This is a genomic window from Flavobacterium sp. ZE23DGlu08 (assembly GCF_030505335.1).
Classification (GTDB): Bacteria; Bacteroidota; Bacteroidia; order Flavobacteriales; family Flavobacteriaceae; genus Flavobacterium; species Flavobacterium algoritolerans.
Window position 1 is genome coordinate 3,286,726 of record NZ_CP130045.1, and the last position, 57,671, is coordinate 3,344,396.

Annotated in this window: 40 protein-coding genes, 2 tRNA genes and 3 rRNA genes (1 of these 45 running past the window's edge); 19 read left to right on the forward strand and 26 right to left on the reverse strand. The window is 35.6% G+C overall.

Going from position 1 to position 57,671, the window contains the following annotated elements:
* Positions 1 to 167: 167 nt before the first annotated feature.
* From Q1W72_RS14395 to Q1W72_RS14425, 7 genes are all read right to left on the reverse strand, one after another.
* Positions 168 to 1,226: an ArsO family NAD(P)H-dependent flavin-containing monooxygenase gene (locus Q1W72_RS14395; protein WP_099714939.1), complete on the reverse strand. Its 1,059-nt coding sequence runs from the start codon at positions 1,224 to 1,226 to the stop codon at positions 168 to 170.
* A 12-nt stretch (positions 1,227 to 1,238) separates the two neighbouring features.
* Positions 1,239 to 2,288 carry an ACR3 family arsenite efflux transporter gene (gene arsB / locus Q1W72_RS14400; protein WP_302135994.1) on the reverse strand — a complete coding sequence of 350 codons (1,050 nt, stop codon included), beginning with the start codon at positions 2,286 to 2,288 and terminating at the stop codon, positions 1,239 to 1,241.
* 5 nt (positions 2,289 to 2,293) lie between these two features.
* Complete coding sequence (locus Q1W72_RS14405) at positions 2,294 to 2,923, reverse strand: low molecular weight phosphatase family protein (protein ID WP_302135996.1); 630 nt, start codon at positions 2,921 to 2,923, stop codon at positions 2,294 to 2,296.
* 15 nt (positions 2,924 to 2,938) lie between these two features.
* Entirely contained in the window at positions 2,939 to 3,409 is a 471-nt protein-coding gene (locus tag Q1W72_RS14410) for a DUF6428 family protein (RefSeq protein WP_302135998.1), read from the reverse strand.
* Between the two features lie 103 nt (positions 3,410 to 3,512).
* The gene (locus Q1W72_RS14415; protein WP_302136000.1) at positions 3,513 to 3,845 is read right to left on the reverse strand and encodes a helix-turn-helix transcriptional regulator; all 333 of its coding nucleotides are present in this window, start codon (positions 3,843 to 3,845) and stop codon (positions 3,513 to 3,515) included.
* A 253-nt stretch (positions 3,846 to 4,098) separates the two neighbouring features.
* Positions 4,099 to 4,482: a hypothetical protein gene (locus tag Q1W72_RS14420; RefSeq protein WP_302136001.1), complete on the reverse strand. Its 384-nt coding sequence runs from the start codon at positions 4,480 to 4,482 to the stop codon at positions 4,099 to 4,101.
* 105 nt (positions 4,483 to 4,587) lie between these two features.
* Positions 4,588 to 4,848: a heavy-metal-associated domain-containing protein gene (locus Q1W72_RS14425; RefSeq protein WP_121342431.1), complete on the reverse strand. Its 261-nt coding sequence runs from the start codon at positions 4,846 to 4,848 to the stop codon at positions 4,588 to 4,590.
* A 162-nt stretch (positions 4,849 to 5,010) separates the two neighbouring features.
* On the opposite strand from Q1W72_RS14425, the gene Q1W72_RS14430 reads away from it, so the two are divergent.
* The 7 genes from Q1W72_RS14430 (at position 5,011) to rrf (ending at position 12,260) form a co-directional block, all read left to right on the forward strand.
* Positions 5,011 to 5,376 carry a hypothetical protein gene (locus tag Q1W72_RS14430; protein WP_282713594.1) on the forward strand — a complete coding sequence of 122 codons (366 nt, stop codon included), beginning with the start codon at positions 5,011 to 5,013 and terminating at the stop codon, positions 5,374 to 5,376.
* Positions 5,377 to 5,419: 43 nt separating this feature from the next.
* Entirely contained in the window at positions 5,420 to 6,001 is a 582-nt protein-coding gene (locus tag Q1W72_RS14435) for a DNA polymerase ligase N-terminal domain-containing protein (RefSeq protein WP_302136005.1), read from the forward strand.
* A gap of 1,048 nt (positions 6,002 to 7,049) precedes the next feature.
* Positions 7,050 to 8,563 (forward strand): 16S ribosomal RNA (locus Q1W72_RS14440).
* Positions 8,564 to 8,686: 123 nt separating this feature from the next.
* Positions 8,687 to 8,760 (forward strand) — tRNA-Ile (locus Q1W72_RS14445).
* A 93-nt stretch (positions 8,761 to 8,853) separates the two neighbouring features.
* Positions 8,854 to 8,927 (forward strand) — tRNA-Ala (locus Q1W72_RS14450).
* A gap of 191 nt (positions 8,928 to 9,118) precedes the next feature.
* Positions 9,119 to 12,002, forward strand: a 23S ribosomal RNA gene (locus Q1W72_RS14455).
* 148 nt (positions 12,003 to 12,150) lie between these two features.
* Positions 12,151 to 12,260, forward strand: a 5S ribosomal RNA gene (rrf, locus tag Q1W72_RS14460).
* Together the 16S, 23S and 5S rRNA genes with 2 tRNA genes alongside form the textbook arrangement of a ribosomal RNA operon.
* 459 nt (positions 12,261 to 12,719) lie before the next feature.
* Here the strand turns inward: rrf and Q1W72_RS14465 are convergent.
* Positions 12,720 to 13,946, reverse strand: a complete 1,227-nt coding sequence (locus tag Q1W72_RS14465) for an aminotransferase class I/II-fold pyridoxal phosphate-dependent enzyme (protein WP_302136006.1) — start codon at positions 13,944 to 13,946, stop codon at positions 12,720 to 12,722.
* Between the two features lie 274 nt (positions 13,947 to 14,220).
* On the opposite strand from Q1W72_RS14465, the gene Q1W72_RS14470 reads away from it, so the two are divergent.
* Together Q1W72_RS14470 and lpdA are read left to right on the forward strand one after the other, a co-directional pair.
* Complete coding sequence (locus Q1W72_RS14470) at positions 14,221 to 14,679, forward strand: Lrp/AsnC family transcriptional regulator (RefSeq protein ID WP_302136008.1); 459 nt, start codon at positions 14,221 to 14,223, stop codon at positions 14,677 to 14,679.
* Positions 14,680 to 14,830: 151 nt separating this feature from the next.
* Positions 14,831 to 16,234, forward strand: coding sequence for a dihydrolipoyl dehydrogenase (lpdA, locus tag Q1W72_RS14475; RefSeq protein WP_302136010.1), 1,404 nt, complete (start codon positions 14,831 to 14,833; stop codon positions 16,232 to 16,234).
* A gap of 95 nt (positions 16,235 to 16,329) precedes the next feature.
* Here lpdA and Q1W72_RS14480 read toward each other — a convergent pair whose 3' ends face one another.
* Both Q1W72_RS14480 and Q1W72_RS14485 read right to left on the reverse strand, forming a co-directional pair.
* A complete protein-coding gene (locus Q1W72_RS14480) occupies positions 16,330 to 16,710 on the reverse strand; it encodes a DoxX family protein (protein WP_282718675.1) in 381 nt (126 codons plus the stop codon).
* A 38-nt stretch (positions 16,711 to 16,748) separates the two neighbouring features.
* Entirely contained in the window at positions 16,749 to 17,153 is a 405-nt protein-coding gene (locus Q1W72_RS14485; protein ID WP_302136014.1) for a VOC family protein, read from the reverse strand.
* A 142-nt stretch (positions 17,154 to 17,295) separates the two neighbouring features.
* On the opposite strand from Q1W72_RS14485, the gene Q1W72_RS14490 reads away from it, so the two are divergent.
* The 5 genes from Q1W72_RS14490 to Q1W72_RS14510 all read left to right on the forward strand — a co-directional run bounded on the left by Q1W72_RS14490 (position 17,296) and on the right by Q1W72_RS14510 (position 30,800).
* Positions 17,296 to 18,582, forward strand: a complete 1,287-nt coding sequence (locus tag Q1W72_RS14490) for an anthranilate synthase component I family protein (protein WP_302136016.1) — start codon at positions 17,296 to 17,298, stop codon at positions 18,580 to 18,582.
* A 27-nt stretch (positions 18,583 to 18,609) separates the two neighbouring features.
* Positions 18,610 to 19,920, forward strand: coding sequence for a tRNA lysidine(34) synthetase TilS (tilS, locus tag Q1W72_RS14495; RefSeq protein WP_302136018.1), 1,311 nt, complete (start codon positions 18,610 to 18,612; stop codon positions 19,918 to 19,920).
* The gene (locus tag Q1W72_RS14500; protein ID WP_302136020.1) at positions 19,920 to 21,953 is read left to right on the forward strand and encodes a thioredoxin family protein; all 2,034 of its coding nucleotides are present in this window, start codon (positions 19,920 to 19,922) and stop codon (positions 21,951 to 21,953) included. The genes tilS and Q1W72_RS14500 overlap by 1 nt, the downstream gene beginning before the upstream one ends.
* A gap of 249 nt (positions 21,954 to 22,202) precedes the next feature.
* On the forward strand, positions 22,203 to 23,936 hold the full coding sequence (locus Q1W72_RS14505) for a CocE/NonD family hydrolase (RefSeq protein ID WP_302136021.1): 1,734 nt from the start codon (positions 22,203 to 22,205) through the stop codon (positions 23,934 to 23,936).
* 414 nt (positions 23,937 to 24,350) lie between these two features.
* Positions 24,351 to 30,800, forward strand: coding sequence for an MBG domain-containing protein (locus tag Q1W72_RS14510; protein ID WP_302136023.1), 6,450 nt, complete (start codon positions 24,351 to 24,353; stop codon positions 30,798 to 30,800).
* Positions 30,801 to 31,223: 423 nt separating this feature from the next.
* Here Q1W72_RS14510 and Q1W72_RS14515 read toward each other — a convergent pair whose 3' ends face one another.
* The 4 genes from Q1W72_RS14515 to Q1W72_RS14530 form a co-directional block, all read right to left on the reverse strand.
* A complete protein-coding gene (locus tag Q1W72_RS14515) occupies positions 31,224 to 32,540 on the reverse strand; it encodes an ammonium transporter (protein ID WP_099714980.1) in 1,317 nt (438 codons plus the stop codon).
* A gap of 340 nt (positions 32,541 to 32,880) precedes the next feature.
* The gene (locus Q1W72_RS14520) at positions 32,881 to 33,258 is read right to left on the reverse strand and encodes a PH domain-containing protein (protein WP_099714982.1); all 378 of its coding nucleotides are present in this window, start codon (positions 33,256 to 33,258) and stop codon (positions 32,881 to 32,883) included.
* 9 nt (positions 33,259 to 33,267) lie between these two features.
* Positions 33,268 to 34,575 carry an amidohydrolase family protein gene (locus Q1W72_RS14525; RefSeq protein ID WP_099714983.1) on the reverse strand — a complete coding sequence of 436 codons (1,308 nt, stop codon included), beginning with the start codon at positions 34,573 to 34,575 and terminating at the stop codon, positions 33,268 to 33,270.
* A 70-nt stretch (positions 34,576 to 34,645) separates the two neighbouring features.
* Positions 34,646 to 37,642: an amidohydrolase family protein gene (locus tag Q1W72_RS14530; RefSeq protein WP_099714984.1), complete on the reverse strand. Its 2,997-nt coding sequence runs from the start codon at positions 37,640 to 37,642 to the stop codon at positions 34,646 to 34,648.
* A gap of 232 nt (positions 37,643 to 37,874) precedes the next feature.
* Here Q1W72_RS14530 and Q1W72_RS14535 point away from each other — a divergent pair, with 232 nt between their 5' ends.
* Together Q1W72_RS14535 and Q1W72_RS14540 are read left to right on the forward strand one after the other, a co-directional pair.
* On the forward strand, positions 37,875 to 39,410 hold the full coding sequence (locus Q1W72_RS14535) for a YifB family Mg chelatase-like AAA ATPase (protein WP_302136028.1): 1,536 nt from the start codon (positions 37,875 to 37,877) through the stop codon (positions 39,408 to 39,410).
* A 135-nt stretch (positions 39,411 to 39,545) separates the two neighbouring features.
* Positions 39,546 to 40,244, forward strand: coding sequence for a pseudouridine synthase (locus Q1W72_RS14540; RefSeq protein WP_302136030.1), 699 nt, complete (start codon positions 39,546 to 39,548; stop codon positions 40,242 to 40,244).
* A gap of 330 nt (positions 40,245 to 40,574) precedes the next feature.
* Here the strand turns inward: Q1W72_RS14540 and Q1W72_RS14545 are convergent, their stop codons facing one another.
* From Q1W72_RS14545 to Q1W72_RS14575, 7 genes are all read right to left on the reverse strand, one after another.
* Positions 40,575 to 41,408 (reverse strand): DUF2971 domain-containing protein, encoded by an 834-nt coding sequence (locus Q1W72_RS14545; RefSeq protein ID WP_099714989.1) that lies wholly within the window; start codon positions 41,406 to 41,408, stop codon positions 40,575 to 40,577.
* Positions 41,409 to 41,777: 369 nt separating this feature from the next.
* Positions 41,778 to 43,067, reverse strand: a complete 1,290-nt coding sequence (locus Q1W72_RS14550; protein WP_302136031.1) for a DEAD/DEAH box helicase — start codon at positions 43,065 to 43,067, stop codon at positions 41,778 to 41,780.
* Positions 43,068 to 43,265: 198 nt separating this feature from the next.
* Positions 43,266 to 44,126, reverse strand: coding sequence for a neutral zinc metallopeptidase (locus Q1W72_RS14555; protein WP_302136032.1), 861 nt, complete (start codon positions 44,124 to 44,126; stop codon positions 43,266 to 43,268).
* An 86-nt stretch (positions 44,127 to 44,212) separates the two neighbouring features.
* Positions 44,213 to 48,148 carry a PAS domain S-box protein gene (locus Q1W72_RS14560; RefSeq protein WP_302136033.1) on the reverse strand — a complete coding sequence of 1,312 codons (3,936 nt, stop codon included), beginning with the start codon at positions 48,146 to 48,148 and terminating at the stop codon, positions 44,213 to 44,215.
* 211 nt (positions 48,149 to 48,359) lie between these two features.
* Positions 48,360 to 49,142 carry a hypothetical protein gene (locus Q1W72_RS14565; RefSeq protein ID WP_233206880.1) on the reverse strand — a complete coding sequence of 261 codons (783 nt, stop codon included), beginning with the start codon at positions 49,140 to 49,142 and terminating at the stop codon, positions 48,360 to 48,362.
* 32 nt (positions 49,143 to 49,174) lie between these two features.
* Positions 49,175 to 49,912, reverse strand: a complete 738-nt coding sequence (locus tag Q1W72_RS14570) for a nitroreductase family protein (RefSeq protein ID WP_302136034.1) — start codon at positions 49,910 to 49,912, stop codon at positions 49,175 to 49,177.
* Positions 49,903 to 51,231 (reverse strand): aldehyde dehydrogenase, encoded by a 1,329-nt coding sequence (locus Q1W72_RS14575; protein ID WP_099714996.1) that lies wholly within the window; start codon positions 51,229 to 51,231, stop codon positions 49,903 to 49,905. Before Q1W72_RS14575 ends, Q1W72_RS14570 begins: the two co-directional genes overlap by 10 nt.
* A 271-nt stretch (positions 51,232 to 51,502) precedes the next feature.
* Between Q1W72_RS14575 and Q1W72_RS14580 the strand changes: the two genes are divergently transcribed.
* A complete protein-coding gene (locus Q1W72_RS14580) occupies positions 51,503 to 51,919 on the forward strand; it encodes a nuclear transport factor 2 family protein (RefSeq protein ID WP_099714998.1) in 417 nt (138 codons plus the stop codon).
* A 50-nt stretch (positions 51,920 to 51,969) separates the two neighbouring features.
* On the opposite strand, the gene Q1W72_RS14585 is transcribed toward Q1W72_RS14580, so the two are convergent.
* The 3 genes from Q1W72_RS14585 to panB form a co-directional block, all read right to left on the reverse strand.
* Complete coding sequence (locus Q1W72_RS14585; RefSeq protein ID WP_199074788.1) at positions 51,970 to 52,659, reverse strand: RluA family pseudouridine synthase; 690 nt, start codon at positions 52,657 to 52,659, stop codon at positions 51,970 to 51,972.
* A 103-nt stretch (positions 52,660 to 52,762) separates the two neighbouring features.
* Complete coding sequence (locus Q1W72_RS14590; RefSeq protein WP_367881666.1) at positions 52,763 to 53,047, reverse strand: four helix bundle protein; 285 nt, start codon at positions 53,045 to 53,047, stop codon at positions 52,763 to 52,765.
* A 114-nt stretch (positions 53,048 to 53,161) separates the two neighbouring features.
* Entirely contained in the window at positions 53,162 to 53,980 is an 819-nt protein-coding gene (gene panB, locus Q1W72_RS14595; protein WP_099715002.1) for a 3-methyl-2-oxobutanoate hydroxymethyltransferase, read from the reverse strand.
* Positions 53,981 to 54,081: 101 nt separating this feature from the next.
* On the opposite strand from panB, the gene Q1W72_RS14600 reads away from it, so the two are divergent.
* Positions 54,082 to 54,513, forward strand: a complete 432-nt coding sequence (locus Q1W72_RS14600; RefSeq protein WP_099715004.1) for a 3-methyl-2-oxobutanoate hydroxymethyltransferase — start codon at positions 54,082 to 54,084, stop codon at positions 54,511 to 54,513.
* Positions 54,514 to 54,604: 91 nt separating this feature from the next.
* Here the strand turns inward: Q1W72_RS14600 and Q1W72_RS14605 are convergent, their stop codons facing one another.
* Together Q1W72_RS14605 and Q1W72_RS14610 are read right to left on the reverse strand one after the other, a co-directional pair.
* A complete protein-coding gene (locus tag Q1W72_RS14605; RefSeq protein WP_199074790.1) occupies positions 54,605 to 54,775 on the reverse strand; it encodes a hypothetical protein in 171 nt (56 codons plus the stop codon).
* 85 nt (positions 54,776 to 54,860) lie between these two features.
* On the reverse strand, positions 54,861 to 56,288 hold the full coding sequence (locus Q1W72_RS14610; protein WP_099715006.1) for an L-serine ammonia-lyase: 1,428 nt from the start codon (positions 56,286 to 56,288) through the stop codon (positions 54,861 to 54,863).
* A gap of 238 nt (positions 56,289 to 56,526) precedes the next feature.
* On the opposite strand from Q1W72_RS14610, the gene Q1W72_RS14615 reads away from it, so the two are divergent.
* Positions 56,527 to 57,671, forward strand: the start of a protein-coding gene (locus Q1W72_RS14615) for a M14 family zinc carboxypeptidase (protein WP_099715008.1). Its footprint extends 1,363 nt past the window's final position; only the first 1,145 of its 2,508 coding nucleotides appear in the window; the start codon lies at positions 56,527 to 56,529; its stop codon lies beyond the right edge, outside the window.

Below are 57,671 nucleotides of genomic sequence, written 5' to 3' on the forward strand. Positions count from 1 at the left end.
ATTAGCGATAATTAAAAAAAAGTCCTTTGTGTGGGTTTATTTATATTATATTATCGTTTTGATTCCATGGGTCAAAAACAAATTCAAAACGGACATTGTTGAAATTTATAAGAGACAATAAATTCATTTAAACCACTAGAATCAACGGATCTTTGTGATAAACTGATTTAGATTTGCTGCAGATATTCTATGATTTCGTTACAAGTTTGTTTGGCATTTCTGTTGATTCCAATGAGTGTTGCTGATGCATAGCCAGTCCAACTGCCGTAACCCGCTAGCCATAATCCGGAAATTTCAGTTGCTTTGCTTTCTTCGGTTTTTACAATGCCGCGCTCATCTGCTGAAACAATATTTTTCAAAAAAGACGTCGTATAACCAAAACCCGTACACCATATTATAGCATCAAAATCTTCTTGGGTTCCGTCAGACCAAAGTACACCGTTTTCATATATGCTTTCAAAACTACCACTTGAAGTCAGAATTCCTCTGGATCGAGCTTCTTTTACTGGCGGCACCATTACAATATTTCCCAAATCATAATTGGCGGCATTAAATGGTTTTCCTTCTTTTTCAGCATTGTATTTGGCAGTTGCCACATTGAAAAGATAAAATCCGTCTACTTCATCCGGTAAATAGTGCGGTAGTTTTCTGGTTGACCATTTCACGGTTGTGACTTTAGAAACTTCTGCTACAATTTGCGCACCCGAATTTCCTTCGCCAACAACCAGAACCTTTAAATTCCTAAACTCTTCCGGATTTTTATAATTAGCAGAATGGATTTGAATTCCTTTGAAAGTTTCTATTCCTTTAATCTTTGGAATAAAAGGATTGTTCCAAGTTCCTGCCGCAGCAATTATTGCTTTTGAAAAATAGATTCCTTCATTGGTGTAAACTTTGAATATTTTATTTTCAAAAGTTATGTTTTCTACAGTAACGGAGCGCTCTATCGGTAGTTCGTAACGCTTTTCATATTGGCACAAATAATCGATTACTTCTTGTTTTAAAGGAAACAGATTTTCAGATTTTGGCATCAGCCAACCCGGCAAAGAACTATGCTCGGCAGGAGAAAAAAGCGTGAGACTGTCCCAAGCATGAAGCCAGGAACCACCGCACTTTTCTTCTTTATCCAATATGAGGAAGTTTATTTTATGGCGTCGTAAATAATACCCGCAAGCCAATCCGCTTTGTCCGCCACCAATAACAATAACATCCAGAATTTTGTGCATTGGGATTGTACTTTAAGTTGTTTTAGTATAATATTTTTTCTTTAGCCAAAAAGCAACATTTACTAGAATAATCAAAGCTGGAACTTCTACTAATGGCCCAACGACTCCTGCAAATGCTTGTCCGCTATTGATTCCGAAAACTCCAATGGAAACTGCAATTGCCAATTCAAAATTATTTCCGGATGCGGTGAAGGAAAGCGCCACGGCATCTCTATAATTGGCTCCAATTTTTTTGGAAACAAAAAACATTAGGAAAAACATAATGGCAAAGAAAATCACAAGTGGAACGGCGATTCTAACCACATCCAAAGGTAAATCAACAATCATTTCGCCTTTTAAACTGAACATGACAACTATTGTAAAAAGCAAAGCAATCAAAGTAATGGGAGAAACAAACGGAATAAATTTTTGATTAAACCATTTATCGCCAATGAATTTCTTGATGGCAAAGCGGCTAATTATCGCTAATGCAAATGGAATGCCTAAATAAATTCCAACAGTTGTGGCAATTTGGGCAACCGTAATATTTAATTCCAAGCCTTTTATTCCAAATAATGGCAGCATGATTTCCAAATAAAAATACGCATACAATCCAAAAAAGAACACTTGAAGCAAACTATTAATTCCGATTAAGCCCGCTGTTAATTCCCTATTTCCTTCGGCTAATTCATTCCAGACAATCACCATGGCTATGCAAGGAGCAATCCCAATTATGATTAAACCCGTCATGTATTCCGGATAATCTTTTAAAAAGAATGTTGCCAATGAAAACATTAAAAACGGACCAATAATCCAAGTGATGAAGAAAGAGGCGGTGAGTAATTTTGGCTTTTCAAACATTAAAGAAATTTTTGAAAAATCAATTTTAGTCAAAGGTGGATACATCATCACTATTAATCCAATTGCCAGAGGAACATTGGTCGTTCCACTTGAAAACGAATTGATAAAGCCGCTGCTGGAAGGTATAAAATAGCCAATGGAAACGCCAATTATCATTGCCAGAAATATCCAAAGTGTCAAGTAACTATCAAGGAATTTTAATCTTTTTTTATGTAATGCCATTAGTATCATTTTATTTTGGAGAATATATAGAACATTTCAGTTGCAATTTGCAAACTGCGTTCCTGATATTTTTCTGCTTGTTGAGGCGTATTATCAAATGCTTTTGGATCTTCAAATGTGATGGGAATACGTTTTTCTGCACCTGCAATAAACGGACAACCGCCATCAGCCTGTGAGCAAGTCATAATCGCTGCAAATTCACTTTGAGGATTAAAATCATCATCATAGGTTTTTGAAAAACCAACAATAGGATGTTCATTCTCCGCATATTTTATGGCATAAATTGGATTATTACCTGCTGCAATGATTTTGATTTTAAAGCCAGATTGTTCCAATGTTTTGGCAGCCATAGGAAATAATGCCGTGGCTTCGGTTCCTCCAGAATAACAAAATACATTTTTTATATTGAAATGTGCGGCTGCAGTTTGTGCCCAAACCTGTGATAAATGACTTCTTCTGGAATTATGGGTGCAAATCAAGTTCAGCCTGATTTCTTGCTGATTCGATGTTTTTGCTTGAATAAAATCAATCAGCGGTTGCAAAATAATTTTTCGCTCTGATGATATACTTTCAAAATCAAAAGCAGAGATTATTTTTTCAATTTCTGGATATAGAATGGTTTTGGTTAGTGTCATTTTATAGTTTTAAAATTAGCAACAGCCTCCGCCGGGAGTGCAGCTATTAGTTTGGCTTGATATTTCAGATAATTTTACTTTTTGTTTTTCTGCTGGAATGCCACATTGGTCTTGGGCTAAACAAGCTGTTTGTTTATTCAAAAGCGTGAATACTTTTCCATTGAAACCTAAGTCATATTTACCAATTGTTTCGGCTTGGTATTCTACTTCAATTTCGTAATCTTCGATTCCTAATACTTTCTCTGAAAGAGCGATAATATCCAAAAGTTTTTTTGGCTTTAATCGGTGTTCGAAATCATTAGCATCCCATAATTGGAAATTTACTACAGTTTCTTTTCGAACTTTTCCACCGCAGTCAATAAAATTTTTGGTGATTAAACCCACTTCGGTTACGTGAAAATGTTCTGGAACATAACTGCCGTTTGGTAATACAAAAGCAACGTTTTCAAGCGTGCTCAACTCTTTTTTAATTTCTGATAGTTTCATATGATTATAATATTTGTTTTTTAAAGGAATATGGTATCGCCATTCCTAAATTATATTGTTTTTTTTGAGTCCTGGCGATTTCATGATTCTTACAATTTGAAAATTAACAGCATTGATTCTTCTTGCTTTCTAAATAGGTATTGATGTGCTGAAAAAAGCCCTTTATTTTATTAAAACCTTCTTCGTTGAGGCAATAACAAATAGCATTTCCTTCAAAATTGCCTTTTATGAGTCCGGCATTTTTAAGCTCTTTCAAGTGTTGGGAAACGGTAGGTTGGGCTAGAGGCAGCTCGTTTACGATGTCACCGCATATACAACTGTTCACTTTGATGAGGTGCTGAATAATGGCAATTCGAGCAGGATGGCCTATGGCTTTCGCCAAAATTGCCAATTCGTTTTGCTCGTCTGTAAAATGATCTGATTTAGTAATTCCCATCGTTATATATTTATATTGCAATATTACGATATAGATAAATAAAAACCAAATATTGGAATATATTTTTCGCTTAAGTTCTTAAACTATCTTTTTGGTTTATAGTAAGGTAATAGCTTAGTAGTCATCCTGAAGTTTATACTTGCAATAGAAAATGGTTTTTAAGTGAAATTTAATGGATAATAAAATCCCATGAAACAATAGTTTCTAATTTGTTTTCGAAAAATAAGCTTCTAATTTTTATAAATCATCTGATTTACATCCATTTTGATAAAAAATCAATCAACTCTTCTCTTAATTCTCTAAATAATTTTTCAAATTGGGCGATGCTTTCTCGGTGTTTTTTATGGTCTGAAAATTTTTCATGATCAACAGCATTGGGATTTTTTTGCACGGCAGCCTCAAGATAGGATTCGTGACTTTTAATATCATGATTTAAGATGTCTATCTGTTCCTTTTGAATAATCAGTTGATTATGGAAATGGTCGGCTAAGGAACGTAACTCTTTAGAAGTGTTCTTTTCCGCGACTTCCGTAATCCGATTACCCATAATCGTAAGTTCGTCTTTGTAAAACAAAAGTTTGTTTAACCACGTTTTGTGTTCTTCGTGTAATTGATAAATTGTTTTTTTAGTTTCCATTTTTTCTGTCTTTTTTAATAATTTGAAATTAATTGAGCTTGAGTCATTTTTAATTTGATAGAAATAGCAAAAAGCAATGTATTAATGGAAGTTTATTCCAAAGCATCAAAGCTCAAATACTTCTTTTGGGATAGCATGAAATCCGACTAGTTTAACTCGATTTTCAATATCGCTTATAGGTATCATTTTCGAAGTGTGAACGGTAAATTCTCTTGGAAAAATTTCAGTATTCAATAAAACCTCTTTTATTCCGTCTAGTTCTAGTAAGCTGGATTTTATTTCTATTAAATCAATGTCTTCAACAGCATTTGTTCCAAAAATTTTACCATGATTACCTGGGATTACATTATCAGTTAGTATACTCATGTTTTTATTTTTTAAGATTAGGAATAGGATAATAGATTGTTGTATTTATGGGTTAAGTGGTTTAAAGTTAGTGATTTATCTTGAATAATTTAAATAATTTAGGTTGGTTTTATTTAAAAATGTTTAACTTAGTGTATTGAAAATCAATTAAATAAGTGTAATATGAATAATAGAAGCAATAAATTGAATTTTGACAAAAGAAAACCGGGTAAGAAAGATAAAAATGCAATTCCGGATTCTCTTTTATATCCTCCAAGTGAAGATATTTATAACCAATTCCATAAAGAGATGGAAATAGATCCAGAAGATCTTTCGAAAAAAAAGTCTCCTGTTGAAATAAATAATATCCGGGAATTGAATGAGAAAAGTTTCGAAGAGGATGTTTCTGGAGGAGATTTAGACATTCCTGGCTCAGAATTAGATGAGGAAACGGAAAACTCCGGAAATGAAGATGAAGAAAATAACCATTATAGTATAGGTGGAGATAATCATAATGATTTAGAGGAAAATTCTGGAGATAAAATGTAATCAATGGGTTTGTCGTAAGTTTTAAATACTAATCCTATTAATCATGTCTTTGAGTGAATACAATCAAAAGCGTAATTTTAATTCCACTTTAGAGCCTGAAGGAAAAATCAAGCAGTCATCGACCGAATTGATTTTCGTAGTACAAAAGCATGCAGCCTCCCATTTGCATTATGATTTTAGATTGGAAATGGATGGAGTACTAAAAAGTTGGGCGATACCCAAAGGACCGTCTATGAATCCGGATAATAAAAGATTGGCTATTATGGTAGAAGACCATCCTTATAGTTACAAAGATTTTGAAGGTACTATTCCGGAGGGAAATTACGGCGCAGGGAATGTTATTGTTTGGGACAATGGAACGTATATTTTAGCTGGCGAAGATAGGTCAGGTATCGACGAACATAAATTACAATCCGATTTACAAAAAGGACATCTTAGTTTTATTCTTAATGGGAAAAAATTGAAAGGTGAATTTGCTTTAGTAAAATTAAAAACCAAACAGGAGAATACATGGCTTTTGATAAAGTCAAAAGATCAATATGCAAATGATGAAGATGTTTTGCAACAAGATAAATCTGTACTTTCTAATAGGACATTAGAAAGTATGGAAACAAAGAGTGGTTAATAAAACAATTTGTGCGTTCCTCCATAATATAAAGAAAGGCGACTCTCAACTAAGAGAATCGCCTTTCTTTATATTAAGGAGTCGGGCTATTCGCTACAAGTCCTCGTCCCGCCAAAAAAAGGCGGGACTGTGGGCTTTTCGCTGCTATCCCTAACGCGAACTTTGGATAAGTAGAGCTTTTTGTTGTTTTGATGTATATTTTGTGTCCTTATATATAGGAGAGAAAAGAAAAGATTGTTATTATATAAGGTATAGCATAAAACCATTTTATTAATCCAGACATTTTTTTTGTTAGCGTACTAGTAAGGTAAGCTGTTTCCAAGGATAAAAACGCATCGAAGAGCTGTAGAAAAGGCAATAAAGCGATAATTCCCTAAGATTTTATAAAGAAGGGAAAGGCAGTTGAAAGTTGCCCATCTTTATTGGAATAGGTGGTTTTGATTTGAAATCCCATTAATCAGCTGTAAGATTGTTGAATAGTATAAAAAACTTTGTGTTTCAAGAATCATGTTTTCAGCGAGTTAAAGATTGGGTTGTAAAAACATGAAAAAAAAGGTTTAAAAAAGCTTGTAAAAGCGAATAAAGGTGCTACTTTTGCACCCGCAATGACGCAGACGTTCTTTAGAAGACTGACAAGTAAACTGGATTGAGAGAGGTAATTTATTTTCAAAAAAAGATTCAGAAAAGCTTGTGAGATTAGAAAGAGCTTATTACATTTGCACCCCGCAAAACGCGCAAAGTTCCTTGACAAGCTGATAAGAAAACGGTAGTAAAACGGAGATAAAAATTTCCAAAAAAAACTTCAAAATTTTCTTGCCAGTTAAAAAAGAAGTTGTACTTTTGCACCCGCTTCGAGAAACACTTTAAGTAGTGTTGACGAAGGGAAAAACAAAGAAGAACACGTTCCTAGACATATTGAATTGACAGCCGTTTTGAAAGAGATTTCAAAACAAAAGAATGAGAGTAATAGAATCGAGAGATTTGAAAAAACCACTAGAATTTAGTCGAATAAACAAAGAGAGAAGATTTATCTGATCTCACACAATATACGATGAAGAGTTTGATCCTGGCTCAGGATGAACGCTAGCGGCAGGCTTAACACATGCAAGTCGAGGGGTATAGTTCTTCGGAACTAGAGACCGGCGCACGGGTGCGTAACGCGTATGCAATCTACCTTTCACAGAGGGATAGCCCAGAGAAATTTGGATTAATACCTCATAGTATTATAGAGTGGCATCACTTTATAATTAAAGTCACAACGGTGAAAGATGAGCATGCGTCCCATTAGCTAGTTGGTAAGGTAACGGCTTACCAAGGCAACGATGGGTAGGGGTCCTGAGAGGGAGATCCCCCACACTGGTACTGAGACACGGACCAGACTCCTACGGGAGGCAGCAGTGAGGAATATTGGACAATGGGCGCAAGCCTGATCCAGCCATGCCGCGTGCAGGATGACGGTCCTATGGATTGTAAACTGCTTTTGTACAGGAAGAAACAGTTCTACGTGTAGAACCTTGACGGTACTGTAAGAATAAGGATCGGCTAACTCCGTGCCAGCAGCCGCGGTAATACGGAGGATCCAAGCGTTATCCGGAATCATTGGGTTTAAAGGGTCCGTAGGCGGTTTAGTAAGTCAGTGGTGAAAGCCCATCGCTCAACGGTGGAACGGCCATTGATACTGCTAAACTTGAATTATTAGGAAGTAACTAGAATATGTAGTGTAGCGGTGAAATGCTTAGAGATTACATGGAATACCAATTGCGAAGGCAGGTTACTACTAATGGATTGACGCTGATGGACGAAAGCGTGGGTAGCGAACAGGATTAGATACCCTGGTAGTCCACGCCGTAAACGATGGATACTAGCTGTTGGAAGCAATTTCAGTGGCTAAGCGAAAGTGATAAGTATCCCACCTGGGGAGTACGTTCGCAAGAATGAAACTCAAAGGAATTGACGGGGGCCCGCACAAGCGGTGGAGCATGTGGTTTAATTCGATGATACGCGAGGAACCTTACCAAGGCTTAAATGTAGATTGACCGGTTTGGAAACAGACTTTTCGCAAGACAATTTACAAGGTGCTGCATGGTTGTCGTCAGCTCGTGCCGTGAGGTGTCAGGTTAAGTCCTATAACGAGCGCAACCCCTGTTGTTAGTTGCCAGCGAGTCATGTCGGGAACTCTAACGAGACTGCCAGTGCAAACTGAGAGGAAGGTGGGGATGACGTCAAATCATCACGGCCCTTACGCCTTGGGCTACACACGTGCTACAATGGCCGGTACAGAGAGCAGCCACTGGGTGACCAGGAGCGAATCTATAAAACCGGTCACAGTTCGGATCGGAGTCTGCAACTCGACTCCGTGAAGCTGGAATCGCTAGTAATCGGATATCAGCCATGATCCGGTGAATACGTTCCCGGGCCTTGTACACACCGCCCGTCAAGCCATGGAAGCTGGGGGTGCCTGAAGTCGGTGACCGCAAGGAGCTGCCTAGGGTAAAACTGGTAACTAGGGCTAAGTCGTAACAAGGTAGCCGTACCGGAAGGTGCGGCTGGAACACCTCCTTTCTAGAGCTTTAGTGTTAGCTATATGCACGCTAAAGAAAGAAGACGAAAGTTCAAGTTGGAAGCAAACCCCAACGTTTTATTACTCTTGCTGTTAGTTCAAATAATACCATTTAAGAATAAGAGTGTCTCGTAGCTCAGCTGGTTAGAGTACTACACTGATAATGTAGGGGTCGACAGTTCGAGTCTGTCCGAGACAACTATTTTAGACTTAAATAAAAGAAGAAATTCTAGAGTTGAGGAGTTATGAAATATAAATTCATAATTCATAATTCACAATTCATAATTAGATTGGGGGATTAGCTCAGCTGGCTAGAGCGCCTGCCTTGCACGCAGGAGGTCAACGGTTCGACTCCGTTATTCTCCACTATTCGAGTGAATAGTAAAGAGTAAAAAGTAATTAGTCAAAAACTAATCACTAATTACTAAGGGCTAATCACTAGAAAAAAGTTCATTGACATATTGAGATAAGAAAATAATAAAAAGTAGAAAGCATTTTTACTTGTTTATCATTAGACAAGTAAAGAAACGGTCTCGTTTTAATTAACGAGATTGGTACAATAAGCAAAATAAGGGCGTATGGGGGATGCCTTGGCTCTCAGAGGCGATGAAAGGCGTGATAAGCTGCGAAAAGTTACGGGGATTGGCACACACGATACGATCCGTAAATACCTGAATGGGGCAACCCACTATGTTGAAGACATAGTACACCGATAGGTGGGCAAACCCGCTGAACTGAAACATCTAAGTAGGCGGAGGAGAAGAAAACAAAAGTGATTCCGTAAGTAGTGGCGAGCGAACGCGGATTAGCCCAAACCAATGTTGTTACGGCAATGTTGGGGTTGTAGGACCACGTTATTTGTTGCGGATAGAATTAGAATCTACTGGAAAGTAGAGCCAAAGAAGGTGATAGCCCTGTATAAGTAATAGAAGATAACGATAGTGGTATCCTGAGTAGGGCGGGGCACGTGAAACCCTGTCTGAATTTGGCGGGACCATCCGCTAAGGCTAAATACTCCTGAGAGACCGATAGTGAACCAGTACCGTGAGGGAAAGGTGAAAAGAACCGTGAATAACGGAGTGAAATAGATCCTGAAACCATACGCTTACAAGCGGTCGGAGCCCTTTAGTGGGGTGACGGCGTGCCTTTTGCATAATGAGCCTACGAGTTAACGTTGCTGGCAAGGATAAGTGGTTAAGCCACGGATCCGTAGCGAAAGCGAGTCTGAATAGGGCGCTTTAGTCAGTAGTGTTAGACGCGAAACCGTGTGATCTACCCATGGGCAGGATGAAGCGCTGGTAACACAGTGTGGAGGTCCGAACCGGTTGACGTTGAAAAGTCTTCGGATGACCTGTGGGTAGGGGTGAAAGGCCAATCAAACTCGGAAATAGCTCGTACTCCCCGAAATGCATTTAGGTGCAGCGTTATGCGTAAAGTTATATAGAGGTAGAGCTACTGATTGGATGCGGGGGCTTCACCGCCTACCAATTCCTGACAAACTCCGAATGCTATATAATGTTTCATAACAGTGAGGGCTTGGGTGCTAAGGTCCAAGTCCGAGAGGGAAAGAACCCAGACCATCAGCTAAGGTCCCCAAATATATGTTAAGTTGAAAGAACGAGGTTTGTCTGCCCAGACAGCTAGGATGTTGGCTTGGAAGCAGCCATTCATTTAAAGAGTGCGTAACAGCTCACTAGTCGAGCGGACGAGCATGGATAATAATCGGGCATAAACATATTACCGAAGCTATGGATTTGTAATTTATTACAAGTGGTAGGGGAGCATTCTAACAGGGTAGAAGGTGTGTCGTAAGGCATGCTGGACTGGTTAGAAAAGAAAATGTAGGCATAAGTAACGATAATGCGGGCGAGAAACCCGCACACCGAAAGACTAAGGTTTCCACAGCTATGCTAATCAGCTGTGGGTTAGTCGGGACCTAAGGCGAACCCGAAAGGGACAGTCGATGGACAACGGGTTAATATTCCCGTACTAGTTATTACTGTGATGGGGTGACGGAGTGATGAAAGCGCCGCGAACTGACGGAATAGTTCGTTGAAGTACCTACCTATAAGCTGCGCAGGCAAATCCACGCGGCTTGGGGAAATACGATAGTACTCGGAGTCTTCGGACAAAGAGATAGTGCGCCTAAGGGCTTCCAAGAAAAACCTCTAAACTTCAGGTAATAAGTACCCGTACCGCAAACCGACACAGGTAGTCGAGGAGAGAATCCTAAGGTGCTCGAGAGATTCATGGCTAAGGAATTAGGCAAAATAGACCCGTAACTTCGGGAGAAGGGTCGCCAGCAGCAATGCTGGCCGCAGTGAAGAGGTCCAGGCGACTGTTTATCAAAAACACAGGGCTCTGCAAAATCGTAAGATGAAGTATAGGGCCTGACACCTGCCCGGTGCTGGAAGGTTAAGAGGAGATGTTATCTTCGGAGAAGCATTGAATTGAAGCCCCAGTAAACGGCGGCCGTAACTATAACGGTCCTAAGGTAGCGAAATTCCTTGTCGGGTAAGTTCCGACCTGCACGAATGGTGTAACGATCTGGACACTGTCTCAGCCATGAGCTCGGTGAAATTGTAGTAGCGGTGAAGATGCCGCTTACCCGCAGTGGGACGAAAAGACCCTGTGCACCTTTACTATAGCTTAGTATTGACCTTGGATAAATGATGTGTAGGATAGGTTGGAGACTGTGAAGTGGCGTCGCTAGGCGTTGTGGAGTCATTGTTGAAATACAACCCTTTGTTTATCTGAGGCCTAACCCCGCTTTGCGGGGGACATTGCTTGGTGGGTAGTTTGACTGGGGTGGTCGCCTCCAAAAGAGTAACGGAGGCTTCTAAAGGTTCCCTCAGTACGCTTGGTAACCGTGCGTAGAGTGCAATGGCATAAGGGAGCTTGACTGAGAGACATACAGGTCGATCAGGTACGAAAGTAGAGCATAGTGATCCGGTGGTTCCGCATGGAAGGGCCATCGCTCAAAGGATAAAAGGTACGCCGGGGATAACAGGCTGATCTCCCCCAAGAGCTCATATCGACGGGGGGGTTTGGCACCTCGATGTCGGCTCGTCACATCCTGGGGCTGGAGAAGGTCCCAAGGGTTGGGCTGTTCGCCCATTAAAGTGGCACGCGAGCTGGGTTCAGAACGTCGTGAGACAGTTCGGTCTCTATCTACTGTGGGCGCAAGAAATTTGAGTGGATCTGATTCTAGTACGAGAGGACCGAATTGGACAAACCTCTAGTGTATCTGTTGTCACGCCAGTGGCATCGCAGAGTAGCTACGTTTGGAAGGGATAAGCGCTGAAAGCATATAAGCGCGAAACCCACCACAAGATGAGATTTCTTTTAAGGGTCGTGGGAGATGACCACGTTGATAGGCTATAGATGTAAAGGCAGTAATGTCATAGTCGAGTAGTACTAATAACCCGTAAGCTTATGTACGCTTTTCTCCCGTCTTTCGGGACGGGAGAAGAAACTTTCTAATACTTTTTATTTTCTTTATCTCAGTATGTTAAGATATTATGTAATTAATTATCAATGATAAATTGTTAATTGTTACAAATAATTGCCCAAAGCAATTATAACCTCTTAAGGTGGTTATTGCGGCGGGGCTCACCTCTTCCCATCCCGAACAGAGTAGTTAAGCCCGCCTGCGCAGATGGTACTGCAGTTATGTGGGAGAGTATGTCGTCGCCTTTCTTTGAAGAATCCTCATCATTCATTTGATGAGGATTTTTTGTTTTACAGCGGTAAGACGTGTTCGGCTAACGCCTCGACTCGTTGCCTTTCTTTAATCTGAACTTGTTTTTGATTCTTTTAAATCCTAATCATATATGTGACAAGGGTTTTTTGTGTTTGATAAGGTTGAATTTTTATAAACTATTCAAATAGGAATGAAGATTCAAATGAGTCGCATATTGTAATTAGTTTTTATTTATATAGCATTGAATTTAAGTGAGTTACTGCTTGAGTAAAATTAAGAATCTCTAGAATAATTTACATAGAGGTTGATTATATCAAAGAGAGAATTGAAGAGAATTATTTTCAATGATTTTATTCAAACCTGATTGCTCTTAATTTATTGCTTGTTTACTAATAATTAAGCAACAAAAAAGCAGCAAAATATTTTGCTGCTTTTTCAAATTATATAATAAATAACTATTCTGTCAAAATTGATTCTGATGTGAGTACATTTAATTCCATCATGCATTTCTTCATCATTTGATATGTTCTTTCAATGTCATTATCTAAACCTATAGAAAACCGAATTAAGCCATCAGTCAATCCCATTTCTATTTGTTCATCCATAGGAATCTCGCTAGAAGTTGAAGTTCCCGGAGCACTGAATAAAGTTTTATAAAATCCTAAACTCACTGCTAAATAGCCTAAATTTTTAGCTTGCATCAATTCCATCAATGCATTTGCTTTTTCCAAAGTACCAACATCTAAGGTCATCATCCCACCAAAACCATATTCGTGATTAATCATTGACAAATATAATTCATGGCTTGGGTGACTTTTCAAGCCAGGATAAACCGTTTTTAGTCCGTCTTTTTCAAAACGTTCTGCAAGATACATCGCATTATGACTGTGTTGTTTCATTCTAATATGTAATGTACGTAAGTTTTTCATCACACTCGCAGATCGCAAACTATCCATTGTTGGACCCAATAACATACTGGCACCACTATTTACATTTTTTAAACTATCAATAAATTCCTGAGAAGCACATGTAACACCACCCACCGTATCACTGCTTCCGTTAATGTATTTCGTTAAACTGTGAATTACAATATCAGCACCTAACTTTGCAGGAGAAACTGATAATGGTGAAAAAGTATTATCGACAACCAATTTCAAATTATGTCTCTTGGCAATTTTTGCCAAACCGGCAATATCAGCTACTTCCAGTAAAGGATTACTCACCGTCTCACAGTACAAAACTTTAGTTTCAGCAGTAATTGCAGCTTCCACAACGTCTAATTTTGTGATGTCAACAAAAGTGGTTTTGATGCCCAATCTTGGCGTAAAATTCTTCAAGAAAGCATACGTTCCGCCATATATAGTTCTGCTAGAAACGATGTGATCGCCCGAGCCGCACAATTGCAATAACGTAGGAGTAATCGCCCCCATTCCTGATGCTGAAACATTTGCGGTTTCCGTTCCTTCCATCGCTGCCAATGCTTTGTCTAAGTATAAATTACTCGGGGAGGAATGACGTGAGTACAAGTAACAGCCTTCCATATTGCCTTCAAAAGTATCGAACATTGTTTTTGCCGATAAAAAGGTATAGGTTGAGGAGTCTGAAATGGATGGATTCACACCACCAAATTCACCAAAGTACTGTAAATCCTGAATGTTGTCTGCGGGATTGAAATTTTTCATAATTATTTTTTATTGTTATTTGAAGCTATTCCTGCTATTCGCTATATCTTTTATTCGCCGTGGCAAATAAAAGGATGTCGCTGCTATCAGGGCTATGCGATTTCGGTCTGAATAAAATCTATTCAAAATAACAGTGTTATAGATTAATAATCAATACTATTACTTAATATTAGATTTTTAAACTACTAAATTTAAATTATATGATTTAATTTTCTAAATTAGCTTCTCAAAAACGATTTATATAGATTTTATTTCAATTCAAATTTCAATAAAAATGACATTAGACGCCATCGATAAAAAATTACTTTTTTTATTGCAATCCGACAGTAAGAAAACAACCAAGGAATTGTCCTTAAAACTGAATCTTTCTGTTACTGCCGTTTACGAACGCATTAAAAAACTGGAGAGAGAAGGGATTATCGATAAATATGTCGTGTTAATCAATCGTTCGAAAGTCGAAAAAGGTTTTGTGGTTTTCTGTCATCTTAAGTTAATACAACACACCAAAGAGTTTCTTACCAAATTTGAAAGTGAAGTGGTAAAACTTAAAGAAGTCCTTGAATGCCATCATGTGAGTGGTGATTATGATTATATACTAAAAATAGTAGTTAAAGATATGGAAGCTTATCGGGAGTTTTTGGTTACAAAATTAACCACATTGAAACATATTGGAAGTACACACAGTACATTCATGATTAGTGAAGTAAAAAACACAACGGTTGTTGATATTTAGAATAAATGTGAATTTAAAGCGGTATTCAATGATAAGTAAATGTTAATTACTAAAAATTCGTAACAAAAAACCTTCTGAATTAAACTTTAAACAAAACTTAATTCCTTAATTTTGTGCAACATTTTATAAAAACACAATAAAAAAATATACTATGAGTTCATTTGACGTAGTCATTATAGGTTCTGGACCAGGCGGATATGTATCAGCAATTCGTTGTGCACAATTGGGTTTCAAAACAGCAATTATTGAAAAATATTCCACTCTTGGAGGAACTTGCTTGAATGTAGGTTGTATTCCTTCAAAAGCATTGCTTGCTTCTTCGCATCATTACAGTGAAATTGCTCATTTTGCAGATCACGGAATTGAAGTTTCCGGTGAAGTAAAAGTGAATTTAGAAAAAATGATTGCACGTAAACAAGCTGTTGTTGATCAAACTTCAGGTGGTGTGAAATTTTTAATGGATAAAAATAAAATTACAGTTCTGGAAGGATTGGGTTCATTTGTTGATGCTACGCATGTTGCTGTTGCAAAAGCAGACGGAACTTCTGAAACTATCGAAGCTAAAAATATCATTATCGCTACAGGTTCAAAGCCTTCTTCTTTACCTTTTATCAAAATTGATAAAGAAAGAATCATCACTTCTACTGAAGCTTTAAAACTTAAAGAAGTACCAAAACATTTAGTGATTATTGGTGGTGGAGTAATAGGGATTGAATTAGGTCAAGTGTATTTACGATTGGGAGCGCAAGTTTCTGTAGTAGAATATTTAGACAGAATCATTCCTGGAATGGACGCCTCATTGTCTAAAGAACTGACAAAAGTATTGAAGAAACAAGGTATGAAATTCTACGTTTCTCATAAAGTGAAATCAGTAGAAAGAAATGGCGAAGGTGTTGTTGTTCAAGCTGAAAATGCAAAAGGAGAAACAATTACTCTTGAAGGTGATTATTCATTGGTTTCCGTGGGACGTCGTCCGTTTACTGATGGATTGAATGCTGATAAAGCTGGAGTGAAAATCTCAGATAGAGGAATGGTTGAAGTAAATGATCATTTACAAACTAACGTTCCTAATATCTACGCTATTGGAGATGTTGTTCGTGGAGCTATGTTAGCGCACAAAGCAGAAGAAGAAGGAGCAATGATTGCTGAAATATTAGCGGGTCAAAAACCACATATTGACTATAACTTGATTCCTGGTGTTGTTTATACTTGGCCAGAAGTGGCTGCAGTAGGGCAAACTGAGGAGCAATTGAAAGCTTCTGGTGTAGAATACAAAGCAGGAAGTTTTCCTTTCAAAGCTTTAGGACGTGCTCGTGCAGGTGGAGATTTAGACGGATTTGTAAAAATTCTTGCTGATGCTAAAACGGATGAAGTTTTAGGAGTTCACATGATTGGAGCCCGTTGTGCGGATTTAATTGCCGAGGCTGTTACGGCTATGGAATTCAAAGCATCTGCTGAAGATATTTCAAGAATGTCACATGCACATCCAACATTTGCAGAAGCGATAAAAGAAGCTGCATTAGCCGCTACTGATAATAGAGCTTTGCATGTATAATTAGAAAGTCTAAATTGAGAGATTAATTCTCGTTTAAAAATAAAGAAACCCATTCAATTGAATGGGTTTCTTTATTTGTTATGAGTTGAGTTTACTTAGCCTTTAGCTACAAATAAACCTTTATAGTTTTCCCAATGACTATAAATTAAAAACAGATTCCCTAAAAATAAGAACACTGCGATTGGTATTCCTTCCGGGGATAAGAAAAAGTTAATAAATAAAATGTTTATGGTTATAGGTAATATTAAGATATTGGCTAATGTGACATACCGTCCGGTAATAAAGGATAATCCACAAAGGAATTCCATTGATTTTGCCAAAGGGATCAAATAAGTAGACGCAACTAAGCCCACATTAAAAGCCTTGAAATTTCCAGTAACTTCTGGTTCTGGTGCAAGTTTTAGAAAGAAGCTTACAGACGCATAAAGTAGCAAAAGTCCAATTAAAGTTCGGATAATAATAATTGCAATTTTCATAGTATATGGTTTTTTAGAGGTTACACATTTGAGAATTATTATTTGGGAATAGCACTTTCATCCATATAGAAAATTTCCCATTGATGCCCGTCTAAATCGGCAAAACTATGTCCATACATCCATCCATGATCTTGTGGCTCCATATAAATTGTACCACCTGCATCAACTGCATTTTTGACCATTTCATCTACTTTTTCTTTGCTCTCGGCATCCATTGCAAGTAAAACTTCGGTATTTTTATTGGCATTGCAAATTTCTTTTTTGGTAAAGTCTTTAAATCGTTGCTCTGTCACTAGCATCGCAAAAATATTTTCTCCTATAATCATACAAGTAGCCTGTTCATCAGTAAATTGTGGATTGAAAGAAAATCCAAGTGTAGTAAAAAAATCAATTGATTTTTTTAGGTCTTTAACAGCTAAATTGATGAAAATTTTTGAAGCCATAATGAGAATGATTAGACGATTAAAAGAAGCCAAAATTTATCATGCACTATCAAATTTACAAAAAAATAAACTAATTTTAGTATAATCAGTTATTGAAGGTTTATTTTTTATTGTAATTTTGAATTTTAAACACCAATACTTTTTGAGAACTTCAATTTACAAGTCTATTTCTGATCCAAAATTGTTCAAACAGCAACTTTTATTTTGGTCTCAACAGTTTCGAGAAATCATTTATTTAGACAGTAATGATTATCCGCAAAACTACTCCAGTTATGATTGTGTTCTTGCCGTTGATGCATTTACCGCAATAAAGACGGATTATCACAATGCTTTTGAAGATTTAAAACAATACCAGCAAATTACCAAAGACTGGCTTTTTGGCTATTTATCGTATGATTTAAAAAATGATATCGAGCAGTTACAATCTACTAATTTTGATGGCTTAGATTTTCCCGATTTGTATTTTTTTCAACCTAAGAAGCTGTTTTTATTGAAAGGAAATCAACTCGAAATTCAATATCTCAATATGTGTGACGATGAAGTTGAGGAAGATTTTGAAGAAATTGTCGAAAGCCTAAAGTCAAAAGTCGAAGCGGAAGCGACAATAAAAATTCAACAACGAATATCAAAAGAGAATTATCTTGAAAAGGTTTCAAAAGTCTTGGAACACATTCATCAAGGTGATATTTATGAAGCCAATTTTTGTATGGAGTTTTTTGCCGAAAATGCTATCATTAATCCAATTGAAAAATTTATAAAACTCAACGAAATTTCTCAGCCTCCATTTGCGGTTTTTTTTAAAAACAACAAACACTTTTTACTTTCGGCAACACCGGAACGCTATTTAAAAAAAGAAGGAGAGCTACTTATTTCACAACCGATTAAAGGAACTGCTAAACGTTTTTCAGATCCAATTGAAGATGAAAAATCAAAAATGCAATTGGCTTTAGACCCAAAAGAAAGAGCCGAAAACATTATGATTACAGATTTAGTGCGGAATGACTTGTCTCGAACGGCACAAAAAGGTTCCGTTGAAGTACAAGAGTTATGCAAAATTTATTCTTTTTTGCAAGTCCATCAAATGATATCAACGGTAACATCAAAAATAGATGCTCAATATTCTGCTGTAGATGCCTTAAAAACTACTTTCCCGATGGGAAGTATGACTGGTGCTCCAAAGATTTCGGTGATGAAAATCATTGAGCAGCTGGAAGAAACAAAACGGGGCTTATATAGTGGAGCAGTAGGGTATTTTGCACCAAACGGAGATTTCGATTTCAATGTGGTTATCCGAAGCATTTTATACAATCAAGAAAAAAAATATGTTTCTTTTTCGGTTGGAAGTGCAATAACTTCACAGTCAATTCCTGAAAACGAGTATGAAGAATGTTTGCTTAAAGCAAAAGCTATGCGAGAAGTTTTAAGTTAAATCAAAATGAATTAATTAAATTTGAACATGCTACAGAAATTCCAAAACCATCTTCTTCATAATTTTCAGTTCTTGAACGGAAAAAAAATACTTCTTGCCACAAGCGGTGGGAAAGATAGTATGGTTATGGTGCATTTGTTGCAGCAATTAGATTATAAAATAGGAATCGCACATTGTAATTTTCAATTGCGTGGAATGGAAAGTTTTGAAGATCAAAATTTTGTCCAGGACTATGCTGCTACAAATAATATTCCAGTATTTATAACACAATTTGATACCAAAGCTTTCTCAGAAGATTATAAAATATCTACACAAGTTGCTGCTCGCGAGTTGCGTTACAACTGGTTTTATGAATTATTGGAAACCGAAAAATTCGATTATATTCTTACCGCGCATCATGCCGATGATAATCTGGAAACTTTCCTAATCAACCTCAGTCGAGGAACAGGTTTAGAAGGTTTGATTGGGATTCCGGAACAGAACGAAAAAGTAATTCGTCCACTTTTGGCATTTAGCCAAGAGGAAATGGAAGAATATGCCAGAATAAATAACATTCAATGGCGCGAAGACAGCAGTAATGCATCGGATAAATACCTTCGTAATAAGATTCGTCATCATTTGGTTCCAATGTTAAAGGAATTGAATCCTAATTTTCTTTCTTCCTTTTATAAAACGCAAACCTATTTGCAAGAAGCACAAGTTATGGTTGAAGATGCTTCCATTATGATTTATCAGCAAGTTGCAAAGCAAGATAATGAAGCTATTTATTTTGATTTGCAGCAATTAAAAAAATTACCAAATTATAAATCGTATTTATATCAATGGCTGAAAGAATTTGAATTTTCGGCTTGGGATGATATTTATGATTTGGTTGAAAGCCAATCTGGGAAATACGTTTTTTCTTCTGAATTCCGATTATTGAAAGACAGAGATTCTTTAATACTAAGCCCGATAAATTCCGTAAATGAAAAGGAGGAATATTCTATTGCTGAAAATCAAAAAGAAGTTAATATTCCCTTAAATCTTTCATTTTGTAAAGTAGCTGACATTAGTATCGTTTCAAATAAAACTATCTTTGTGGACGCTGATAAATTACAATATCCATTGATTTTGCGCCATTGGAGCGAGGGAGATAGTTTTCAACCTTTTGGGATGAATGGTAAATCGAAGAAAGTGAGCAAGCTTTTTAAAGATGAAAAATTATCATTACTGGAAAAGGAAAACACCTGGCTTTTATGTTCGAATGATAAAATAGTTTGGATTATTGATGTTCGTCAAGATGAACGCTTTAGAATAGATAATACAACAAAGAATATACTTAAAATACAATTAGAATAATGAAGAAACTACTATTTATACTTATTGCTTTTTTGGCTTTTGCCAATGGAAATGCCCAAATTCTTGATCCTGCAAAATGGACCACCAAAATTGAAAAAAAATCAGAGAATAATTATATACTTACTTTTAATGCTATCATAGAAAAAGATTGGCATATGTATTCCCAATTTACAGCTGAAGGCGGATCTTTGCCTTTGGAAATTATTTTCAAAAATCAAAAGGGTAACTTTAATTTAGTTGGCAAAGCCAAAGAAAGCAAAACAACTACTGCTTTCAATGATATTTTTGAAGTTAATGAAACGTACTTTGAGAAAAAAGCTCAAATTCAACAAGAAATTACAATTACAAACCCAAAGATTACAAAAATTGAAGTCAATTTGAATTATCAGGTTTGTAAAGAAGCGTGCATCAATATGGAGAAAAGTTTCACCTTTACGATTCCCGCAGCTTCCAAAACAGCCGAAATAGCTTCTGTAGCATCTGATTTAACTGCAATAGATTCAGCCAAAGTTGATACTGCAGTTGTAAATACAGATGTAACTAAGGAAGGAACCGTTAGTCCTGAAAGAGTTCCTGTATTAGATTCTAAACCTTCAAAACAAAGAGGATTGTGGTCTATTTTCTTCATTGCTTTTTTATCTGGATTTGCTGCATTGCTTACGCCATGTGTCTTCCCGATGATTCCTATGACGGTAAGTTTCTTTACAAAGCAAAGTAAAACAAAAGCGAAAGGAATAAGAAATGCTATTATTTATGGAATTGCCATCATATTCATTTATGTAGTTTTAGGCTTTTTAGTGACTTGGATTTTTGGTGCTGATGCATTGAACGCGTTGTCTACGAATGTTTGGTTTAATATTATTTTCTTTATTCTGTTAGTTGTTTTTGCTGCCTCATTTCTGGGTGCTTTTGAGATTATGTTGCCTAATTCCTGGGCTAATAAAGTAGATAATCAAGCAGACAGAGGCGGAATAATTGGAATTTTATTCATGGCTTTGGCATTAGCGATTGTATCTTTTTCTTGTACTGGACCTATCGTAGGAACACTTTTGGTTGAAGCTGCTTCTAAAGGGGGAATTGCACCAATTGTTGGAATGTTAGGATTTTCATTGGCTCTAGCCTTACCATTTATGTTATTTGCGATGTTCCCGGGTTGGTTGAATTCATTGCCAAAATCAGGTGGATGGCTGAATACTGTTAAAGTGGTTTTAGGATTTTTAGAATTGGCTTTGGCATTCAAGTTTTTGTCAAATGCAGATTTAGTATTGCAATTGCATTTCTTGGAAAGAGAAGTTTTCTTAGTAATTTGGATTGCTATTTTTGGAACATTGGCATTTTATTTATTCGGAAAAATTACACTTCCGCATGATAGCCCTATGAATCATATTTCGGTAGGAAGACTGTCATTGGGATTAGTAGTTTTGGCTTTTACAATCTATTTGATTCCCGGAATTTGGGGAGCACCTCTAAAATTAATTTCTGGTTTCCCACCACCAATGACGTATAGCGAAAGTCCATACGGTGTAGGAAACTCAAAAGGTGGTTCGAATGCATCAGCCCAAATTTTGCCGGAAGGCGCACATTTAGGACCACACGATCTTATTGCTTTTGAAGATTATGAAAAAGGATTGGCTTATGCCAAATCAGTAAACAAACCTATTTTACTTGATTTTACAGGATATGCTTGCGTGAATTGCAGAAAAATGGAAGATTACGTTTGGTCCGATCCTGCGATTTTAAAAATATTACAAGATGAAGTAGTATTGATTTCTTTGTATGTTGATGATAAAAGAGAATTACCAAAAAGCGAGCAATATGTATCCAAAGAAACGGGTAAAGAAATTGTAAGTGTCGGAAACAAATGGAGTGATTTTCAAATCACTAAATTTAAAGCCAATGCACAACCGTATTACATCATATTAGACAAGGAAGGAAATATGTTATCTGACAAACCAGAAAGTTATAACTCAGATATCAATGCATACAAAGGTTGGTTAAGAGAAGGAATTGATCGATTTAAAAAGGCCGAATAGGCCTTTTTTTTTGTTCCTAATTTGTAGCTTAAAGATATTTTTAAACGTTGCTTTTATAGCATATAAAATTATATTTATGTAGGTTTTATTTGGAGAGATTTTTTATCTTTAAAAATTATTTAATCCAAGAAAACTTATGAAAAAACTACTTAGCATTTCTCTTTTTTTATTGGCGCAATTCTTTTTGCCCAAGATAAAGCAGCAAATTATGTTGCGGATAATTACACCAAAAAAGAAGTGCATATCAAAATGCGTGACGGAGCAGAATTATTTACTTCGATTTACACCCCTAAAGACGTTTCTAAAAAATATCCAATTATAATGCAAAGAACGCCTTATAATTCAGGACCCTACGGAGAAAATCAGTTCAAGAGAAGTATTTCTCCAAGTGAAACCATGATGAAAGAGGGATATATCGTAGTCTACCAAGATGTTCGTGGCAGGTTCATGAGCGATGGTTTATACGACAACATGCGTGGTTTTATTCCAAATAAAAAAGGAAAGAAAGATACCGATGAAGCTTCGGATACGTACGATACGATTGATTGGCTAGTAAAAAATGTGGCTAATAATAACGGAAATGTTGGGACTTGGGGGATTTCTTACCCTGGATTTTATGCCACTTATTCTTTATTGAGTAATCATCCCGCATTAAAAGCAGTTTCTCCTCAGGCTTGTATTGCTGATTTCTTTTTTGATGACTTTCATCATAATGGAGCATATTTGTTGAGTTATTGGAAAGTAACGCCATTATTTGGACCTCAAAAAACAAAACGTACTACGGAACCTTGGTATAAATTCACGAATACGGGTATTAATGATGATTACCAGTTTTTCTTGGATGCAGGACCATTGTCTAATTTAGACAAGTATTACGGTAAGGAAGATGAATTTTGGCAACAGCTGAAAGACCATTCCAGTTATGATGATTTTTGGCAAAAACGTGGAATTTTACAACATTTAAAAAATATAAAACCAGCTGTAATGACAGTAGGAGGTTGGTTTGATGCCGAAGATTTATATGGTCCTTTAAATACCTACAGTACCATTGAAAAGAGTAGCAAAAACTACAATATAATCGTTATGGGACCTTGGAGTCATGGCGATTGGGCTAGAAATTCGGCAAAACAAGTGATTGGTAATATTAATTTTGGAGACAGTATTTCTGGTTTTTATCAAAAAAATATAGAAGCTAATTTTTTCCGTCATTTCTTAAAAAATAATGGGAAAGGTGAAAATAAATTACCAGAAGCCTATGTTTTTGATTCAGGTGCTAAAGAGTGGAAAACGTTTGACTCTTGGCCTCCACAAAATACGGCAAAGCAAGATTTCTTTTTGCAAGATAACAGATTGTCAAAAATGGCAAAAAAGAATTTTGCCTTTGAAGAATTTATCAGTGATCCCAAAAAACCGGTTCCTTATTCAGAGGATATAAAACAACAAGGGCTTACGCCAAGAAAATACATGACGGATGATCAGCGTTTTGCTGCGAGACGTCCTGATGTGTTAGTTTTTGAAACAGAGGTTTTGAATGATGACACTACATTGGCTGGAGAAATCTTGGCTAAATTACAGGTTTCTACCACAGGAACTGATGCGGACTGGATTGTTAAAGTGATTGACGTTTTCCCGAATGACGAACCGGAAACAAAAGAAGTTGCTCCTTATTTAAAGATGAGTAATTACCATATGATGGTGCGCAGCGAAGTAATGAGAGGACGTTTTAGAAACAGTTTTTCAAAACCAGAGCCTTTTGTTGCTAATGAAAAAACGGCAGTAAATATCAAATTGCAAGATGTTTTTCATACGTTCAAAAAAGGACACAAAATCCAGATTCAAGTTCAAAGTACTTGGTTTCCGTTAATTGATTTGAATCCGCAAACGTTTGTAGACAATATATTTTATGCTAAACCAGAGGATTTTCAGAAACAAACGCATAGAATTTATAATGATTCAAAAATTGAGTTTACGGTTTTAAAATAAAGACTAAAAGTAAAATAAATATCAAAATTCAAATGAGGCTGTCTGTAAAGACAGCCTTTTTTTAGTTATAAATCTAAAGTGATTTGCTGTAATTTGTTTTATGGAATTTTAATAATTGAAACAGAAAACTGTCATAAAAGGGCACTGTTTTTTTAATTATTTTTTTTATTTCTTCTAAAAAAATATAAAAGATGTAGTTGGTAGTTTTTTTTATTCCTTTAATCGAAAATGTATTAAAAATAAGATTAATGTATTCTTAATTATATAATTTAGTATTTAAGTTTTTGAAAATTAGACAATTGTAATGATGTTTTTTATTAAAAAACTTTGACTATTATGGACATATTCTATTGGTTCTGCATTTTATAGTTAGGCGTATAATATCCGTTATTTTATTACTTAAATTAAATAAATATGAAAACATTTCTACTCAAATCACATTTTTTAACGATTGTTTTTCTTGCTGCAAATTTATTCTTTGCAAGTGTTGCTTTTGGTCAAGCAACGGTAACTACCGACAAAGATGATTATGCTCCTGGTGAGTATGTGATTATTACCGGAACTGGTTGGACACCGGGCGAAACTGTAACATTGCATTTTGATGAAACACCTAAGCCGGCAACATGTCTTCTTCCGCATGACATGACTGCTGTTGCCGACTCTAGCGGTAATATTTATAATAATCAATTTTTAATAAAAATCAACCACATTGGAGTTGCGTTTTTGCTAACAGCAACAGGACAAACCTCAGGATTAATTGCAACAAGGAATTTTACGGATGCAAATATTCAATTTACATTAACAGGACTACCAAATAGCTCTTCATCTACTGTCACAATTGTTTATTGGACAGTAGCTAATGGTCAGGCACAATCGGTACAAACTACCACAACAGAAACTATTTCCGTAGCTGCTAACGGTAATGCAGCTACTATAAGCGTACCTGCACAACCAAATACTCAACTAAGTTGGACTTTTAATAATGTAACGATAGGAAATAACACCTACATTAGTTCAGGAAGTACCAGTGGATTGAATTCAATAACTTCACCTATTACGGTAAATGGAAATTTAACGGGGAATAATGCAATAAAGGGGAATTACGCTAGTTGTACCTCACCTTCTGCGCCAACTATATCAAGTCCTGTGATTTATTGCCTAGGAACAACACCAACTGCTCTAACGGCAACAGGCAGTAATTTATTATGGTATTCAGGAGCAACCGGAGGGATAGGAAGTTCTATTGCACCTACACCATCTACTAATTCATCAGGTACTACAAGTTATTACGTAAGCCAAACAATAGGTTGTGAAAGTTCTAGAGCAAAAATTGATGTTACGGTAAATGCATTACCTGTAGCACCAAATGCTGGAAATTATAGTGGAGCGTATGATGGTTTACCACATGTTGGTTCAGCTGTTGCAGGTGCTGGTGAAACTATTGACTGGTACACTACTTTATTAGGAGGGAATCCAACAAGTGCTCCATCGGGAACAAATGTTGGCGTATATTCAGCTTATGCAGAAGCTAGAAATACAACTACTGGTTGTGTAAGCACAACTAGAACATTAGTCTCAGTGACAATAACTAAAAAAGCCGCATCGGTTTCTCCGATAGCCAATACGAAAGTCTACGGTTCACCGGAACCAGTATTAACGGGAACTTTAGTAGGCTTCTTGGAAGCAGATGCAGTTACGGCTTCTTACAGCAGAACTTCGGGTGAAACTGTTCTTGGAACATATTCAATCAGTGCCGTATTAAATCCAACGGGAATTTTGAGCAACTATGACATCACGTATAACACGGCTGCATTTACCATCACAACAAAAGCCGCCTCGGTTTCTCCGATAGCCAATACGAAAGTTTATGGTTCACCGGAACCGATATTGACGGGAACTTTAGCTGGATTTTTGGAAGCAGACGCAGTTACAGCTTCTTACAGCAGAACTTCGGGTGAAACTGTTCTTGGAACATATTCAATCAGTGCTGTTTTAAGTCCAATATCAGTTTTGAGCAATTATAACATCACGTACAACACGGCTGCATTTACTATCACGACAAAAGCTGCTTCGGTTTCTCCGATAGCCAATACGAAAGTCTACGGTTCACCGGAACCTATATTGACTGGAACTTTAGCTGGATTTTTGGAAGCAGACGCAGTTACAGCTTCTTACAGCAGAACCGCAGGAGAAACAGTTATTGGAGGTCCATACACCATCAGTGCTGTATTAAGTCCAACGGGAGTTTTGAGTAACTATGACATTACATACAACACGGCTTCATTTACGATTACAACAAAAGGCGCCTCAGTTTCTCCGATAGCCAATACGAAAGTTTACGGTTCACCGGAACCGTTATTGACGGGAACTTTAGTAGGTTTCTTGGAAGCAGACGCGGTTACGGCTTCTTACAGCAGAACCGCAGGAGAAACAGTTATTGGAGGTCCATACACCATCAGTGCTGTATTAAGTCCAACGGGAGTTTTGAGTAACTATGACATTACATACAACACGGCTTTATTTACCATTACAACAAAAGCCGCTTCGGTTTCTCCGATAGCCAATACGAAAGTTTACGGTTCACCGGAACCTATATTGACGGGAACTTTAGTAGGTTTCTTGGAAGCAGACGCAGTTACAGCTTCTTACAGCAGAACCGCAGGAGAAACAGTTCTTGGAGGTCCATACACTATCAGTGCTGTATTAAGTCCAACGGGAGTTTTGAGCAACTATGACATTACATACAACACGGCTTTATTTACCATTACAACAAAAGTCGCTTCGGTTTCTCCGATAGCCAATACGAAAGTTTACGGTTCACCGGAACCAGTATTGACGGGAACTTTAGTAGGTTTCTTGGAAGCAGACGAAGTTACAGCTTCTTACAGCAGAACTTCGGGTGAAACTGTTCTTGGAACATATTCAATCAGTGCTGTTTTAAGTCCAACGGGAGTTTTGAGCAATTATAACATCACGTACAACACAGCTGCATTTACCATTACAACAAAAGCCGCTTCGGTTTCTCCGATAGCCAATACGAAAGTCTACGGTTCACCGGAACCAGTATTGACGGGAACTTTAGTAGGTTTCTTGGAAGCAGACGCAGTTACAGCTTCTTACAGCAGAACCGCAGGAGAAACAGTTATTGGAGGTCCATACACCATCAGTGCTGTATTAAATCCAATGGGAGTTTTGAGCAACTATGACATTACATACAACACGGCTTCATTTACCATTACAACAAAAGCAGCCTCAGTTTCTCCGATAGCCAATACGAAAGTTTACGGTTCACCGGAACCTATATTGACGGGAACTTTAGTAGGTTTCTTGGAAGCAGACGCAGTTACAGCTTCTTACAGCAGAACCGCAGGAGAAACAGTTATTGGAGGTCCATACACTATCAGTGCTGTATTAAGTCTAACGGGAGTTTTGAGCAACTATGACATTACATACAACACGGCTTTATTTACCATTACAACAAAAGTCGCTTCGGTTTTTCCGATAGCCAATACGAAAGTCTACGGTTCACCGGAACCGTTATTGACGGGAACTTTAGTAGGTTTCTTGGAAGCTGACGCAGTTACGGCTTCTTACAGCAGAACCGCAGGAGAAACAGTTCTTGGAGGTCCATACACCATCAGTGCTGTATTAAATCCAACGGGAGTTTTGAGCAATTATAACATCACGTATAACACGGCTGCATTTACCATTACAACAAAAGTCGCTTCGGTTTCTCCGATAGCCAATACGAAAGTTTACGGTTCACCGGAACCTATATTGACGGGAACTTTAGTAGGTTTCTTGGAAGCAGACGCGGTTACGGCTTCTTACAGCAGAACCGCAGGAGAAACAGTTATTGGAGGTCCATACACTATCAGTGCTGTATTAAATCCAACGGGAGTTTTGAGTAATTATGACATTACATACAACACGGCTTCATTTACGATTACAACAAAAGGCGCCTCAGTTTCTCCGATAGCCAATACGAAAGTTTACGGTTCACCGGAACCGTTATTGACGGGAACTTTAGTAGGTTTCTTGGAAGCAGACGCAGTTACAGCTTCTTACAGCAGAACCGCAGGAGAAACAGTTATTGGAGGTCCATACACTATCAGTGCTGTATTAAATCCAACGGGAGTTTTGAGCAACTATGACATTACATACAACACGGCTTTATTTACCATTACAACAAAAGCCGCTTCGGTTTCTCCGATAGCCAATACGAAAGTCTACGGTTCACCGGAACCTATATTGACGGGAACTTTAGTAGGTTTCTTGGAAGCTGACGCAGTTACAGCTTCTTACAGCAGAACCGCAGGAGAAACAGTTCTTGGAGGTCCATACACCATCAGTGCTGTATTAAATCCAACGGGAGTTTTAAGTAACTATGACATTACATACAACACGGCTTTATTTACCATTACAACAAAAACTGCATCAGTTTCTCCGATAGCCAATACGAAAGTTTACGGTTCACCGGAACCGCTATTGACGGGAACTTTAGTAGGTTTCTTGGAAGCAGACGCAGTTGCAGCATCTTACAGCAGAACCGCAGGAGAAACAGTTATTGAAGGTCCATACACCATCAGTGCTGTATTAAATCCAACGGGAGTTTTAAGTAACTATGACATTACATACAACACGGCTTTATTTACCATTACAACAAAAACTGCATCAGTTTCTCCGATAGCCAATACGAAAGTTTACGGTTCACCGGAACCGTTATTGACGGGAACTTTAGTAGGTTTCTTGGAAGCAGACGCAATTACAGCTTCTTACAGCAGAACGGCAGGGGAAACAGTACTTGGAGGTCCATACACCATCAGTGCTGTATTAAGTCCAACGGGAGTGTTGAGCAACTATGACATCACGTATAACACGGCTGAATTTACCATTACAACAAAAGCCGCCTCGGTTTCTCCGATAGCCAATACGAAAGTTTACGGTTCACCGGAACCAGTATTGACGGGAACTTTAGCTGGATTTTTGGAAGCAGACGCAGTTACAGCTTCTTACAGCAGAACTTCGGGTGAAACTGTTCTTGGAACATATTCAATCAGTGCTGTTTTAAGTCCAGCATCAGTTTTGAGCAACTATATCATTACCTACAACACGGCTTCATTTACCATTACAACAAAAGCCGCTTCGGTTTCTCCGATAGCCAATACGAAAGTTTACGGTTCACCGGAACCGGTATTGACGGGAACTTTAGTAGGTTTCTTGGAAGCAGACGCAGTTGCAGCTTCTTACAGCAGAACTGCAGGGGAAACAGTTCTTGGAGGTCCATACACCATCAGTGCGGTATTAAGTCCAACGGGAGTTTTGAGCAACTATGACATTACATACAACACGGCTTTATTTACCATTACAACAAAAGCCGCTTCGGTTTCTCCGATAGCCAATACGAAAGTTTACGGTTCACCGGAACCGGTATTGACGGGAACTTTAGTAGGTTTCTTGGAATCAGACGTAGTTACAGCTTCTTACAGCAGAACTTCGGGTGAAACTGTTCTTGGAACATATTCAATCAGTGCTGTTTTAAGTCCAACGGGAGTGTTGAGTAACTATGACATTACATATAACACGGCTTTATTTACGATTAGTAAAAAGACAGCAAGCGTAACTCCTTATGTATCTAGTAAATACTGCGGTCAGAATGATCCTCTTCTTTTTACGGGTAATTTAGCTGGATTTATAGGCAGCGATAATGTAACAGCAGTGTACAATAGAACCGCAGGTGAAATAGCAGGAGGAATATATACAATTAGCGCATTATTGAGTCCTAGCAGTGTATTAACTAACTATAATATTGATTATAATACAGCTTTGTTTACAATAAACAGTGTTCTTATCGATGTAAGTGCTAGTAGTGCTCCAATAGCATTAGGTTCTTCTGCAACTTTAAGTGCAACGGTTACCTCAGCAGTATCTGGTAATCTTTCGGGAATACCTGTATTATTCACGATTGATAATGGGAATGGTGTAATTACAAGTTATGCATCTCAAACAAACAGCAGTGGATTAGCTACATTTTCAGTTAGTAATCTTTCAGTTGAAGTGTATAAAATAAAGGCTGCGGCTGGTTCAGGTTGCGCTAATGCAACGGCCTATCTTGCAGTATATGATCCAAATGGTGGATTTGTAACAGGTGGTGGATGGATTATGTCTCCTTTAGGGGCTTATACAGTAAACCCAACTCTTACCGGAAAAGCTAATTTTGGTTTTAATGCCAAATATAAAAAAGGAAATACGCAAGTGGATGGAAATACAGAGTTTCAATTTCAAACAGGAAATTTAAACTTCTCTAGTAGTAGTCACGAAGCTATGTCACTGGTGATTGCTGGCGCACAAGCTATCTATAAAGGTCAAGGAACTATAAACGGAGTTCCAGGCTATAGTTTTATGGTATCTGCAATAGATGGTGAAAAGAAATCAACTGGTGTAACAGATAAATTTAGAATAAAAATCTGGAATGGTGCAGGGGTTGTATATGATAACCAGATTGGTGCTGCGGATAATGCCGATGCAACAACAGCAATTGGTGGTGGTTCTATAGTAATACATGAAGTGAAGAAAAATGGAGCTGCAAAAGTGGTAATTGTTGAGAAAACCCCAGAAATTGTGCCATTCGCTATAACAGCATATCCAAACCCTTCTGCGCAATATTTTATTATTGACATAAAAGGCGGTACCAGTGAAAAAACAGAAGTGATTGTATATGATATATTAGGAAGAATGGTGAAACATATTCAAAATAGTGATAGCAAAGAAATCAAGTTTGGTGAAGAGCTTTCATCAGGTTCGTATATTGCGATTATCAATCAGGGTACTCAACAAAAAACAGTGAGACTGATAAAACAATAAAGCTCATTTTAATTACAGGTTTAAATTAACTCCATTTCAATATTAATTGGGATGGAGTTTTTTTATATACTAATTTTATTGTTTTTAGAATTTTAGTTCTTTGAAAAAGGAAATTTATAATATTTAATGGTTACGTCTAAGGTTCCAATGAAATGATTTCAATTCAATTTCTATTGAAGTAATTAATACATTGAAAGCCTAAATGAACTTGTTTGTAATGGAGTCTACTGTTTGTAATGGATAGATTTTATTAAGGTAAATAAGAGAGATGTTTCGTTTTATTAGAAAACCATACATGTTTTACTTAATGGTAAAATAAAGTTTGAAGATGGAAAAGAAATTCAATATGTTTCTTTGATTTTAAGCAAAAAAAAACACTCTGAATGCTCAGAGTGTTTTTTAGTTTATTGTATAAAAATCGATTTATAGAAACTCACCGTGTTGAGAAATATCTAAACCTAATTCTTCTTTTTCTTCACTTACTCTTAGTGGAGTTATTTTATTTACAATAAAGAAAAGGAAATAAGATGCTGAAAATGCAAATACTGAAACTATAACTAAAGCAGTTAATTGATTTAAAAATAATGTAGCATCACCAAAGATAAGTCCTTGGTTGTCTCCTACTACTGAGTTAACAGTTTTAGAAGCGAATACACCTGTTAATAGCATACCAACCATACCACCAACACCGTGACAAGCAAATACATCTAAAGCATCATCAATTTTACCTTTAGGGAATTTACTAACCACTAGATTACTAACAATACTGGCAAATATACCGATGAACATTGCATGAGGAATAGTTACAAAACCTGCAGCAGGCGTAATAGCTACTAAACCTACAACAGCACCAATACATGCTCCCATTGCAGAAAGTTTGTGTCCAAGAATTTTATCAAGAAATACCCAAGCCATTCCAGCAGCAGCAGCAGCTACAGTTGTTGTACCTAATGCTTGTACAGCTAAACCATTAGATCCTAATGCTGAACCTGCATTGAAACCAAACCATCCAAACCATAATAAACCAGTACCTAACAATACGTAAGTAATACGTGCAGGGTTAACTTTTTGTATTTTTCTTTTTCCTAAGAAAATTGCTCCGGCTAGTGCAGCCCATCCAGCGCTCATGTGAACTACAGTTCCTCCAGCGAAATCTAATACTCCCATTTTAAAGAAAACACCATCTGGATGCCAAGTCATGTGTGCTAATGGAGCATAAACAAGTAATATGAATAATACCATAAATAATAGGTAAGCCCAGAAACGAATTCTTTCTGCAAAAGCTCCTGTTATTAAGGCAGGTGTAATGATTGCAAATTTTGCTTGAAATAAAGCAAACAACATAAAAGGTATTGTAGGAGCAAGACTCCATGCGGTATTTGTATTAACACCTTGAAAAAACAAATTAGGTAACGGATTACCAATTATTCCTCCTATTGTAGGACCAAATGATAAACCAAAGGCAACAACTACCCATAAAACAGTAACAATTATCATTGCCATAAAACTTTGAAGCATAGTACTGATGACATTCTTTTTTCCTACCATTCCCCCGTAGAAAAAACCAAGACCTGGTGTCATTATCAATACAAGTGCAGTTGCAACAATCATCCAAGCTGTGTCGCCGGTATCAAATTTTACAGCTTCTGTTGGAGCAGGGCTGTCAATTATGAAATAATTTGAACAAAGGGTTAATACCAAAATCGTGATTAATATCACACTTAAAATAATTTTTCGCATTGTTTTTTAGTTTTAAATTTCGATAAAAATATAAAAATCATTAATAAGCCCCTTTAAAAATATGACTTAATGTTTTATTTTTGTCATTTTTTTAATCTAGACCCTATTTCATTATGGGTATATTATAATTTAAAGTTAAAATTTGCAATTTGTTAAAGTAAGGTTAAGAGAAATTATCTTTTTAGGAGATAATATAACAATTATTTTAAGAATTAGTAAGTCTATATCCTAACGCTTCTGTTTTTTATACTAAAAGTTGAATATCATTAAAAAAAATGCACCAATCGAAATGAATACAATTGATGCAATTTTTTAAAGTTAAAGTTAATGAATTATGTCTTTATTTTAAAAGATGTTGGCTTAGAATTTTATACACTTCATTGATGTTGTTTCCTCCTTTACCAAATTGTTTGACAATTGGTGTATTATCGTTGTTTAACCAAATTTTTAATTCTGCATCCAAATCCATTATACCGGCACTTTCTTTAGAGAATTTCTTGATGCTGGAATAGGGGATTGATACATAATCAGCTTTGGTTCCAACCAATTGTTTTTCGACTAAAATCAGCCTTTTATTAGTAAAAACAAACATGTCACGGATGAGTTTGAATGCTTTCTCAATTATTTCTCCATCAATTAAGATTGGCTCAAATTCTTTTGAAACATTTTCAATGTTTACTTCAGATGCATTGCCTAAGATGGCATTAAATAGTCCCATTATTTTAATTTATTTTTGATTGTATTTTGTTTTATATCTTTCGTTCAGCTTTGTTTGATGCGTTTCCAGACTAATCGTTCTTCCTTGAATAAAAGCATTGGTCAATTTATTGGTTCTCATGTCTAAAGCATCACCTTCGGATATAAATAAAGTAGCATCTTTTCCTTGCTCTAAGGTGCCACATTGAGCATCAATTCCCAATATTTTGGCAGTATTTGATGTTATTAATTGCAAAGCTTGCTCTTTGTCTAGACCATATGCAGCACATGTTCCCGCTAAAAACGGTAAGTTTCTAGTGTTCATTCTTTCATGTGCACCACTATTTTCTAAGCCTACCATAACACCTTTGTCTGTCAATAATTTAGCTGATTTGTATGGTAAGTCAATATCATCATCATCATTTTCTGGCATTTCATGAACTCGTTTAAGTAATACGCCAATATTATTTTTTTGCAATAATTCGGCTGTTTTGTAGGCTTCGTATCCACCAACAATTACCATTTTCTTAACTCCATTTTCTTTTGCAAATTGTACTGCATCGATAATTTGTTTTTCTTCATCGGCATGAATAAATAATGTTTGGCTTCCATCAAACAATCCTTTAGTAGATTCTAAAACCAAATTTCGATCTTTTGAACCATCCCCTAAATAGGCTTTGGCATTAGCTAAAAAAGCAGACAGCTCTAAAACTTGTTTTGCATAATCCTTATTGGTTTCAATACCTCCTGGTTCAAATCGGGAACCTGATCTTCTAAAAGTAGTAGGGAAGTTAACATGAATTCCATCATTTTCTTTTATAAGTGCATCTTTCCAGTTCCAAGCATCCAGTTGAACAATTGATGAAGAACCAGATATTGTTCCGCCACGTGGTGTGATTTGAGCCATCAAAATGCCGTTTGGTCTAACAGTTTCTATTACTTTAGAGTCAGCCGTATAGGCAATAATACTTCTAACATTAGGGTTCATGGTCCCAATCTCGTCTTCATCATCAGAAGATTTTACGGCGTCAATTTCTACTAAACCCAGTGTTGAATTTGGGGCAATAAAGCCGGGATAAACATGTTTTCCTGCGGCGTCAATAGTGAGATCATACGCGCCTTCTGCAAGCCGAATCACTCTGGCATCTGCTACCAAATTAATTTTTCCGTCAACGAATCCTATTGCGCTGTTCTCGATTATTTCTCCATTTCCTAAATGTGCCGTAGCATTAAGAATCAAAATAGATTTTGATTGCTTAACGGCTGGTGTTTGTTGTGCTCTTGCAAGTATTGAGATGCTACAGACTAACACTAAAAGATATATTTTTTTACTAATCATATTTATATATTTTTAAAAATTGCTTTGCTTTTTTGTAAAAGCTCGGTTTTTTGAAATTCAAATTATTCCGCTATTCTTCCATAGTATCACAGTGGTATTCTTTTTTCTCTGTTTTTTTAGGTTCTTGAGTGATCATCCCTTTATTTTTCTCTTGCAATAATTGACCAATCAACTCATTTCGTTCTTTAGCAATAGCTACTCTTTGTTCTGCATCTTTTTGAGCATCATAATAGACTACACCTTCGATTAACGTTTTTTCAGCTTTTGCATAAATAGATAACGGATTGGCATTCCACAATACAATATCAGCATCTTTACCTACTTTTATACTTCCTACTTTATCATCGATATGTAATAATTTAGCAGGATTCAAGGTTACAAATTTCCATGCGTCTTCTTCTGAAATATTACCATATTTTACTGCTTTTGCTGCTTCTTGATTCAATCTTCTTGACATTTCAGCATCATCAGAGTTGTAGGCTACCACAAGTCCAGCATTGTGCATAATAGGTCCATTGAAAGGAATGGCATCATTTACTTCAAATTTATAAGCCCACCAATCTGAGAAAGTTGAGGCTCCTACACCATGCTCTTTCATTTTATCGGCAACTTTATATCCTTCAAGAATATGGGTATATGTATTTACTTTAAAATTAAATTTATCAGCTACATTCATTAACATCAAAATTTCCGATTGTACATAAGAGTGACAAGTAATGAAACGCTCTTTATTTAATATTTCAGCTAATGTTTGTAGTTCTAAATCCACTCTTGGAGCTTTCGCTTTTGCTTTTTTACCAGTTGCATTGTAATTTTTCCAAGCGGTATCGTATTCTTTAGCACGTTGAAAGTAATCTGTAAAAACTTGTTCCACACCCATTCTGGTTTGAGGAAAACGAGTAGGATTAGTGATTCCCCAGTTTGCTTGTTTTACATTTTCTCCCAAAGCAAACTTGATAAAACCAGGTTGATCTTTGTAAAGCATCTCTTCTGCAGAAGCGCCCCATTTCCATTTTACAATTGCAGAACGTCCACCTATTGGATTTGCTGAACCGTGTAATAATTGAGAAATGGTAACTCCACCGGCTAAATCTCTGTATATATTAATGTCTTCAGAATTTACTACATCTTGGATGGTTACTTCGGCACTGGAATTGTGTCCGCCTTCATTTACACCATTAGAAATTGCAATATGAGAATGCTCATCAATAATTCCGCTGGTTAAATGTTTGCCTTTCGCATCAATAATTGTTGCTGAAGCGTCAGCAATATTTTTTCCAATAGAGGCAATTTTTCCGTTTTTGACCAATACGTCAGTTTCTACTAAAATACCGTCTTTTTCATTGGTCCAAACGGTAGCATTTTTAAATAAAAGTGTTTGTGTAGTTGGTTTTTTCAAATTACCATAAGCAACATTTGGAAATGTTGTAGGCATAATTGCATTGTTCTTTTCAATTTTTGAGGAATCGATAGCTTTTACAAAAGGAGCTGTTTTTATTGCTGACCATTTCACTTCATTTCCATTGAATAAAACCGCTTTTCCTGAAAGAGTCTGATTGTCTTCAACATATCCAATTAATCTTGTGAAGCTGGTTTTAGTAGAATCGATAGGTTTGATTACCGTTGAAATCCAGTTATTGGTAAAAGTAAGTTTCGATTTTATTTTTTTGTTGTCAACAGTTGTTATTTCAGATTTTGGTGCTGAAACTTCGCCATCAATCTTCCATTTGTATTTTTCAGTGTTAATGGTTAAATCATAATTTCCACGAATATCTTTAATTGTAATATCGTTAATTACAAATTTGTTCCCTTGAATCCAGTTTTCATATAATATTGTTTTTTCATTGAAAATCTCACCGGATGCAATTATAAAATTGGCTAAACTTCCTGTTTTCAAACTTCCTATTTCATTGCTTTTTCCTAAAATTGAAGCAGGAATAGTTGTCAAAGCTTCTAATGCTTTCGTTTTATCAAATCCGTATTTAATGGCTCTTAATAGGTTCGGTCTAAAATCTTCCAGCTTTTTTAACTTGTCAGTCGTCAAAGCGAAAACAATTCCATTATCAGATAAAACTTTAAGATTGGTTGGTGCTTGATTCCAAAAACGCAAATCTTTCAATTCCATTTGATTGGCTTGGTTTGGGTCAGAAACATCATAAGCTTCCGGGAAATTGATTGGAATAATAAATTTCGAATTTGTTTTTTTGATTTCTTCAATTCGTTCAAATTCATTTCCGTTTCCTTTCAAGATGTAATTTAAACCAAATTCTTTCGCTATTTTGGAAGCTCTCAAACTGTTTAATTTGTCTTCAGAAGCAAATATTTGAACTAGTTTTTCATTATTGGATAAGGCTTCCAAGGATAAATCTTTGGTTGTGGCATTTCCTTTTTTGTACCAATCTAAATCTAAATACATTTGACGAAGTAATGCCATCATTCCCATCAAAGAACTTGGATAGGCTTGATTTGTTGTGGCACTTTTAGTAAATGCAAAATGATTGGTTACTTTATCAGATAATAATTGATTGCTTTTTTCAAAATTATTCAAGGCAATCAGTGTTCCTGATCCGCGAGCAATTCCGTCCTGAACGTGAGTTCCTACGATACCAAATCCAGCTTTTAATAATTCTTCAGCTTTCGTTTGGTCGTATTTAAAGCTTTCATATCCATTTACTTCTGAACGAATACTTTCATTCCAGTAATGTCCTGTTTTTTTGGTGTCATACAAAGGATTTCTTTCAGTACTGCTGATTCCTTTTGGTTTTTCGATTCCAAAACTGGTATACATATCAATAAAGGAAGGGTAAATTGATTTTCCTTCTAAGTTAATTGTCATGCAGTTTTTAGGAATAGCGATGTTATTTCCTGCACCAATAACTTTTCCGTTTTGGATTAATAAAGTCCCTTTTTCAATAATTTGTGTTGGTGTAACATAAATTTTTGCATTTGTAAAAGCGGTAAAATTGGTGTTTTTGTTTTGAACACTTTCATTATTGGGAAAGTATTCTTGTGCGTAGGTTTTTGGTAATAAAACACTGAAATACAGTAGAAGTAAGATTTTTTTCATAGTATAGTTTCTAATTATTCTCTAAAAGTAAAAAAAGGAATATGTTAAGCATTATTTTTTTTAGATTTTAACATTTGTTTTTTGAAGAAAAAAAACAAATCGAGCGACTCCGTAATATTATTCTAATTATTTTGACATAATTTTCTACTATTCTGTATCATTTTTAAATTTTGTAGGAATAATTATAATAATTAAAAAATGTTTAGCTAATTTTAGAATCAAATAAGTAAATATGCTAGTTAAAGTTTTTGGTAGTGCTGTTTTTGGAGTGGAAGCTACAACAATTACCGTAGAAGTAAATATTGATAAAGGTATTGGATATCATTTAGTTGGCTTGCCAGACAATGCTATCAAAGAAAGCAGTTATCGTATTGCGGCGGCACTCAAAAATAATGGATACGCCATGCCGGGAAAAAAAATCACCATCAATATGGCGCCTGCTGATTTGCGCAAGGAAGGTTCTGCGTATGATTTGACTTTAACAATTGGAATTTTGGTCGCATCCGGTCAAATCAAAGCAGAGGATATTGATAAATACATCATTATGGGAGAACTTTCCCTTGATGGGAGCCTTCAGCCGATACGTGGTGCTTTGCCAATTGCCATAAAAGCCAAAGAAGAAGGTTTTAAAGGTTTTTTTCTTCCAAAGCAAAATGTAAAAGAAGCAGCGATTGTAGCTGGTTTAGATGTATATGGAATTGAAAATGTTCAAGAAGTGATTGATTTCCTCGAAGGAAAAGGAACGCTGGAACCAACAACAATTGACACCAGAGCCGAATTTTATAAAACCTTAGACTTTCCAGAATTCGATTTTAGTGATGTCAAAGGACAGGAAAGTATCAAGCGTTGCATGGAAATTGCAGCAGCCGGCGGACATAATATTATTTTGATTGGCCCACCAGGTGCAGGAAAAACAATGTTAGCCAAACGATTGCCTAGTATTTTACCGCCCATGACGTTGCGTGAAGCGTTAGAAACAACTAAAATTCATAGTGTTGCCGGAAAATTAAAGGAAGTAGGGTTGATGAATCAACGTCCGTTTCGAAGTCCTCATCATACTATTTCGAATGTGGCGCTTGTCGGAGGAGGAAGTTATCCGCAGCCCGGCGAAATTTCTATGGCGCACAACGGCGTTTTGTTTCTGGATGAGTTGCCAGAATTTAAGAGAGATGTTTTGGAAGTAATGCGTCAACCTTTGGAAGATAGAGAAGTGACAATTTCCAGAGCTAAGTTTACGGTTACTTATCCTTCCTCGTTTATGTTGGTGGCGAGTATGAATCCGAGTCCAAGTGGTTTCTTCAATGATCCTGATTCTCCACAAACTTCTTCGCCTCACGAAATGCAACGGTATCTGAGTAAGATTTCGGGACCTTTATTGGATAGAATTGATATTCATATCGAAGTAACTCCAGTTCCTTTCGAAAAATTATCGGATGACCAAAAAGCAGAGAGCAGTGTTGACATTCGAAAAAGAGTGACTAAAGCACGAGAAATTCAAACCGAACGCTTTGAGCAAATGGAAAACATCCATTACAATGCGCAAATGAATACCAAACACATTCGGGAATATTGTGCTTTGGACAATGTTTCCAAGCAATTACTAAAAACCGCCATGGAGCGATTGAATCTATCGGCGCGGGCCTACGATCGTATTTTGAAAGTAGCGAGAACAATCGCTGATCTTGACGCAGCTCCTACAGTAATTTCGAGCCATATTGCAGAGGCAATTCAGTATAGAAGTTTGGATCGTGATGGTTGGCTGGGGTAAAACAGATTCTTGATATCAGATGTTTCACGGCTGCAAAATTGAGAATACGCTCACGCTAGCGGGGAAAAAAGAAAAGTATAGAAATAAATACGTCAAAAAAGAGATTTCGATAGGAATCTCTTTTATTTTTGCCAAATGTTAGAAATTCTGTACGAAGACGAATATATTATAGCAATTAATAAACCAAGTGGATTGCTGGTCCACAAATCATTTTATGCGCGTGATGCAAAAGTTTATGCTATTCAAGAATTGAGAAATCAAATAGGAGGGCAACATGTTTATCCTATTCATCGGTTAGATCGCAAAACATCTGGTGTTTTGTTATTTGCGTTGGACAAGGACGTTTTAAAAATTATGAATGATCGTTTTGCCACACGCGAAGTCGAAAAAAAGTATTTAGCAATTTTACGTGGTTGGTCACCCGAAGAACTAACGATTGATTATGATTTAACCAATGATGATGGCATTATACAAAATGCAATAACCTACTTTCATCGATTGCAAACTACCCAAATTGAGTTAGAATTTAACAATAAACCAACGTCACGATATTGTTTGGTAGAAGCGATTCCTGAAACGGGACGTATGCATCAATTACGAAAACATTTTAAACATATTTTTCATCCCATTTTAGGAAGTCGGCCACATGGTTGTAACAAACAAAATAAATTATGGTTGGAAAATTTTGAACTGAAAGGAATGATGCTTCATGCACATCAGTTAATTTTTAATCATCCCATAACAAATGAACCACTTATCTTGAATGCAAAGATTAATGAAGAGTTTAGTAGAGTAGGTACTATTCTTAAACTAGATTTGAATACCTATGAATAGAATACTAATTTGTAAAGTAATGCTTTACATTATTGTTGTATTTGGAAACAACAGATTTTATATTTTTTATCAACTATTTAGATTTCAGATATTTATCTCTGCTAAATCGACAATGTGCCACACGAAAGGATTCGTGCGGCAGCGGGGGGATATTCCATATTTTCGTTAATTATTGTTTATTAAGTTTACTTTGTTAAATATTACGCCTAACGTTCCCGCTCTACAAGCAGTTTAGGATTAAATCAGCGTTAATTTTCGGATTTGCCAAATCTTCCAAATACAAACCAATTTTTCCATTAAGCCAAATCCCCAAATTGATTGTAGCGTGTGTTAGTGGCTGTATTTTTCTCTTTCCATATCATATTTCTCTTCCGATATTTTGCATTTATAAAGCTCTATATCATTTTCAAAACAAAAGTTTTTGACGTTTTCAAATTCGTCATTTGGAAAATTTACACCGACTATTATTTCTTTAATCAAAGTATGTGGCACTTTATAAAGACAAATGTCATATGGTTTGGTTGATATTACTTTATCCGCTTGTCTAAGCATAACTAAAAGTCTCTCTTCTTCTTCGTATTCCCAATCTTTGGATTTTGATAATACAACTTGAAAGTCAATTGAAACGCCTTTTTCAAGTGGAACTTTAATTCTTGCATCACTATAAATTACAGGCATAAATATTTTTTCTACGTTTGCTATTTTCTTATATAGACTAAAGTAAGGATCTTGTGAATTAAAACCAATGCAAAGGCCTTTATGTGAATTTGTGTAATGTGCCCACATTAACGTACTATCCCATCTTCTTGTCAAAGAAAGAATACCTAAATGGGTGTTGAGATTTTTAATTGCGTTTTCAAGAAAGTGTGTTTTTACATTTCCTACGTCATTATTTTTCAACTTTTTAACTTGCGTTTTATATTCTCCTAGTTGAACGTTTTTCAACTCGAACTTTTTAGATTTTTCAAGTTGAGATTTTTCAATCAATGCAATGTTTTCAGTGTAGATTTTTTTAAGTATTTCAAGAAAATCATCTATCGTAGGTATGGCAGGCAGAAATTCAAAAGGATCATTTAATTCGGCAGGTTGAGTTATTCTTAGAAGCTCATCATCTAAATATGCTATTCGTTCTTTTGGTAAAAATTTATATACAATTTCTGTCATAAGTTATTTTTTCTACGTTAATATAGCCACTAACTAGTTTACATGTATGACAAAATCATACCAAGCCACCCAATTTAGGATAGATGGGTATGACAACGTTCATACTATTTACTTCAAATATATTGATTTTTTCTTACAATTCATCTAGCTCTTTGAACTTACAAAATGGTATTATGAAAGTAAAAACGCTCTAAATAGCCCCGATTACTTCACTTAGCTTTTATTTTAAGTGGAGTTCAGTGAACTTCGTTTGAAATGAAAAACCTTCTTAGGGCTGGTGTTCAGCCCTAAGAAGGTTTGTAATGTATAGCGGGAAATACGTTCTTAAGAAACGAACTTATTCTGCTCCTAAAAAACAATAAAAATTAATTATCTATTAGAGCGTCGGTCATTATTTTGACTCGGGCGTCTTGGGCCAAAACTGTTATTGCTGCTTCGGTTTGAGGTGTCTGTTTTTGGTTTTCGCGGAGTTGAATCGCGCTGTTGTCTTCCTTGCCCTTGTTTAATCGGTTCTTTGGAAGCGTTAGGGTCTGGCTCAAAACCTTTGATATTTTCTATTGGTAATTTCAAGCCTACCAATTTTTCTATATCACGTAAAAAGACAGTTTCGTCCGGACTGAATAACGAAATAGCTTCTCCACTTGCTCCGGCTCTTCCTGTTCTACCAATTCGGTGAACGTAATCTTCGGGAATATTAGGCAATTCAAAATTAACCACGTGCGGTAATAACGGAATATCTAATCCTCGCGCTGCAATATCAGTGGCGACTAAAGCGGTTAGGCTTCCGTCTTTGAAACCCGCTAATGCTTTGGTTCGTGCGCCTTGGCCTTTATTTCCGTGAATGGCAGCTGCTTTGATTCCGGCGCTAATCATGCTTTCCGTCAGTTTATTGGCGCCTTGTTTGGTACGGGTAAAAACCAAAATCTGCTTCCAGTTTCCTTCTGTAATCAATTTAATGATCAGTTCTGTTTTTTTCTCTTTGGCAACAGGATATACTTTTTGGATAATAGCATCTACTGTTGTGTTTTCCGGAGTTGCTTCAACATGAACTGGGTTGTGCAAAATGCCCATTGCCAATTTCTTAATGTCTTTTGAAAAGGTTGCCGAAAACAATAAGTTTTGCCTTTTTGTCGGCAATACTTTCAAGATTCGTTCAATGTCACGTAAGAAACCCATGTCCAGCATACGGTCTGCTTCATCTAAAACTAAGATTTCTACTTTTGCAAGTGATATTAGACCTTGATTTTGCAAATCGATTAATCGACCAGGCGTGGCGACTAAAATATCAACTCCTTGGCGCAATTGAGCAACTTGCGGTTTTTGGTTTACGCCTCCAAATATTACTGTGCTGCGTAAATCTAAGAATTCACTGTATTCTTTTATATTGGCAAGTATTTGTGCTGCCAATTCTCGTGTTGGAGTCAATATTAAGGCACGAACAGGTCTATGGCTTAAGTGTTTTCCTTGCGATAACAATTGTAATATGGGTAGTGTGAAACCGGCTGTTTTGCCTGTTCCTGTTTGTGCAGATGCTAATACATCTTTTCCTTCTAAAACTGGCGGAATTGCTTTTTGTTGTATTGGAGAAGGTGTTGTATATCCTTTTTTGCTGATGGCTTTTAGTAAAGCATCAGATAAGCCTAATGAGTTGAATGACATAAATGGTGTTTATGAAGCAAACACTATTATTTAGTTTACTTCTTTAAGTGGGCGCAAAGGTACTGCTAATTTTTTGATGTGCTTTTGATTGCTTGATTTTGTTTAAATAAAATCAAAGTTCTTCGTTTTAATCTGTTAGAAACAAAAAAATAGGACTATTTGCCCTATTTTTTTTCTGAATGTTTTTAAAATAAATTTTTATTCTAAATCTGCAAAAGTATTTCCTTGGGTGATATCACCGGATTTATACCCTTTCATAAACCATGCTTTTCGTTGTGCCGAAGTTCCATGCGTAAAAGATTCAGGAACAATATGTCCTTGAATTTTAGATTGAATGGCATCATCACCCACCGCATGAGCCGCACTTAAAGCTTCATCAATATCGCCTTCTTCCAAGAAATTGTTCATTTTTTGATTGTAATGCGTCCAAACACCCGCATAAAAATCAGCTTGTAATTCTAAAGCCACAGATAATTTATTGGCTTCGGCTTCACTTTTTCCTTCTTGCATTTGTCTCATTTTAGCAGAAGTTCCCAATAAGGTTTGTACATGATGTCCTATTTCGTGAGCAATTACATAAGCGGTAGCAAAATCACCTCCTTGGGCTCCAAATCTAGTTTTCAGTTCTTCAAAGAAAGCCAAATCCATATATACTTTTTGGTCAGCCGGACAATAAAAAGGTCCGGAAGCAGAGGTAGCATTACCGCACCCTGTTTCTACAGCTTGGGAAAATAATATTAATTTTGGTCTTTCATATTGCATGTTATTTTCCTGAAATATTTTTCCCCAAACATCTTCAGTATCTACTAATATAGCTTCTATGAATTTACCTTCTTCAATTTCGGCGGCGGTTAGGTCTCTTTGTTCAGTAGGAGCGCTTTGTCCCTGATTGAATTGTTCTAAAATTGGCGTCAGCATTTGGGCATTTTCTCCTCCAAAAACATTCAATAACAAGATAATTATACCTATAATTCCACCTCCTACAATTGTTTTTCCCCCAGAAGACATTCCTCTACGGTCTTCAAAATTTTCACTTGAACGTCTACCACTCCATTTCATATTGTGTTATTTTTAGTTGTTGTTAAACAATGAATATACATAAAAGTATAAAATTTTAAACGATAAATATTCTTTTTTAGAAGATGTTAACTAGTCCATTTAGAAATCGTTTCTTCAATGATTCCTTTTATAATTGGTTTTGGGATATAATCATTCATTCCCGCTTTGAGGCATTTTTCTTTTTCTTCTTTTTCGGTACCAGCAGTTATAGCAATAATAGGTACGCTTTGCCCTGATTTTAAAGTTCTGATTAATTGGGTAGCTTCATATCCATTCATGATAGGCATTTGGATATCCATAAAAATAATATCTGGATTTAATGCTTCAAATTGATCTACAGCATCTTTTCCATTTGTAATTTCAGATATAACCGGATTTATATATAAGTTTTTAATAATTGTTTTTAGCAATAACATATTGACTTTGTTATCTTCAACAATCATTATTTTGATCTTTTTGATACTGATATTTCTTTTAACGACTATATCTTTAATAGAATCGAAATCAGTTTCAAATAAGCTACCTTTTTCTTCTGGTTCGTTGCTGGTTTTTAAATTCAAATCAAAATAAAAAGTACTACCTGAATCAATTTCGCTTTCTAGTTGTAAATGGCTATTCATTAAACCTAATAATTGGTTCGAAATGGTTAATCCCAATCCCGTACCACCAAATTTTCTGGTCGTTGAGCTGTCTTCTTGGGAAAATGCCTGAAATATTTTCTTTTTATTCTGTTCTAAAATCCCGATTCCGGTGTCAATTACTGCAAAACGAATTTTAGCATTAGAATCGTCTATTTTTTCAATGACGGTTACATCTAATTGTATCGAACCTTTTTCTGTGAATTTTACTGCATTGGCAAGCAGATTAATCAATATTTGTTTTAAACGTACGCTGTCTACCCAAAAATATTTAGGAATATCTGAGGCTATATTGAGTTTTAAGTTTAATCTTTTTTGATTGGATTCGTATAATATTAAATCAATAATTTGACCTAACATTTCTCCAATATCATATTTCTCTATAAATAAATCCAGTTTTCCGGCTTCAATTTTTGAGAAATCCAGAATGTCATTGATGATGTCCAATAAAGAATGTGCCGATTGATTTACCGTCGTGATATATTTCCCTTGGGTTACTCCCAGATTAGTATTCATCAATAAATCAGTAAAACCAATAATTCCGTTCAAAGGTGTTCTAATTTCGTGGCTCATATTTGCCAAAAATTCTGATTTTGCCCTGTTGGCTGCTTCAGCTAATTCCTTTTGCTGTACAACGGTTTCTGTTTTTTTTCTCTCCGTAATATCAATAAAAATACCTTCAATAAATGCAATTTTTCCCTCTTTGTAAATTGCATCTCCAAACTCTTCTACCCAAACAATATGATTGTCTTTATGTATAATTCGGTACGTTAAGTGAATCGCTCTTTTATTTTCTATGGCATTTTTTTGTGCTGCAATTGTAATTGCTTTATCTTCTGGATGAATTAAGTCAATGAAAGATAATTGATCATTCAGGAAATTTGATTTTGCATATCCTGTTAGTTTTTCAATTTCATCATTAATGTAAATTTTAGTGTTATTTTCATCATAATTAGATAAATAAACGGTTCCGGGAATATTATTGGCTAATAATCGGAACTTTTCTTCACTTTCATTTATAGCTGTCTCGTTAGCAAGACGCTCAATAGAAGAGGCGATGTTACTGGCTAATGTTTGTAAAATATTAACTTCATCCTCTGACCATACTCGTTCATTTTGGGTATCATCAAATCCTAAAAAACCATGGAATTTGTTTCTCACAAAAATTGGAAAAAGAATCAATGAAACCACATCTACATTTGCTAATTTATTCCTCAAAGAAATATTTTCAATTTTAGGAATTATAGCTCTGTATATTTTATTGTTTAAAAGTGGTGTTATTAGCTCTTCAAAGTACTCGTATGGTAAATTTTGAAGCTTTACATTATTCTCAGTTAGTTTTATATTGTGTATTATCCAACGGTATTTTTGACTTATTAATCCAGTATCTTCATCATTCTCATAGTAATAGGCTCGATGGGCTTTTGTTGCTTTTCCCATAATAATGAGTACATCCGAGAAAATATCATTTATATCTTTACTGTTTAAAAACTTCTCTGTACACAGTGCCATTGCTGATAAAAGGTCGCTCTTGTATTCTAATTTTTTCTCAGCTTCATATCTACTGTGCGAAATTATGGTCAATGATACAATGTCCGAAATTGTTCTGGCGAAAATAATATCGTCATTATCCCAATTTCTTTTATGTTTTGAAGTTTCAAAACTGATGGTTCCCATTAATTCCCCATTGATAAAAATCGGAATATCGAGTTGTGATTTGATATCGTATTTTAGAAAATAATTTTCTATAAATTCAGATAATTCCCATTTGTCTAAAACATCTGGCGCACAAATTTGCTTTTTACTTTTTATGGATTCAAAGTAAATAGGATAATTTTCTTTTTCTAAAACATATCCTTTGCTATAGGTATTGGTTTCTAATTCATATAAATTTTTACAAGTAATTACATCTTCGGTATAATTCCAATAACTAACGCGAGAGCATTTACTGACTTTTGCAGCAGATTCAATGATTTGCATTATGCTAAGGTCTAGATTTTTGTAATTACTAAAGTTTGTAGTCGATAGTTTTTTAATCGTTTTGTTGTATTCTTCTACTTTTTTCTGACGAATTTTATTTTCAAATTCAATATCCTTGAATTTTGTAATATCTCTAGCAATACCGGAGTATCCTATTATTTTTCCAGTGTCATTTCGATTAATGATTACTTTTTGGGAAACCCATATTTCTTCTCCGTTTTTCTTCAATAATGGAAATTCAATCGTAGGGAAGTTTTGCTCATTTTCTAACAGGTTTTGGTAAAAATTCATGATGCTGTTGCAGTAATCTTCGCGTATGAATTCTAAATAATGTCTGGTTAGTATTTCTTTTTTTTTGAAACCTAAAGTTTTGATTGTAAATTCATTAATGAAGGTAAAATTGCCATTTTCATCTACCTCAAAAATAAGGTCAATAGCATTTTGAATTAAATTTTCATATTGACTTTGCAAATGAACTTCATTGGTTACATCCTGACCAATACCTATAATTAAATCGTCTGAAAATCTTTTGTCATTCCATTGTATGTGCTTGTATTCTCCATTTTTACATTTAATTTTTCGGATAAACATTCTGTCAACCTTAAATTTAGTGTGATAATCTTCCCCATAAAATTCAGGATCTTCGGTTAGTTTCCAGTAACCCAATCCCATAACCTGATCAACGGTATATCCTAAAATAGTTTCCACATTTTCGCTGCAAAAAACAATTTCACCTTTTTTATTTGTTGCCAGAATAAGTGAATTTCCTTTATTGATAATTTGATTGTTAAAACGAAATTCAACATCAATATTTAATAATGATACGTGATGAATGTAATTTATAATCAGAATTATAGAACAATAAATAAATAGTGCAATATTAGTTTTTAACGGTATTGCTTCTAAAACATAAGAGATACCTATGAAGATAAAAACGGATGTAACAAAAAACCAGTACACTTTTATAGGTCGTAATACATTGTACGCAAAGTAAAAACAAACTACAAAAGCGGTTATAGGGATAACATCACTTGGCGAATAAATTAGATTACGGGCTATAAAACAAAAATAGATTATGAACAGCGCAATGAAAATTTGTTTGATGTGCCTAAATACAATAATAGATCTGGTACTTATGAAATACAATAAAATTAAAGAAAAGCCAATAGTACAGTTTGGCACTAATAGACTTACAGGTCTAATTTTAAAAATTTCAAAAATCACTTCTATTGCAGGAAGGATGATGCCTAAAAAGAGTAAATAAAGTTGGTATTCTTTGCTTTTTGTAACCGTTTCAACTCCTTTTTTTAAAAGTTTGCTTCTTAAAGTAGATTTGATGGTATAAATTTTATACCCCAAAAAAACAAATAAAGCAGCAATTATTAGCCATAAAAGAGTATTCATCGTTAAAAGATTAGAAGCCCAAAATAAAACTAATTTTGAGTTGTAAATAGTCAATAGGCTACAGTATAACACCATAGAAGTATTTTGATTAGATTTGAATGACTAGATTTGGGGTTCTACCTTGATATTGATTTCAATGTAAGGATTAATTTCAAATAAAAACCAAAATTCAGTAAAATTAAATTTTGGTTTTTAGCTATAAAAAATGTTTTTAGTTTCTATTTTCAACTTCAGTTTCAGGATCAAACCCAATTATTTCGCTGTAAAGAGCATAATACAATGAGTACATAAATGGGATTGTAAAAACGATTCCGATGCAACATCCTATAAATCCTACCAAAGATGCTATAACTCCAATGACAAGTAGTCCCAATATTACTAAAGGTTGTTTAGAAACAATTACAATACTGGCTTGGATTGCTTCAACAGCTTTCAGCTTTCCAAAAATGATTAGTGGAATCATTAAGATGGTAAACAAGGCAATCGTTACTGAAAAAACAACTTCAAGAACTGGTATTTGTATATAATTTAGAATACCTGATAGTATGGAGTTAACGATAGTAATCAAAAATGTTGCTATAAACAGTTCCTTGAAATAAGGTGCTTTGTAATACTCAAACATTGTTGATACATGAAATTCATCGTCTCTTTCGGCACAATATGCCATTTTTATTAAACCAGCAGAAAAAGGGCTAAGCAAACACGTTATTAAAAGAGAGACTCCTGAGAAAATTAACATGGAGTCTAAACTTAAATTCTCCGGCTGTAAATTTTCTGGTTTTAATTTTTCTAAAACAGTTTCTGCGTCAAAAATGGAGAAGAGTACAACAAGAGCTAAAAGACTCATGACTATTGCAAAAACAAAAAATATTAAACCGCCATACACTGCAATTTTTTTATAATTTTCGAATGCATGGTTGAAAACATTTCCAAAATCTAAGGTGTATCCATTCTTTTTTATTTCCTCAATACGGTCTTGTGTAGTTTTAATCATTTGGTTTTGGTATTATTTGGTTTGTTAGTTTTTTATATTTTAAAATAGACTTCTTCAAAAGGAACTCTAAATCGTTCCCCGTAAACGCCTTGTTCTTCTCTTATTCCGCAGCCTAAAATCATGTTTATTTCTGAACGAGCCGGTAAATGTAATATTTTTTTAATTCTCAGCGAATCAAAACCTTCCATTGGACACGTATCATAATTTATGGCCGCCATGCTTATCATAAAATTCTGTGCTGCAAGTCCCGCACTTTTTTGTGCTACAATGCGCATGTCGCTTTGTCTGGCTTGTCTGTAGATGGGTTTGAATATTCCAATAACTTGAAAAACAAGAAATTTTATCATGCCGATAATTCCTAAAAAATCAAAATAAAGGGTCGGAATAATTTTCTGATAGTAATTCAAAGCAAATTTTTCTCTTTTCGAATAATCCGCTTCGGGCTTATTACCATATTGAGTTTTTAGATGTGCAATATTCGATTGTACTCTTTTGCGCCATAAATCTTTCCTCGCCAGAACAACCACTATTTGTTGTGCTGTTTTTGCAGCATTCTGATCAAAACTGGCTTTTGCTATTTCTTGTATTATTTCTGGCGAAACAATATGGTAGAATTCCCAAAGTTGCATATTACTGCTCGTGGGTGCCAAAGTCGCTAATTGAATGCATTCTTTTACTTTTTGCTCATCAATAGCTTCGTTTTTAAAAACCCGAACGGATCGCCTGTATTTTATGGCCTCACTTACTGATTTTTCATTGGTTACAACCATTTTAATATTTTTTGAATGGTTTTTAATTTGTCTTTATAGGGCGCATAACGCATCGGTAAATCGAGCCAAGTCCCTTTTTTTACAATTGCTTTTTTATGGGAAAAAATATCAAAACTTAATTTTCCATGATACGCTCCCATTCCGGAATTTCCAACACCGCCAAAAGGCAGGCGATTATTGGCCAAATGAATTACGGTATCATTGATGCAACCACCACCGAAAGAATATTTTTGCAACACTTCATCGATAAAGGATTTGTTTTGGGAAAATAAATACAGGGATAATGGTTTTTCGAAGCTCGAAATTATTTTTTCAATATCAGCTTTTGATTCATAAGAAAGTATTGGGAGTATTGGGCCAAAAATTTCTTCTGTCATCACTAAACTATCCATTTTTGGCTCGTCAAGTAAAGTGGGAGCAAGGTATAATGTCTCTTTGTTAGATTGTCCGCCAAAAAGTATTTCTTGATTTTCCAATAAACGTAATTGACGTTCCCAATTTTTAAAATTGATGATTCTCGCAAAATCAGATGATTCTTCCGGGTTTGTTCCAAGTGCTTTTTGAATTTCTTGAATTAATAATTTTACGAAAGTATCTTTCATTTTTTGGTGTACCAAAATATAATCAGGTGCAACACAGGTTTGTCCGGCGTTTATGATTTTCCCCCATACAATGCGTCGCGCGCTTAATTCTAAATTAGCGGTTTCGTCAACTATGCAAGGACTTTTTCCGCCTAATTCCAGGGTAGCGGGCGTTAAGTTTTCGGCAGCTGCTTTTGCCACTATTTTTCCAACAGCGACACTTCCCGTGAAAAAAATATAGTCCCAGCGTTGATTTAATAATTCCTGTGCAATTGTGGCATCTCCCGTGACAACCACAACATCTTTTACAGCAAACGTTTCAGTGATAATTTTAGAAATGATATTCGAAGTATTCGGAGTGAGTTCAGATGGTTTTAAAGTCACTTTATTCCCTGCGGCAACAGCGGCAACAAGGGGACATAAAGCCAATTGAAACGGATAATTCCACGGTGAAAGTATTAAAACATTGCCGTAAGGTTCACTGTAGACGTAATCAGAAGAAGGGAAATTTAAAAATGAAGGGAAAACTCTTTTTGGCTTCGCCCAAGAATCGATGTTTTTTATCGTCTCTTTTAAATCACTGATGACGTAATTAGTTTCAGTTAAAACGGCTTCAAATGCAGGTTTCTTAAAATCATCATACAAAGCCTTGATTATTGCCTCTTCATTTTCTATAATGTTGTGCAATAATTTTTTAAGGGACTCTTTTCGGAAAGCAATTTCTGTATGATACTTCATTGGATGATTTTAATTTAAAATTACATAAATATTATTTTAAACCCACTCTATATCCGAAATAAAAAAACAAAAAAAACAGGAATAATTAGTTAATGCTACATTTTTTTTAAGGTAAAATATAAAAAAGAATAAAAAGCAGTTCAAGTATTTTTATATTACAATGTTTCATAAAATTAAGTGGGAATGAACGCGATGTTTTGAATATATTTGATTGATGAAAAGGGATGAAGGTTATCTCTAATAAAATTAAAGTTAATACAAATCGTAAAAAATGAAAAAAAATATTTTATCAATAATGCTCTTGTTTTGTAGTTATTTATCAATTGCTCAAGAGAAAGAAATTAAAGCAGTCCTAGAAAAGCAACGTTTAGATTGGAATAATGGGGATATGATTGGATATATGCAAGGTTATTTAAAATCCGATTCTTTACTATTTGTTGGAAAAACAGGACCGTTTTACGGCTGGGAAAAAAACTTACAAGTCTATCAGCAAGTCTATCCTGACAAAGCCGCTATGGGTAACCTAACTTTTGATATCATACAAATTAAAATGATTGATAAAAAATATGCTTTCGTTTTAGGAGGTTGGAATTTGCAAATGGAAAAAGGGGAACAAAAAGGATTTTTTACTTTATTAGTCGAAAAATTTAAAGAAGGCTGGAAAATCGTAGTAGACCATTCTAGTTAGGTTTTTATATAGTGAGAGATGTAACAACAGTTTTAGATGAAATTAGTTTTCTAAATAGCATTCCAAATCACATCATCAGGTGTTGGTGCAATGATTTCTATATTTTCTTTGGTAACAGGATGTACAAAAACTAGTTTTCTGGCGTGCAAATGAATGCCGCCATCAGGATTACTTCGGTCAAAACCATATTTTAAATCGCCTTTTATCGGTGAACCAATTGCAGAAAGTTGAGCCCGAATTTGATGGTGTCTCCCCGTGTGAAGATTGATTTCCAGAGCAAAATAATTATTGAGTTCCTTAATGATTTTATAATCTAAACTGGCAAGTTTACTTTCGGGAACTTCTTTTAAATGTGCTTTTGAAGTGTTGTTCTTCTCGTTTCTTTTTAGAAAATGAACCAATTTATCCTCAGGCTTTGAAGGTTTATTTTTGACAATACACCAATACGTTTTTTTGGTTTCACGGTTACTGAACAACTCATTCATTCTCGTCAACGCTTTACTCGTTCGGGCAAAAACGACTATTCCAGTTGTCGGTCTATCCAAACGATGCACCACACCCAGAAATACTTCTCCAGGTTTGTTGTACTTATCTTTGATGTATTCTTTCACCACATCAGACAATGGTTTATCACCCGTTTTATCACCCTGCACAATATCGCCTACACGTTTGTTTACCACAATAAGGTGATTGTCTTCGTGTAGCACTTGAAGGTTGTTTTTATTCGAAACTATTTTCATTTGGATTTTTAGATTTTTAGACTTCTTAGATTTTTAGACAAGTTAGACTTTTTAGATAGTTAGATTCTTAAACAAGTCTTGCAGTCTGAAAATCTAAGAAAGTCTATAATAAAGTTGCTCTAAATCTTGAAGTCATTTTAATAATTTCGTTTAGCATATTTGATAATTCTATTAAATCTTCGGGAGTGATAAAACCTAAATCGGATGAAATAAGAATTTGTGTTTCAACTTCATAAGCTGAACCGATGGCAATTTCTAAAAATCGTGCAAAGTCCTTATTAGATTGTCTTGATGATCCTTCAGCAATATTAGACGGAATAGAAACAGCAGCTCTTCTTAATTGATTTGTTAGCCCAAATTTTTCATCGTTAGGAAAAGACAAAGTCACTTTATAAATTTTAGAACAAAAAAAATCTACTTTTTTTCCAAATCTCTAAATCCTTAAATCGATGCATTTCTACTTTTTTTAGTCTAACAATCCAATAATCTAAGAAGTCTAATTTTAATATTGCTCGCTTGAATTAGGAAAATCACTTGATTTCACATCGGCAACATATTGACCGATGGCAGTTGTCATTCCTTCGTATAAATTCATGTATCTTCTTAAGAAACGCGGGCTAAATTCATTGTTCATTCCTAACATGTCGTGAATCACCAAAACTTGTCCGTCAACTCCGCCACCTGCACCAATCCCAATTACTGGAATAGAAATACTTTGGGCAACTTTCTCGGCTAAATGAGCAGGAATTTTTTCTAACACTAATCCGAAACAACCTAATCTTTCCAATAATTTAGCATCTTCAATAAGTTTATCTGCTTCTTCCTCTTCTTTGGCACGAACTGTATAGGTTCCAAATTTATAAATAGATTGTGGTGTTAAACCCAAATGTCCCATCACTGGAATTCCTGCGTTTAATATTTTCTTGATTGAATCTTTAATTTCTTTACCACCTTCCAGTTTTACGGCATGACCACCACTTTCTTTCATAATTCTGATGGCAGAACGCAATGCTTCTTTAGGATCTGATTGGTAACTTCCAAAAGGTAAATCCACGACAACCAATGCTCTTTCTATAGCTCTCACCACAGATGACGCGTGATAAATCATTTGGTCCAAAGTAATTGGCAAAGTCGTTTCGTGACCGGCCATTACATTCGATGCAGAGTCACCCACTAAAATGACATCAATTCCGGCAGTATCAACGATCTTTGCCATGGTATAATCGTATGCTGTAAGCATGGAAATTTTCTCTCCATTAGCTTTCATCTCAATCAGTGATTTTGTAGTAATCCTTTTATAATCTTTTTTTGCGACAGACATATTTGTTGTTTTAAGATTGTAAAGGTAATAAAATGTATATTTTTAACTCAAAAATGTAACAGTAATGTTATTTGTAATACCAATTTATTAAAAAAGTAATTATGCGTAAAATAGTAGTATTGATAGTATTGTTCATCTCGGCAAATTCTCAGGCTCAAAATCAAGAAATTCAAAAAGTGGTTGATACTTTTTTCGAGGCTTTTCATGCCAAAGATACTCTGAAATTACAGGCTCTTTGTGAGGATACAATGATTTTACAATCTATTAGCGAGAATGCTAAAGGCACCAAATTATCCAATGAAAAGCCACAAGTATTTTTTAAATCGATAGCTTCTATTCCTGCTGAATTAAAGTTTCAGGAAAAAATTATGAGTTATTCCATTCAAGTGGATGGCGTTATGGCACACGCTTGGACGCCTTATGAGTTTTATATGAATGGTAAATTAAGTCATAAAGGGGTGAATGCTTTTACGCTTTTCAAAAAAGATAACATTTGGAAAATCGTTCATCTTATTGATACCCGAAGAAAGTAGTTTTGGTTTCACTTTTCATGAAATAATGAATTTTGTTTCATGAAAAGTGAAATGATTTCTGTGGATTTTCAAAAGAGTTTAACAATATAAATCAATACGTGTCGTCATTCAAGTCTGATTCTTCTTCCTTTGCTTTTTTGTAATCATTGTTCAAGAAATGAGTGTATTTCTTTTTTTCTTTTTGATTTTTTCTAATAAGAAATACAATCAAAATAAGCACACAAATGATTACAATGCTGACTATTATCCAATTAATTTCCATTATTTCCGGTTTAAGAATAGGTATTAAATATACTGTAAATAGTTGAATTATAGATTATCAGTGTTTTAAATTTGTATTATTAAATTTAACAATCTGCCAGATTTACGGCAATGGCTAATCCACCTTCAGAAGTTTCTTTGTACTTATTATTCATATCTTTGGCAGTTTGCCACATTGTGTCTACCACTTTATCCAAAGGTACTTTTGCGTTTTTTGGGTCGGTTTCTAAAGCTAGTTCAGCAGCATTAATGGCTTTTATGGCACCCATTGTATTTCTTTCGATACACGGAATCTGAACCAAACCGCCAATAGGATCACAAGTCAATCCCAAATGATGTTCCATGGCAATTTCGGCAGCCATTAAAACCTGTTCAGGAGTTCCGCCCATCAATTCGCATAAAGCGGCTGCGGCCATCGAGGAAGAAACACCAATTTCGGCTTGACAACCACCCATTGCTGCGGATATTGTAGAGCCTTTCTTGAAAATACTGCCTATTTCTCCGGCAACCATCAGGAATTGTTTGATTTCTTTTTCTCCAGCATTGTGGTTTTCAATCACTAAATAATACATCAAAACAGCTGGGATAACGCCTGCACTTCCATTCGTTGGAGCAGTAACCACGCGCCCTAAAGCAGCGTTTACTTCATTTACCGCAAGGGCAAAACAAGAAACCCATTTCAGGATTTGGCGAAATTTCACTTCTGTTTTTCTAATTTCTTCGAGCCAGCTTTGAGGCGAATCATAATTGGCTAGACCGATGAGGTTTTGGTGCATATCAAAAGCACGGCGACGCACATTTAATCCGCCTGGAAGAATCCCTTCAGAATGGCAACCAATGTACATGCATTCGAGCATCGTTTTCCAAATGCGCATCAATTCATGATCGATAACAGCTTCGGTACGCATCGATTTTTCGTTTTCATAAACGATTTCCGATATGGATTTGTTTTCTTTTTTGCAATAATCCAATAGTTCGGATGCTTTGTCAATAGGATACGGAAAAGCACATTTTATCTGGATTTTCTTTTTGGCGTTGATGCGTTCTTCTTTGACCACAAATCCGCCACCAATAGAATAAAAGGTAGAAACGTATTCGCTATCATCCGTCATATAAGCTGTAAAAGTCATTCCATTGGCATGAAAAGGAAGGAAGTTTTTATTGAAAACGATGTCTTGGAGGAAATAAAAAGGAATTGGTTTTTCGTTTCCTAAATTGATTTCGTTTTTGGATTCAATGGATTTAATGATTGCATCAATATTTTCCACTGGAATGTATTCCGGATCTTGCCCGCTTAAACCCAGCATTACGGCTAAATCCGTGGCGTGTCCTTTTCCGGTTAACGAAAGGGAGCCGTATAAATCTATTTTTACCCGGTTTACAGTATGAAGTAAATTTTCGTTTCTCAATTCACTAAGAAAGCGTTCTGCAGCTCTCCAAGGTCCAAGTGTGTGCGAACTCGAAGGTCCTACACCAATTTTTAGCATGTCAAAAACTGAGATACATTCTTCCATCTGTAGTGTGAATTTTGTTGTCTGCAAATATAATAGAATGTAGCAATGATACTAATCTAAAATAGAATAATATTGTTTATTTAATAATGAATATTGCCGTATTGTTATTATTCTTCAAGAAAAAATGAATTAATAAAAACTTGAGGATTAGTAAAATCAATATTTCACTAATCCGAAATTTAGCTTGTGCAATACTTGTTAAATGGCTATTTTTGAAGCATAACTAACCCAAAAAAATATGAAAAAGACCGTTTTTTCTTTTTATCTAATGCTAACTTTGGTGCTAAGTGTTCATTCGCAAGTGCAAAGTCCTTCTCAATTTTTACCCAATTACGGAAAACAAATTACCTATTATCATCAGGCTGAAAATTATTTCAAGCATCTTACGGAAAAGTCCACTTTTATCAAACATCAGAAATATGGTGTAACACCGGAACAAAGGGATTTGAATGTGTATTTTATTTCCAGTCCGGATAACTTGGCTAATTTAGAACAAATTCGAAATAACAATTTAGCCGCCATTGGTTTATCCGAGAATAAATCTCAAATGATTGGCGATAAGTTAATTGTATGGTTGAGTTTTAATGTTCACGGAAATGAATTTGCAGGAACCGAAAGCGCGATGACAGTGGCTTATGAATTAGTAAATCCTTCGAATGCAGAAACTAAAAAGTGGCTAGAGAATACGATTGTAATCCTTGATCCATGCATTAATCCTGATGGATATTCCAGATACGGAAATTGGTTAAGAGAGATTTCAGGTAAAAAAACGCATCCTGAATTGTCAGACAGAGAACACATGGAAGTTTGGCCAGGTGGTAGATACAACCATTATATTTTTGATTTAAATAGAGACTGGGCGTGGCAAACACAACCGGAAACCCAACAGCGTATTGCATTATACAACCAATGGATGCCTCAAGTTCATACTGATGTGCACGAAATGGGATATAATTCTCCGTATTTCTTTCCCCCATCAGCAGAACCTTTGCACGAATACATTGAAAAGTATCAAAAAGATTTTCATTACACTTTAGGGAAAAACATTTCTAAGAAATTCGATGCTCAAAACTGGATGTACAATACCGGGGAACGTTTTGATTTGTTTTATCCAAGTTATGGTGATACATATCCTACTTATAACGGAGCAGTAGGAATGACATTGGAGCAAGGAGGAATAGGAGCAGGAAGAGAAGTTGTGATGAGTAACGGAATCAATTTGACTATTAAAGACCGATTGACGCATCACGCAACGGCTGTTTTAACGGTTGTGGAATCGGCGGCATCACAAGCGGATGTTTTGTTGAAAGGATTCAGAGGTTTTATGAATAATTCTCGAAAAACAGTTAAGGGAAATTATAAAATGTATGTGATGAAAAACAA

Coding starts and splice junctions, on each gene's coding strand:
- Q1W72_RS14395 (WP_099714939.1), bottom strand. CDS start 1,226: ATGCACAAAATTCTGGATGTTATTGTTATTGGTGGCGGACAAAGCGGA.
- arsB (WP_302135994.1), bottom strand. CDS start 2,288: ATGGCATTACATAAAAAAAGATTAAAATTCCTTGATAGTTACTTGACA.
- Q1W72_RS14405 (WP_302135996.1), bottom strand. CDS start 2,923: ATGACACTAACCAAAACCATTCTATATCCAGAAATTGAAAAAATAATC.
- Q1W72_RS14410 (WP_302135998.1), bottom strand. CDS start 3,409: ATGAAACTATCAGAAATTAAAAAAGAGTTGAGCACGCTTGAAAACGTT.
- Q1W72_RS14415 (WP_302136000.1), bottom strand. CDS start 3,845: ATGGGAATTACTAAATCAGATCATTTTACAGACGAGCAAAACGAATTG.
- Q1W72_RS14420 (WP_302136001.1), bottom strand. CDS start 4,482: ATGGAAACTAAAAAAACAATTTATCAATTACACGAAGAACACAAAACG.
- Q1W72_RS14425 (WP_121342431.1), bottom strand. CDS start 4,848: ATGAGTATACTAACTGATAATGTAATCCCAGGTAATCATGGTAAAATT.
- Q1W72_RS14430 (WP_282713594.1), top strand. CDS start 5,011: ATGAATAATAGAAGCAATAAATTGAATTTTGACAAAAGAAAACCGGGT.
- Q1W72_RS14435 (WP_302136005.1), top strand. CDS start 5,420: ATGTCTTTGAGTGAATACAATCAAAAGCGTAATTTTAATTCCACTTTA.
- Q1W72_RS14465 (WP_302136006.1), bottom strand. CDS start 13,946: ATGAAAAATTTCAATCCCGCAGACAACATTCAGGATTTACAGTACTTT.
- Q1W72_RS14470 (WP_302136008.1), top strand. CDS start 14,221: ATGACATTAGACGCCATCGATAAAAAATTACTTTTTTTATTGCAATCC.
- lpdA (WP_302136010.1), top strand. CDS start 14,831: ATGAGTTCATTTGACGTAGTCATTATAGGTTCTGGACCAGGCGGATAT.
- Q1W72_RS14480 (WP_282718675.1), bottom strand. CDS start 16,710: ATGAAAATTGCAATTATTATTATCCGAACTTTAATTGGACTTTTGCTA.
- Q1W72_RS14485 (WP_302136014.1), bottom strand. CDS start 17,153: ATGGCTTCAAAAATTTTCATCAATTTAGCTGTTAAAGACCTAAAAAAA.
- tilS (WP_302136018.1), top strand. CDS start 18,610: ATGCTACAGAAATTCCAAAACCATCTTCTTCATAATTTTCAGTTCTTG.
- Q1W72_RS14500 (WP_302136020.1), top strand. CDS start 19,920: ATGAAGAAACTACTATTTATACTTATTGCTTTTTTGGCTTTTGCCAAT.
- Q1W72_RS14505 (WP_302136021.1), top strand. CDS start 22,203: ATGCGTGACGGAGCAGAATTATTTACTTCGATTTACACCCCTAAAGAC.
- Q1W72_RS14510 (WP_302136023.1), top strand. CDS start 24,351: ATGAAAACATTTCTACTCAAATCACATTTTTTAACGATTGTTTTTCTT.
- Q1W72_RS14515 (WP_099714980.1), bottom strand. CDS start 32,540: ATGCGAAAAATTATTTTAAGTGTGATATTAATCACGATTTTGGTATTA.
- Q1W72_RS14520 (WP_099714982.1), bottom strand. CDS start 33,258: ATGGGACTATTTAATGCCATCTTAGGCAATGCATCTGAAGTAAACATT.
- Q1W72_RS14525 (WP_099714983.1), bottom strand. CDS start 34,575: ATGATTAGTAAAAAAATATATCTTTTAGTGTTAGTCTGTAGCATCTCA.
- Q1W72_RS14530 (WP_099714984.1), bottom strand. CDS start 37,642: ATGAAAAAAATCTTACTTCTACTGTATTTCAGTGTTTTATTACCAAAA.
- Q1W72_RS14535 (WP_302136028.1), top strand. CDS start 37,875: ATGCTAGTTAAAGTTTTTGGTAGTGCTGTTTTTGGAGTGGAAGCTACA.
- Q1W72_RS14540 (WP_302136030.1), top strand. CDS start 39,546: ATGTTAGAAATTCTGTACGAAGACGAATATATTATAGCAATTAATAAA.
- Q1W72_RS14545 (WP_099714989.1), bottom strand. CDS start 41,408: ATGACAGAAATTGTATATAAATTTTTACCAAAAGAACGAATAGCATAT.
- Q1W72_RS14550 (WP_302136031.1), bottom strand. CDS start 43,067: ATGTCATTCAACTCATTAGGCTTATCTGATGCTTTACTAAAAGCCATC.
- Q1W72_RS14555 (WP_302136032.1), bottom strand. CDS start 44,126: ATGAAATGGAGTGGTAGACGTTCAAGTGAAAATTTTGAAGACCGTAGA.
- Q1W72_RS14560 (WP_302136033.1), bottom strand. CDS start 48,148: ATGAATACTCTTTTATGGCTAATAATTGCTGCTTTATTTGTTTTTTTG.
- Q1W72_RS14565 (WP_233206880.1), bottom strand. CDS start 49,142: ATGATTAAAACTACACAAGACCGTATTGAGGAAATAAAAAAGAATGGA.
- Q1W72_RS14570 (WP_302136034.1), bottom strand. CDS start 49,912: ATGGTTGTAACCAATGAAAAATCAGTAAGTGAGGCCATAAAATACAGG.
- Q1W72_RS14575 (WP_099714996.1), bottom strand. CDS start 51,231: ATGAAGTATCATACAGAAATTGCTTTCCGAAAAGAGTCCCTTAAAAAA.
- Q1W72_RS14580 (WP_099714998.1), top strand. CDS start 51,503: ATGAAAAAAAATATTTTATCAATAATGCTCTTGTTTTGTAGTTATTTA.
- Q1W72_RS14585 (WP_199074788.1), bottom strand. CDS start 52,659: ATGAAAATAGTTTCGAATAAAAACAACCTTCAAGTGCTACACGAAGAC.
- panB (WP_099715002.1), bottom strand. CDS start 53,980: ATGTCTGTCGCAAAAAAAGATTATAAAAGGATTACTACAAAATCACTG.
- Q1W72_RS14600 (WP_099715004.1), top strand. CDS start 54,082: ATGCGTAAAATAGTAGTATTGATAGTATTGTTCATCTCGGCAAATTCT.
- Q1W72_RS14605 (WP_199074790.1), bottom strand. CDS start 54,775: ATGGAAATTAATTGGATAATAGTCAGCATTGTAATCATTTGTGTGCTT.
- Q1W72_RS14610 (WP_099715006.1), bottom strand. CDS start 56,288: ATGGAAGAATGTATCTCAGTTTTTGACATGCTAAAAATTGGTGTAGGA.